Source organism: Microbacterium sp. 4-7 (assembly GCF_014332665.1).
GTDB lineage: Bacteria > Actinomycetota > Actinomycetes > Actinomycetales > Microbacteriaceae > Microbacterium.
In genome coordinates, this window is sequence record NZ_MCRH01000009.1 from 56,760 (window position 1) to 112,503 (window position 55,744).

The window sequence follows — 55,744 nt, forward strand, 5'->3', positions numbered from 1 at the left end:
GCTCCACGGCGATCTCGGGCGCTCGCTGCAGTACCGGCAGGACGTCACCGAGGTGATCGGCGACCGGCTTCCCGTGACCCTCATGCTCGTCACGATGGCGGGGACGATCGTGCTGGTCGCCGGCGTCGTGCTCGGTGCTGTCGCGGCGCTGAACCGCGGGAGGGCGCTGGATCGCTTGGTCCTGATCGGACTCACGGTGCTCGGCGCGATCCCGTCGTTCGTCGGAGCGATCGTCCTCATCGCGGTGTTCTCCGTGCAGCTCGGCTGGTTCCCCTCCTTCGGGTCGGGCGAGGGCTTCATCGACATGGTCTATCACCTGTCCCTGCCGTCGATCGCCCTGGCGCTCGCCTTCATCGTGCTGGTCGGCAAGGTGACCAGGTCGGCCATGGTCGATCAGCTGAGCCGCGAGCACGTCGAGGTGTCGACGAGTCGGGGCGTGCGTCGATCGATCGTCGTGCGGCGGCACGTGCTGCGCAACGCCCTCGGTCCGATCCTGACCGTGAGCGGCGTGCTCGTGGCGGGGCTCATCGTCGCCAGCTCGATCGTCGAGGCGGCGTTCGGGCTGTCGGGGATCGGGTCGCTTCTCGTGCAGTCCGTCGATCGGCTCGACTTCCCCGTGGTGCAGGCCATCGTCCTCTTCGTCGTCTGCGCGTTCGTCGTCATGAACGCGATCGTCGACGTCCTCGAACCCTGGATCGACCCCCGATCCGCTGCAGGAGCTGGTGCCCGATGACCTCCTCGACTCCGACGCTCGCGATGCGGGTGCTGCGCGCACCTCGCGGGCGCCGCCCGCGATTCCTCTACCTGGCCAGCGTCGTCGTTCTCGGCGCGGTCGTGCTGGCGGCGATCTTCGCCCCCTTCGTGGCACCCTACGACCCGGATGCGGTGGACTTCACGTCGTTCCTCGCGCCGCCGTCCGCGGCTCACTGGCTCGGCACCGACTCCCTCGGCCGGGACCTGCTGAGCCGCCTCATCTACGGCGGTCGCACGGCGCTCATCGGCCCGCTGCTCGTCGTGCTGTTCTCCACCGTCCTCGGCATCCTGCTGGGGCTGTGGGCCGGGTGGCGCGGAGGGTGGATCGATGCCGCACTCAGCCGGATCTTCGACGTGCTGTTCGCCTTCCCGTCTCTGCTGATCGCGATCATGGCGGTCGCGCTGTTCGGCAAGGGGCTGGTCGCCCCGGTCATCGCCATGAGCATCGCGTACGCGCCGTTCGTGGCACGGCTCACGAGGTCGCTGGTCATGGCCGAGCGCTCGCGGCCGTATGTCTCGGCCTATCGGGTGCAGGGGTTCGGCGGAGGCTGGATCGCCTCGCGGCGAGTGCTGCCGAACGTCACGCCGATCGTGGGCGCGCAGTCGACCCTCAACTTCGGATACGTGCTCGCCGAGCTCGCCGGCCTGTCGTTCCTGGGGCTCGGCGTGCAGGCGCCCACCGCCGACTGGGGCGCCATGATCAACGAGGCGCAGTCGGGAGTCGCCGCAGGGCAGTTCCTGCCGGCGATCGCCCCGGCCGTAGCCGTCGTGCTCGTCGTCGTGTGCGTGAACATCATCGGCGAAGAACTGTCCGACCGAATCGGCGGAGGGAACCCCTCATGAACGCTCTGCTCGACATCCGCGACCTGACGCTCGATCTTCCGAACGGCACCAGACTGCTGCACGGCATCTCGCTGCGGATCGCCTCCGGCGAGACCGTCGGCCTCGTCGGCGAGTCCGGCTCGGGCAAGTCGCTCACGGCCCGTGCGGTGCTGGGTCTTCTTCCCGATCGTGCGACCGTCGGCGGAGCCGTCGTTGTGAACGGACGGTCCCCGCTCGCGGGCGCGGCGGAGCGACAGGAGATCCGTCGGCACGAGGCCGCGATGGTCTTCCAGGATCCGCGCGCCGGCATCAACCCGATGCGGACGATCGGCGATCACGTCACCGAAGGGCTGCGGCTCTGCGAGGGGTGGGCGAAGGAGGCCGCTCGCACCCGCGCCGTCGAGCTCCTCTCCGCCGTCAGGCTGCCCGCTCCGGCGGATCATCTGTCGCAGCATCCGCACGAGCTGTCGGGCGGCATGCTGCAGCGGGTCATGATCGCCGGGGCCCTGAGCACATCTCCCGGCCTGCTCGTCTGCGATGAGCCGACCACCGCTCTCGACGTCACGACACAGGCGGAGATCATCCAGGTGCTGCGGGATCTCTGCGAGCAGAGCGGGATGGGGATGCTGTTCATCACCCACGACCTCAACCTCGCGGGGTCGCTCTGCGATCGGCTCGTCGTCATGAAGGACGGCGCGATCGTCGAGGAGGGAGCGGCGCGGGACGTGCTGGTGGCGCCGACCGCCGAGTACACCCGACGTCTGGTCGCGGCGACCCCCCGCATCTCGGGGGAGATCTCACCGCCGACGGCCGTGTCGGGTGCCGAGGCGCAACTCATCGTGACGGGGGTGGGCAAGACCTATCGGCGCCGCGGTGCAGAGCCGGTCTCCGCGGTGATCGATGCGGATCTGGTCGTTCCCCGCGGCGGTGCGCTCGCCGTCGTGGGCGAATCCGGGTCGGGCAAGTCGACTCTGGCGCGGATGATCGTCGGACTCGAGGAGCCGGATGCCGGAGCGATCACGATCGGCGGCCGATCCATGGCGGGCATCCCGCGATCGCGCGCCGAGCGGCTCGAGCGTGCCAAGAGCGTGCAGATGGTCTTCCAAGACCCGTACCTCTCGCTCGATCCGCGAATTCCCGTGGGGCGAGCGATAGAGGATGTGCTGAGACTCCACAGCGGCCGCACGGGGAACGACGCGGCCGAGCGCGTGCGCGAACTGATCACCGCCGTGGGGCTGGGAGAAGAGCATCTCACCGCCCACCCGCGCACGCTGTCAGGCGGCCAGCGTCAGCGTGTGGCGATCGCCAGGGCGCTCGCCGTCGAACCCGAGCTGCTGGTGATGGACGAGGCGACGAGCGCACTCGACGTGTCCGTGCAGGCTCAGGTGCTCGATCTCGTCGCCCGGATCCGCCGGGAGCAGGGACTGACCCTGCTCTTCATCAGTCATGACCTGGCGGTCGTGCGAAGAGTCTGCGCCGAGACGATCGTGATGCGACGCGGGGAGATCATGGAGGCGGGGCCGACCGAGCGACTGCTGAGCGACCCGCAGCACGAGTACACGCGCCTGCTGATCGACTCCGTGCCGGTGCCGATCACCTGAGGTCAGACCCGGCGGCGCGCGGGGAACGTGCGTCGCCGGGTCGAGATCAGTAATTCGCGCGAGTGCACGCCTCCAGGCCCAGTAGTGATGTTCGACCATAACGATCGTTTTCGGCAGCTCCCACGGTGCGCGGTTGGACGCTCGTCTCCGCCCCTATGACCAGCGTTCTCTGAGCCAATCCATTCCGGCGAGAGCCTCGCGGCGTTGGAACTCTCGCAACGTCGGCATGCTTGGCGGGGAGGGTAACCGTGCTTTGTCGAAGTACCGGCCTGTGACCGCAGCAAGCACGCTATCGATGTCTCCGGGGCTGACGCCCTCGAACAGCGGGTGGGTGAATAGCACCAGCTCTGCATCTAGGCGTTCGCCACGGAAACGAGCGTCCAATAGGTAGAGCAGTCCGTCGATCCAGCGCGCCCCGATTCCTGCCCAGGGCCAGTCGATCACCCATGCGAGACCGTTTTCACCGATCAGGACGTTGTCTGCTCGGCCATCCAGGTGAAGCAGGTAATCGCCTTGCACGACGTCGCACACGCGTTCTCCTTCGGTGCGAAGGCGAGAGCCGAAGTCCTGAGCCCAAGACGGCAGCGGCACTCTGTCTCGATCGAGGACGCTCCAACTGTCACGCTCAGCGACAAACTCCTCAGCAGCCGCGGGCAAGGTCGCTATCGCCTTCCCGGTGAGGCGGGGAAATGTTGAGAAAGCATCCAAGACGGCCTGAACGTCAGTGCCATCCAGGGCACCCCCCCCGGATGACGACCCTCCATATCCTCGAGGATGAGAGCCGCCCAGTCCCGGGTGACGAACGACCCAAGAAGCGCAGGAGCTCGTACCCGTGGAGGAATCACCCGCATGACTCCGATCTCGCGGCAGTGCAGATCGTATGCATCAGCGTTTCGGCTCCGGTGCAGCCTTGACGAACGCTCGGCGTCCATTCGCCGCTACGACCCGATCGGCGCTACCCGGCGAGAATCCCGCCGTCTGACTCATCGCTGCGGCGACCGGTCCGCCGAGGATGTCCGACACTTTGGCCACCAGATCTTCCGGTAGATCGGTCCACAGCGTGCGGGCTTTCGCATCGTTCGGCATCATCCCAACCTAGCCACCGTCAACGTGACCTGCCGGCGGGCCGCTGACCACCGTTCTCGCTGAGCGTCACCGCCATCGATCTTTTTCGGCGCCGTGCTGTCTGAAAGTCCTGAGCGCGTTCCAGAGACATGCGCCGTATCGGGGTTTTGGTGAGGATTCGGTGGGGCGAACCCAGCTATTGCTTGGCCATGGCTACTCGGAACCGCTGTTCCGGCGAGATCAGATGGTCGACGTTCTCGGCTGCGGTGTCGATGTCGAGCTGTACCCATGTGACGGCGCCGCTGAACACGTTGCCGCCACCCATTCCGTACTCCTCGGTCACAGCTGCGCCGGCGTCGGAGCCGACCTCTGTCGTCTCGTCCATCGAGAAGATTCCCCAGTGCGTCCGCTCGACGCGGCCCGCGCCGACCTGCTCGCCGTCGAGATAGAGGGTGACATCGCCGCCCTTTCCGATACCACCGCCGTCGTACTCGAATTCCATGCGGACCTGGTGTTCGCCGGCGGGGATCTTGACCTCCGATCCGACGTAGTACATGCGGGCCCCGGTGAAGTTGTACGCGTATCGGAGCGAGCCCTCGAGAGCGTAGAGGCTCCAGCCGCCCATGTTGCCGCCTTGGGCGATGATGACACCGGATGCCCCGGCCTCGGGCACCGTGATGGAGGCCGTGACGGCGTGCGACTTGTTCTTGATGTTCATCACGACGTTCTCTTGCAGTCGGTGCATCCCGCCGTAGAGGAGCTGGCTGCTTCCGTTGACCGCTGACGGTCGTCCGGCGAGTTCGGAGTTGAAGCGCTCCGCGAACCGTGGCTCCAGCGGGAGGACGTTGTATTTGGTGGCTTCGATGAGGAACAGTCTCTGGAGCTCGGCGAGCTTTTCGGGCATCTCGGCGGCGAGATCGTGCGACTGCGTCCAGTCCGTGTTCGTGTCGTACAGCTCCCACACATCAGCGTCGATATCCTCGCTGCGGCCGCTGAATTCCCAGGGGGTGGCGTGCTTGGTTACCGCTGTCCAGCCCTGATGGTAGATACCGCGGTTGCACATCATCTCGAAGTACTGAGTCTCGTGCCTGTCCGCTGCGGCGGGATCGTCGAAGCTGTAGGCCATGCTCACCCCGTGCAACGGCTCCTGCTGCACGCCGTCCACCGACGTCGGAAACGGCAATCCTGCCGCTTCGAGAACGGTGGGGGCGAGGTCGATCACGTGATGGAACTGCGAGCGCACCTCGCCAGCAGCCTGGATTCGAGACGGCCAGTGCACGATCGTGCCGTTGCGAGTGCCGCCGAAATGAGAGGCCACCTGCTTGGTCCATTGGTACGGGGTGTCCATCGCGTGCGCCCAGCCCACCGCATAGTGGTTGTAGGCCCGCGGGGTGCCCAGGTCATCGATTCGGTCGATGAGCCACTCCGAGGTCGCGAGGTCGGGCGCTTCGGAGACCATGACCTCGTTCGTCGTGCCTAGCAGCGTGCCTTCGGCGGAAGCACCATTGTCACCGATGATGTAATACACCAGGGTGTCTTCGAGGATCCCCATGTCTTCGAGAGCGTCGATGACCCGGCCCACGTGGTGGTCGGCGTACTCGAGGAATGCAGCGTAGACCTCCATCTCGCGCGCCAAGACCGGCTTGAGCTCCTCTGGTTGGGAGTCCCACGTGGGGATCTCAGAGGGACGCTCGGTCAGCACCGCATCAGCCGGGATGACACCGAGATCCTTCTGCCGCGTGAAGCTCTCCTCGCGCAGAGCGTCCCAGCCCTGATCGAACTTTCCCTTGTACTTCTCGACCCACTCCTGTGGGACGTGATGCGGAGCGTGAGTCGCGCCGGGTGCCAGATAGGTGAAGAAGGGCTTGTCCGGGGCCATGGACTTCTGCTGCTTCATCCAGTTGATGGTGTGATCGGCCAGGTCAGCCATCAGGTGGTAGCCCTCCTCCGGAGTCCCCCATGGCTCGACGGCCGCGGTCCCTTCATAGAGCGCGGGATACCACTGGTTGTTCTCTCCACCGATGAACCCATAGAAGTACTCGAATCCGCCGCCGGGGTGCGGCCAGTGGTCGAACGGGCCGATCGGGCTGGACTCGAAGACGGGGACTTCGTGGCACTTCCCGATCTGCGCGGTGGAGTATCCGTTCAGGCGCAGTATCTCGGCGAGCGGTGCACACGTGTTCGGGCGAAGCGAGTTATAGCCGGGGGCGGATGTCGCCATCTCAGTGATGGCTCCCATGCCGACGCTGTGATGGTTCCGGCCGGAGAGCATCGCCGCCCGAGTGGGCGAGCACAGCGCAGTGGTGTGGAACCGGTTGTACTTCAGGCCGGAGGCCGCGAGCCTCTCCGCCGTCGGGGTCGCGCACGGCCCACCGAACGCACTCGACGCGCCGAAGCCCACGTCATCGAGCAGGATCACAAGGACATTCGGTGCGCCAGCCGGGGGCCGCAGCGGCGTGATCGGGGGGAACTTCGTCGCCGGATCCGTCGTGACGTATGTCGTGAGGCCCACATGCTTCGCATCCGGGATCGGCAGAACCTGACGCTGAATCTCAACCACGACCTTCTCCTCACGAGCCGGCACCGCGCCCGAATATGCGAGGCGTGGGTTTCACGCTACGGGGAAAGGCCGTGTTGTCGATGCCTTTGTCCTCCGACATCACCCTGCCAGGGTGAGGCGCGGAGTGCCGACCGAAAACGATCGATTGCTGCGGGCCACCGCTCCCGTCACTGGAGGCAGATGCTTCGCTCCGCCGAAGATGTTCGCCGTCATCGGCGCCGGGGTGTTCGTCGTCGGCAGGCTTCAGCCTCGTCGATCGGGTGCTAGCCGAGAGTAGGCGGCGTAGCCAGCACCGCTATCAAGGTCCCCAGCACGAGGAACGTGCTGAGTCCCACGACGCTCCATACCGTGGCGCGCCGCAGGGTCGTCGCGCGAGAGGATGGATCGGTGCCGATCTCCTCCGACCGCCCGGATTGCTTCCGCCTGCCGGCCGTCGATGCTGCGGCGATCCGGACGCGCCCGGATCAGCTGCACCTCGTACCGCCCGACAGCGGAACTGACGCGTCGGCGATCATCGAGAGCCATCGGCGAGCGCGTGCCGCCCGTGACAGGAGGGACGCGATGGGGTGTCTCGTCCCGATCGCCGGCGGTCTCCTGCTCGCGGCTCTGGCCGTCGCGGTGCTCGCGTCGCTCCGACTGCCATTTCGAGACGCGGCCATCGCCGTCGCGCTGCTGTTCGTCCTCGGTGCGATCGTCGCCGCGATCATCGCCTCGCGCCGGGTACCGGCCGCTCCCGTCCCGAAGCCCATGCCATCCGTGCTGATCCATCCCCGTGTGGCGGCTGGTGCCCCGGCGGATCTGCCTGCACGCGACCTCGCGCTCGCTTCGCGGGTCTTCGGCGAGCGGGACCGTGCCGAGGCCGACCTCCGAAAGGCCCGCGCCGACGCGCAGCTCACTGACGAAGAGCGATACGTCTCCCCTGGAGACCGGTCGACCTGGTACCACGGCCCGGAGGATCTACCCCGCCTCGAGCGCACAGCAGATGACGCTGAGAGGCGGTCACATGATGTCGCCCGCAGGCTCGGCATCGTCCTCGATGCGGACCGCCCGTAGCTGATGGTGGCGAGCACCAGAACGGTGGCCCCTCCGACGTCACCATCTCCTCCCTCACCACCGATATGTTGGGTGATCGGAACTCGCTCGCCGATGGAAAGGCACCAGCACATGCGCATCACCCCCCGGGTCTGGATCGGCCTCGCGATCTACGTCGGCTACGTCGCGGTCATCTTCGTCGTGTCGAAACTGAGCGGGGTGGCGTACACCGAGATCGGCACCTCCGCCGAGTTCACCTGGCGCGGGGCTGTGCTCGATCTCGCGGTCGGGGCGGTGCTGCTCGCCATCACCACGTGGCTTCTGGGATGGTGGAAGCCCGCGCTGTTCGAACGCTCGCGCTCGCACCACAAGTGGCCGATCTTCGTGCCCGCGATCATGCTCGTCGTCGCTGTCGCGAACCTGTTCAACACCGACTGGTCGAAGTTCGACGCGTCATTCCTGCTGTCGCTGCTCGCGCTTGGCCTCGCCGTCGGATTCTGCGAAGAGCTGATGTCACGAGGGCTCCTGCTGACGGCTCTCCGCTCACGCCTCTCCGAGGTGTGGGTGTGGCTGCTCACCTCCCTGCTCTTCGGTGGGATGCACATCATCAACGCCGCGCTGGGCGCCCCCGTCGGCCCCACGCTCGGACAGGTGGTGCTCGCCGCCATGTCGGGCACCTGCTTCTACATCGTGCGTCGGGTGACCGGGTCGCTCATCTGGGCGATGGCCTTGCACGGCCTCTGGGACGTCTCAGTCTTCGCGGTCGGCTTCGCCCCGCTCGGCACGGCCTGGGCCGCGTTCCTGAGCCCGGTGATCGGCATCCTCGCGGTCGCCGTCGTCTACTGGGTGATCAAGGGCGCCGATGAGAAGCCGGTCGCCGCAGCGAGGTCGACAGCGCCAGCGAGCGCCTGAGGGGAAGCGCTCGCGCGACCCCGTCACTCCTCAGGCGATGTAGATCTTGCGCAGCGTCTCGGTGACCGTCCACACGGTTCGCTGGCCCGCGCCCAGGCGCACGACCGACCCGGCGTCGACCTCGATCGCGGGCAGCGCCGGCTCGACGAACTCGATCCGGGCGTGACCTGAGAGCACGACGAACACCTCGTCGACCTCGGTGTCGGATGCCGTGCCCGGCGTCATCTCCCAGATACCGACCTCGACCTCGCCGAGCATCGCCAACGCATGCGTGGCGGTCGTCGGCTGTCCGAGGAGCACGTCGTCGGCCGGCAGCGGTTCGTGCACGAGCGGCAGTGCCACCGCATCGACTCCGGTTCCGGGCGCGAGCTCGCTCACGAGTCGAAGCCCATGCCGACGGCATCCAGCGTCTTGAGGAACAGGTTGCGCTTGCCCTCGTTGTGATCGGCCCGGTTCATCGCGGCTCGCACGAGGTTGACGCCGATCGAGGCGACGGGCTCGGGCGGGAACGGGATCGGCTTCTCGCGCACCATCGCGAGCTCGGTGCGCTCGGTCGGCTCGCCCGAGAGCTTGTCGAGCATCACGTCGGCGGCGAAGCGCGCGGCGCCGACGCCGAGCCCGGTGAACCCGGTCGCGTAGGTCACGCGTCCCTTGCGGGCGGTGCCGAAGAACGCGCAGAAGCGACTCGACGAGTCGATCGCCCCCGCCCACCGGTGCGTGAAGCGCAGCCCCTCGAGCTGGGGGAATGTCGTGAAGAAGTGCGAGGCGAGCTTGCGGTGGCTCTCGGCGCGATCCTCGTACTCGGGTCGCACCTTGCCGCCGAAATGGTAGACCGCGTCGTATCCGCCGAACAGGATGCGGTTGTCGGCGGTGAGGCGGTAGTAGTGGAACTGGTTGGCGCTGTCGGCCAGGCCCTGGCGGTTCGACCATCCGATCGACGCCAGCTGCTCGTCGGTCAGCGGCTCGGTCATGAGCACGTAGTCGTAGACGGGAACCGTCATCAGGCGGTTGCGCTTGAGCAGCGAGGGGAAGACGTTCGTGGCGAGAGCCACGGCATCCGCTCGCACCTGCCCGCCGTCACGTGTGACGAGCGTGATCGCGCTCGATCCGTCGCCGATGACCTCGCGCACGAGCGACTGCTCGTAGATCTCGACCCCGAGTTCGACCGCGACGCGCGCCAGCTCGAGACCGAGCTTGGCGGGGTGCACGAGCGCACAGGCATCGCGCTCCCAGGCGCCGGCGAGGAACGTGTCGGAATGCACCTCGGCCTGCACGGCCTCGCGGTCGAGGAATCCCTCCTCCTCGCGCAGCCACTCGACCTGGTGCGGCTCGACGGCGACGGCCAGCTGGCCGGTGCGCTCGAAGTCGACATCCATGCCGTACCGCTTCACGGTCTCTTCGATGCCGTCGAGGTTCTCGATCCCCAGCTCTTCCAGGCGGTCGATCTCGTCGGGCCAGCGCGTGAGGCCGTTCTCGTGTCCGTGCGTGAGGCTCGCCTCGCAGAACCCTCCGTTGCGGCCCGACGCCGCCCACGCGATGCGCGACGCCTCGAGCAGCACGACTCGGCGCTCAGGGTCGCGCTCCTTCGCACGCACGGCGGTCCAGAGGCCGGCATAGCCCCCGCCGACGATGGCGAGGTCGGCGGTGATGCGGTCGGTGAGCGCGGGGTGCGAGACGCGCTCGACATCATCGAGCCAGAACACGCTGAACGCGGTGTCGCGCAGCGAGGCATCGATCACGGCATCCGCGGGGCGGCGACGTTCGAAGACCGTGGTTCCCATGGTGTTCTCCTGGTTCCGGACCCGCGCCTCAGCGCGTGCCCCAGTTGTAGAGGTCTTTGTAGAGCCCTGCGTAGAGCAGGCTCTCCGTGTGCGTGATACCGGGAATCGTACGGATGCGGGTCGCGATCAGATCGAGCAGGTGGCTGTCGCTCTCGCACACCGCCTCGACGAGGATGTCGAACGTGCCGAGCGTGACGACGACGTACGCGAGCTCGGTGATCTTCGTCAGCTCCTCCGCGATCAGCCGCGGGTCGCCCGTGACGCGGATGCCGATCATCGACATGCGGTTGAAGCCGAGCTGCATCGGGTCGGTCACCGCGACGATCTGGATGATGCCCGCCTCGGTCATCCGCTGCACGCGCTGACGCGCCGCCGCCTCGCTGAGCCCCACCTCTCGGCCGATCTCGGCATAGGGCCGTCGACCGTCCTCCTGCAGCAACTCAACGATCCGCTTCGAGATGTCGTCCAACACGGGCTGCTTCGGCGTGGTGCTCATGTGTCGATATTGACAGGATCGGCGCTCCCTGGCAACTGATTCCATCGTTAAGATCACTTCACTCTTCTGTATTCGTGATCCGATCGCTAGCATGGCGAGCATGGCCACAGAACTCCTACAGAACTTCATCGGCGGGCAGTACGTTCCCGTGAGCGGACAGAAGCGGATGCCGCTGATCGACCCGGTGACCGAGGAGGCCTACGGCGAGCTGCCGGTCTCGGACGCCTCCGACGTGGACGCCGCTTACGCCGCCGCATCCGCCGCGTTCCCGATCTGGCGCGACACCACTCCCGCCGATCGCCAGCTCGCGCTGTTCCGCATCGCCGATGAGATGCAGACCCGCGCCGAGGAGTTCGCCGACCTCGAGTCGAAGGACACCGGCAAGCCGCGTGCCAGCCTCGTAACCGACGAGATCCTGCAGTCGATCGACCAGCTGCGCTTCTTCGCCGGAGCCGCCCGCAGTCTCGAAGGACGCGCGGCGGGGGAGTACCTCGCCGGCCACACCTCGTTCGTGCGCCGCGAGCCGATCGGCGTGATCGGGCAGGTCACCCCCTGGAACTATCCGCTGAACATGGCCGTGTGGAAGATCGCCCCGGCGCTCGCCGCAGGCAACACGGTGGTGCTGAAGCCCGCCGAGTCGACGCCCCTGACCACCCTGCTGCTCGCCGAGATCGTCGCGCTGCACACGCCCGCCGGCACGCTCAACGTCGTGCTCGGCGACCGCGACACCGGCGTGGCACTGGTCGAGCATCCGACGCCGCAGATGGTCGCCATCACCGGATCCGTGCGCGCCGGGATGGCCGTCGCACGATCGGCGGCGAACGACGTCAAACGGGTGCACCTCGAGCTCGGCGGCAAGGCGCCCGCGATCGTCTTCCCCGATGCGAACCTCGACAAGGCGGCATCCGGCATCGTCACCGGCGCGTTCTTCAACGCCGGACAGGACTGCACCGCGGCCACCCGCGTGCTCGTGCACTCGTCTGTGCACGACGAGTTCGTCGCCGCGCTCGTCGAGAAGGCGAAGACGGATGCCCGCACGGGCGCCCCGCACGAGGAGGGCGTGCTCTACGGTCCCCTCAGCAGCGCTGCCCAGCTCGCTCAGGTGCAGGGCTTCGTCGACCGCCTGCCTGCACACGCCACGATCGAGACCGGCGGTGCGCGTCAGGGTGAGAAGGGCTACTTCTTCGAGGCGACCATCGTGTCGGGTCTGCATCAGGACGACGAGGCCGTGCAGGGCGAGATCTTCGGCCCGGTGCTGACCGTGCAGTCGTTCGAGACCGAGGAGCAGGCGCTCGAGATGGCGAACGACGTGCCCTACGCCCTCGCATCCTCGGTGTGGACCACCGATCATGCCCGCGCGATGCGCTTCTCGCGCGACCTCGACTTCGGCTGCGTGTGGATCAACACCCACATCCCGTTCGTCTCCGACATGCCTCACGGCGGTTTCAAGCACTCGGGCTACGGCAAAGACCTCTCGCAGTACGGCTTCGACGACTACACGCGCATCAAGCATGTGATGTCCGCGCTGGACTGACGGCGGGTCTCGGGCTACCAGCGCGAGCGGATGAGCGACCCTCGCGTGAACCGCACCACCGAGATCGTCATCGGCACACTGCCGACGGGGGCATCGAGCGCTCGCGCGAGCAGCAGCTCTGCGGCCGATCTGACCTCGGCGAGCGTCGCGGCGACGCCGCGCACGTCGAGGTCGGCGACGTGCAGCACCCACCACCCGCGCTCCAGCAGGGCCGTCACCTCATAGGGGTACACGGCCGGGGTCGGAGTGTCGATGCGCGACGACGGACGTCGGTCGAGCCGGTGCGGGATGGTCGGTCGCATCGGATGCCTCCTCCCTGTGGTCGTACGGGGCCGCGGTGGCTCCCTGAAGCAAGACGCGCACGGCCGTGGATCATGACGCGGATCAGGGTCCGGATCTCTCGACACGTATGACGCGATGTGTCAAGCTGGGGCGGACGTCGAATCCGGGGGGATCAACTTGGCACGACCACTTGCGGGGCCCCAGACCCTGCTCCGAACACTCAACGGCCGCGCGATCCTCGAGACGCTCGCGCGCCGAGGCCCGCTCACCCGCGCCGAACTGGTCGCCGAGACCGGTCTCTCTCGCACTGCGGTGACGCAGGTGCTGCGGATGCTCGAATCATCGTCGGCGGTCGCCGCTGCGGGCGTCGACCGTGACACGCGGGGACCGGCAGCAGGGCGCGTCTCGCTGCATCCACATCTCGGACTCGCTGCCGCAGTGCACGTCGACGCCCACGCCGCCCACGTCGCGTTGGTCGACCCGACCGGAGCCGTGCGGGCCGAGAGCCACGCCGCCTTCCCCGTGCGCGGGGACCGCGTGCAGCACATCGCCGGGCTCATCGACGCCTGTCAGAGGGCCGTGGCCGGTCCGCTGCTGCTCGCGGTCGTCGGCATCCCGGGCATCGTCACCGCCGACGGGGGCATCCGAGATGATCAGGGTCCCGACGGCGGCGCATTCAAGAACGCCCTGTCGACGCGCCTCGGCTGCCCGGTGCGGGTCGAGAACGACGTCAATCTCGCGGCGCTCGCCGAGCTCTCCGAGGGCGCCGGCGCGGCGCTCAGCAGCTTCGCGCTGCTGCTCCTCGACGACGGACTCGGCGCCGGCATCGTGATCGACGGCTCCCTGCACCGGGGCTTCTCGGGCGTGGCCGGCGAGGTCATGTATCTGCCGCAGAGTCCGCTGCCGATCGGCGCTCCCGTGCTCGGTGACGCCGTCGTGCGCGACCTCGCCCTGGCGAACGGGCGTGACCCGGACGAGACGATCGACCAGCATCTCGACGCTGCCTCCGCCGGCGATCCGGCCGCACTCGCCATGGCCGCCGAGATGGGACGCAGGCTCACCCTGATCGCGGGCAGCATCGCGCTCGTGCTCGACCCCGAGGCGTTCCTCCTCAGCGGCACGGCCGCCCACCCGGCGCTGGCCCGAGCAGCGGTCGCCTTCGCCGAAGAGCTCGCCCCGCAGCTCCCGCTCACCCTCCTCGTCTCGTCGTTCGGCCCGGAGGCGCCGCTGGTCGGCGCAGTCGGTGAGGCGGCATCCGCTCTTCGCGCGACCGTGTTCTCGCGGTTGCTTCCCGCATCGGACAGGAGTCGGCGATGACCTCGGACCTCGCGGATCGCCTCGGCCTTGCGCCGGGAGCCAGGGGCGTGATCATCAACGCCGACGACTTCGGCATGTGCCACGCGGCCAACACGGCGATCATGCAGCTGCTCGATGCGGGGCACATCGACTCGACGACGCTCATGGTGCCGTGCGCGTGGGCACCCGAGGCGCTCGCTTTCGCGGCCTCGCGCGCCGACCTCGACGTCGGCGTGCACCTCGTGCTCACGAGCGAGTGGACCGACTACCGCTGGCGGCCCCTGACCGGCACCGACACCACCCTCGTCGACGACGCGGGGTACTTTCCCGCCGGCGTTCTCGCGATCGAAGAGCTCGCGTCGGTCGACGACGTCACCGCCGAGATCGCCGCACAGCTGCAGACGGCGCTGGATGCCGGGGTCGACGTGACGCATCTCGACAACCACATGGGGTCTGTCTACGGTCTGCTGACCGGGCGGGACTTCCTCGGCCCGGTGTTCGAGCTCGCCGCCCGCAACGGCCTGCCGTTCCGGCTGCCGCGCAGCATGGACGGGACCGGCGACGACGCCGCCCTGCAGGCGAAGCTCGCCGAGGCCTCGGCCGCCGCCGACGCGCTCGGCGTCGAGATCATCGATCGGCTGTGGAGCCACCCGTTCGAAGAGGCTCCGGACGAGTCGTACGAACAGGTGCGCGACGGGTTCATCGCGCTGCTGCGCGCGGTTCCGGCCGGAGTGACCGAGATCTACCTGCATCCGATGGTCGACGACGACGAGCTGCGCGCGGCCGTCGACTTCGGTGCGGCCAAACGCGGGCACGAGCTTCGCCTGCTCTCCGACCCCGAGGTGCTGCAGGTGTTCGCCGACGAGGGACTGGTGCGGCTCGGATGGCGAGATCTGCGCGATCTGCAGCGGAGCCGACGCGCATGACCTCGCTGACGACGCGGCTGCGCGACCGACGACTCGACGCCGCCCCCACGAGGGCTCAGGCCATCGCGTTCGGAGCATCGGGGTTCCCGACCCAGCTCATGGCGCAGACGTTCTCGGCGTTCGTCGTCTACTTCTACGTCAGCCACCTCGGAGTCGCGCCAGCATGGGTGGCCGCGGCGATGATCGCGCACGGCGTGCTGAACGCGGTGCTCAACCCGGTCGTCGGGGCGCTGTCCGACCGCATCCGCACGCCGTGGGGCCGCCGCATCCCATGGATCGGTCTCGGCATCGTGCCGCTCGTGGTCGCCTTCGCGCTGGTGTGGATGCCGCCGGAGCTGCCGACCGCCGGGCTGATCGTCTGGTTCCTGATCGTGGTGGCGGTGTACGACATCGCCTTCGTCGTGGTCGTGCTGAACATCTCGGCGCTGTTCCCCGAGATCTTCCGCACCACCGATGAGCGGGCGCGCGGCAACGTGCCCCGGCAGATCTTCGCGATCCTCGGCATGGTGCTCGGCACCGCGGGTGCCCCTGCGCTGTACGACTCGATCGGCTGGCCGGGAATGGCCCTCGTGCTCTCGGCCGTCTGCCTCGTGCTGCTCGTCTGGTCGTTCTTCGGCGGCATGATCGAGCGTCGAGTGCCCGAGGCCGCATCCGAGGCGATGCGCTGGGGCGACCAGCTGAAGTACACGTTCGCGAACCGGGCGTTCGTGCCCTACGTGCTCGGCTCGCTGTTCATCCAGACCTCGATCGCCGTCATCCTCGCGGCGCTGCCGTTCTACGTGCGCTACTCGCTGGGCGCCGCCGAGGGAGAGGCGAGCCTGCTGCTGGGGGCGATCTTCGTCACAGCCATCCCGTCGATCGTGCTGTGGAGCGCGATCGTGCGCCGCACCTCACCCCGCGCCGCGCTGCTGTGGAGCGTCGCCGTGTTCGGGATCTCCGTGCTCGGCTACCTGCTGCCGTCGACCGTGCTCGCCGCGGCGCTCATCGGCGTCGCGGTGGGCGTCGGCGTCGGCGGTCTGCTGCAGCTGCTCGAGGTCGTGCTCGCCCAGATCATCGACGAGGACGCCACGCGCACCGGTCATCGACGCGAGGGCGCGTATTTCGGGGTGAACGGCTTCGTCGTACGCGGCTCGGTCGTGCTGCAGGCCGTCGTGGCGGCGGTGGTGCTCACGGCATCCGGCTTCGACGCCTCGCTCGGCGATGCGCAGCCGGAGGCCGTCGATGGCGGGATCCGCGTCATGGTCGCGGTGGTCCCGCTCGTCTTCGCCGCCTTCGCGTGGCTGTGCTTCTGGCTCTACCCGATCCGCACGCGCGATCTCTGACCGACGTCAGGACGCGGCCTGACGGGCCTCCCAGCCCGTGCGCACCATCTCGTCGACCGTGTATCGCATCTTCCAGTCGAGGTCACGCGCGGCGAGCTCGCCGGTCGCGACGATGCGGTCGGGGTCTCCCGGACGCCGAGGGCCGATCTCAGGGGTGAAGTCGATGCCCGTGACGCGTGCGACCGCGTCCATGATCTGCTTCACGCTGAGGCCGTCGCCCGAGCCGAGGTTGTACGCGGCCTCGATCGGCTCGCCACCGGCGAGACGCTTCGCTGCCGCGACGTGGGCGGCGGCGATGTCGCCGACGTGCACGTAGTCGCGCACGTTGGTGCCGTCCTCGGTGTCGTAGTCGTCGCCGTTGATGCGGGGGGTCTCGCCGGCGATGAGCTTCTCGAACACGATCGGGAAGAGGTTGTGCGGGCTCACGTCATAGACCGACGGGTCGGCCGAGCCGACCACGTTGAAGTAGCGCAGCGAGGTGTGACGCAGCGGCTTGTCGGAGTCGGCGGTCGCGATCGCCTGGTCACGGAGCAGCCACTCGCCGATGAGCTTGGACTCGCCGTAGGGGCTCGCCGGCTTCTTGGCGGTCTCCTCGACGACGAGCGCCACATCGGGAGTGCCGAACACGGCCGCCGACGACGAGAACACGATGTTGGTGACGCCCGCGGCATCCATCGCCTCGAGGATCACCCGAGTGCCCTCGACGTTCTGCGCGTAGGTGTGCAGCGGGCGCTGCACCGAGACGCCGGCGTACTTGTATCCGGCGACGTGGATGACACCCTCGGCGTCGTGATCGCGCAGCGCCTTCTCGACCAGTTCACGGTCGAGGATGCTGCCCTGCACGAAAGCCACGCCTTCGGGCACGAACGATGCGACGCCGCTCGAGAGGTCGTCGAGGACGACGGGCGTGAGCCCGGCATCCGCCAGTGCGCGAACGACGTGCGAGCCGATGTAGCCGGCGCCGCCGGTCACGATCCAGGACATTGTGCTCCTCAGGGTGGGGAAGTGTTCAGTATCTCAGGTCGCGATCGGCGGACTCTGAGGCCGCTCGTTCACGACGTGGTCGAGCGGGCAGCGGTCACGCGTCGCGATGCGCTCCGGCCGACGGCGTGACGGTGAAGATCACGGGGGAGGTGAAACCGGATGAGGCGAACGCCGCCGACACGGCATCCGTCACCTGCTGCACCGAGTCCTGCTCGACCAGCGCGATCGCCGCACCGCCGAAGCCTCCGCCGGTCATGCGAGCACCGAGTGCGCCGGCCGCGAGGGCCGTCTCGACCGCCGTGTCGAGCTCGGGGACCGAGATCTCGAAGTCGTCGCGCATCGAGGCGTGCGAGGCCACGAGCAGGTCGCCGATCGCACGGGCACCGTCTTCGCGCAGCACCACCACGGTGTCGAGCACGCGCTGGTTCTCGGTGACGACGTGCCGCACGCGGCGGAACGTCACGTCGTCCATGAGCTCCTCGGCGCGGGGCAGGTCGTCGACCGAGACGTCGCGCAGGCTCGGTACGCCCATGATGGCGGCACCGCGCTCGCAGGCCGCACGGCGCTCGCCGTATCCGCCCGTGGAGTGCGCGTGCTTGACCCGGGTGTCCATCACGAGGATGGCGAGGCCGGCCTCGGCGATGCCGACCCGCACGAGGTTCGCATCGAGCGAGCGGCAGTCGAGGAAGATCGCGGCATCCGGCTCACCGAGCATCGACGCCATCTGGTCCATGATGCCGGTCGGGGCGCCGACCGCCTCGTTCTCGGCCTTCCGACCGACGCGGGCGAGGGCGACGCGGTCGAGCCCGGCGGCCCAGAGGTCGTTGAGCGCGGATGCCGTGGCACCCTCGATCGCCGCCGACGACGAGAGCCCCGCGCCCACGGGCACGTCGGACGCGATGGCGATGTCGAGCCCTGAACCGGTGGCCGCGGACGGAGCGACACCGTCGGCCTGGCGCAGCGCCCACGCGACGCCGAGGGGGTAGGCGGCCCACTCGGGCACGCGCGGCGCGGTGCCGGTCGGGGTCGGGAACAGCTCGTCGAGGTCGTCGAGGGAGACCTCGACCGGCTCGTCGGCGAAGGTCGAGGCGACGCGGATGCGGCGGTCGTCACGGATTCCCACGGCGGCGACCGTGCGATGCGGGATGGCGAAGGGCAGCACGAATCCGTCGTTGTAGTCGGTGTGCTCGCCGATCAGGTTCACGCGCCCCGGCGCCGACCAGACGCCTTCGGGGGTGCGACCGGTGAGGTCGGTGAAGAGTGCGCGCGCGGCGTCCTGGGTGGTGGTCATGCGGATGCCTCGTCTGCGTTCTGGTCTGCGGATGCGGTGTGTGCGGCGTCGGCCTTCGCGATGGCCTCGCGGATGCGGGCCGCACCCTGCTCGGGGGTGACCTCGGCGGCCCAGGCCCACATCGCGGCCTCGGATCCCGCGAGGAACTTGAGCTTGTCGGCCGCCCGGCGGGGGCTGGTCAGCTGCAGGTGCAGGCGCACGCTGTCTCGGCCGACGTTCACCGGGGCCTGGTGCCAGGCGGCGATGTAGGGCGTCGGGGTGTCGTAGAGCGCGTCGACACCGCGGAGCAGTCGCAGATAGAGGGGCGCGAGCTCGTCGCGTTCGGCATCCGTCGTCTCGGCGAAGTCCGGAACGTGGCGGTGCGGCATGAGGTGCACCTCCAGCGGCCAGCGGGCGGCGAAGGGCACGAATGCCGTCCAGTGCTCGCCGCGGAAGACGACCCTCTCGGATGCCTGCTCGGACTCGAGGATGTGCTGGAACAGGTCGGGCGCGGTGCGGTCGATCGAGTCGAGCAGGCGCGTGGTGCGCGGCGTCACGTAGGGGTAGGCGTAGATCTGGCCGTGGGGGTGGGGGAGCGTGACGCCGATGGCCTCGCCGCGGTTCTCGAACGGGAAGATCTGCTGGATGCCCGGCAGCTTCGACAGGGCGGCGGTGCGGTCGGCCCAGGCCTCGATCACCGTGCGGGCGCGCGTCACCGACTGGGTGCCGAACGAGCCGGTGTGCTCGGGGCTGAAGCACACGACCTCGCAGCGTCCGACCGAGGTGCGGGTGCGGCCGAGTCCGAGGGCGGCGAGATCGTCGAGCCCGCGGGGAGGGTTGCTCGCCTCAGGAGCGGTGCCGGTCGCCTCGGCGAGGGCGGGGCCGAAGGCGGGCGAGCGGTTCTCGAACACGGCGACGTCGTAGAGCGACGGCACCTCCGAGGGGTTGGTCGGCGACTGCGGAGCGAGAGGATCGGCGTCGGCGCTCGGCATCATCACGCGGTTCTGCCGGTTGGCGGCGACCGTGATCCAGTCGCCGGTGAGTACATCGAGGCGCATCGTGGCGGTCTCGCCGCGGGCGTCGAGCGTGCGGCTGTCGACGGCGCGGTCGGCGCCGAGCGTCGTGTCGGGATCGTCGAAGTAGATCAGTTCGCGGCCGTCGGCGAGCGTCGTCGCGCGCTTGACGATGCCGGCGGAGAGGGTCTCGGTTCGCAACTCAGGAGATTCGGGCGTGTTCACGTAAACATGGTACGCACAGCGCCGTGGTAACGTCAACATTCCGGAGTTGTGAGCGCGTAGAGAGGTTGCCCGTGGACGACGAGCTGCTGCGCGACGATGATCTGCGTCGCGGCGCCGCGCGCCCGCGCCGCCGCCAGGCCCCGTCCGGTCGTGTCTCGATGGCGATGGTCGCCTCCCGCGCCGGCGTCTCGGGTCAGACCGTGTCGCGCGTCGTCAACGCCAGCCCTCGCGTCGACCCCGCGACCCGCCGGCGCGTCGAAGCCGCGATGGCCGAGCTCGGCTACCGCCCCCACCGCGCAGCGCGCGCTCTGCGCACCGGACGCTCGCAGACCATCGGACTCGTCGTCACCACTCTCGCGACGGTCGGCAACTCGCGGATGCTGCAGGCCACCGCCGAGGCCGCGGCTGAACGCGGCTACGCCCTCACCCTCGTCACCGCGGGCGACAGCGTGGCCGACGCCTTCGAGCGCCTGGCCGAGCAGGAGGTCGACGGCGCGATCGTGCTGAACGAGGCGTCGGCGCTGGTACCCGCAGCCGATCGGCCGCCGGGACTGCGCCTCGTGGTCGTCGACGCCCCGGGGTCTGCGGATCTCGCGGTCGTGCACAGCGACCATGTCGGAGGCGCCGCTGCGGCGACCGCTCACCTGCTGGGCCTCGGACACGAGACGGTGCACCACCTCGCCGGGCCTGCCGACTCGTTCGCGGCCGCCGAGCGCGAGCGCGGATGGCGGAAGGCGCTCGCGGAGGTCGGGGTCGAGGCGACCGAGGTCGTCCGCGGCGACTGGACCGCCGAGGCAGGGTTCGCCGCGGGCGAGGCGCTGCGAGCAGCATCCGCCGTCTTCTGCGCCAACGACCAGATGGCGCTCGGGCTCCTCCGTGCGCTCGCCGAGTCGGGGCGGCGGGTTCCCGAGGACGTCAGCGTCATCGGCTTCGACGACGTGCCGGATGCCGCCAACTACCGCCCACCGCTGACGACGATCCGTCAGGACTTCGCCGCCTTGGCGCACCGTGCCGTCGACCTGCTCGTCGCCGACATCGAGGGCGCCGCGGACGGTGCGGCATCCGCTGTCGTCGTGCCGACGCTTCTGGTCGAACGCTCCAGCACGCGCTGAGCCGCGCCGGCCCGCCCCCGCGCCCCGCCCGCCCGCGCTGGGCGCCCCCTACGGTGCGTGGCCAGAAACGCACGTGAATCGCGCCCTTCAGATGTGTTGGTGACCACTCACGCGGCAGGGGCGGCCGCGCCACCGCCCCGCGAACCCGGATAGCGGTTTCCACCCGCCGCTTGCGCGCCCGACGGAGTCGTGGCATGCTGACGGAAAGCGCTTACCCACATCGGGCGACCGGCGCACCGGCTTCCCACAGAACGGACCAGCAATGTCACAGGCGACACCCCGCGAGATCGGGATCATCATGAACGGCGTCTCCGGGCGCATGGGCTACCGGCAGCACCTCGTGCGGTCGATCCTCGCGATCCGCGACCAGGGCGGCATCGAGCTGCCCGACGGATCCCGCATCACGGTCAAGCCGCTGCTTGTCGGCCGCAACGAGGCCAAGCTCGCCGAGCTCGCCGCGAAGCACGGCATCGATGACTACACGACCGACCTCGACGCAGCGCTCGCCGACCCGAAGTGGGAGATCTACGCCGATTTCCTCGTGACCAAGGCCCGCGCCTCGGCCCTTCGCAAGGCGATCGCGGCCGGCAAGGCGATCTACACCGAGAAGCCGACCGCCGAGTCGCTCGACGAGGCCCTCGAGCTCGCGCGTCTCGCGGACGAGGCCGGCGTCAAGACCGGCGTCGTGCACGACAAGCTCTACCTGCCGGGCCTGCAGAAGCTCAAGCGCCTCATCGACTCCGGTTTCTTCGGCCGCATCCTCTCGGTGCGCGGCGAGTTCGGCTACTGGGTCTTCGAGGGCGACTGGCAGCCCGCGCAGCGCCCCAGCTGGAACTACCGCACCGAAGACGGCGGCGGCATCATCGTCGACATGTTCCCGCACTGGAACTACGTGCTCGAGAACCTGTTCGGCGAGGTCAAGAGCGTCTACGCGCAGGCCGCCGTGCACATCGCGGACCGCTGGGACGAGAACGGCGAGCACTACACCGCCACCGCCGAAGATGCCGCGTACGGCATCTTCGAGATCGAGGGCGGCATCGTCGCCGAGATCAACTCCAGCTGGACGGTGCGCGTCAACCGCGACGAGCTCGTCGAGTTCCAGGTCGACGGCACCCACGGATCCGCGGTCGTCGGACTCTTCGGCGCGAAGATCCAGCCCCGCAACGCGACTCCGAAGCCGGTCTGGAACCCCGACCTCGAAGACAGCCACGACTACGACGCCGACTGGCAGAACGTCCCGACCAACGACGTCTTCCTCAACGGCTTCCGTCAGCAGTGGGAGGAGTACCTGGTCTCGTTCGTCGAGGGCACGAAGTACCCCTTCGACCTGCTCTCGGGCGCCCGCGGCGTGCAGTTCGCCGAGGCGGGGCTGACCTCCAGCGCCGAAGGCCGCAAGGTCGCGCTCACCCCGCTGACGCTGGGCTGAGCATGACCACTCTCCGACTTCTCGACGCCGCGGGCGCGGTGACGGATGCCGAACTGCGCGAGGGCGGCGGGTACACGCGTCCGGCCTCTCCGCTGCAGAGCCGCGTCGCGTACGCCGCAGCCCACGTCGTGCCGAAGGTGCACGCCGACAACACCCCGGGGCAGCCCGCCGACATCGACTGGGACTCGACTCTGGCGTTCCGCCGCAACGTGTACTCGTGGGGTCTGGGCGTCGCCGACGCCATGGACACCGCTCAGCGGAACATGGGGCTGGATGCCGCGGCGACGCGCGAGCTCATCGCGCGCAGCGCCGAGGTCGCCCGCGAGGAGGGCGGCTCGGTCGTGGTCGGCGTCAACACCGATCACGTCGCCGAGTCGCACATCTCGCTCGACCAGGTGATCGACGCCTACAAGGAGCAGCTGCACTTCACCGAGGAGCAGGGGGCGGGCCCGGTGCTCATGGCCTCTCGCCACCTCGCCCGTGTCGCTGAGAACGCCGACGACTACCGTCGCGTCTATCGCGAGGTGCTCTCGGCGGCCACCGTCCCGGTCGTGCTGCACTGGCTCGGCACGGCTTTCGACCCCGAGCTCGCCGGGTACTTCGGCGCGGACGACTGGCAGACGGCATCCGCTGTGCTGCTCGACGTGATCGCCGAGAACCCCGACAAGGTCGCCGGCGTGAAGATGAGCCTCCTGAACGCCGAGTCGGAGATCTCGGTGCGCGAGCGACTGCCGCAGGGTGTGCGCATGTTCACCGGCGACGACTTCAACTACGTCGGCCTCATCGGCGGAGACACCGTGGGGCAGGGTGACGGGCACTCCGACGCGCTGCTCGGCGCGTTCGCGGCCATCACTCCGGTCGCCTCCGCGGCGATCCAGGCGCTCGATGCCGGGGACCCCGAGCTCTACCTCGAGATCCTCGGCCCGACCGAAGAGCTCAGCCGCCAGGTGTTCGCCGCGCCGACCTTCTATTACAAGACCGGTGTCGCCTTCCTCGCCTGGCTCAACGGGCACCAGCCCGCGTTCCAGATGGTCGGCGGACTGCACTCGGCGCGCAGCCTTCCGCACCTCAGCCGCATCGTCGAGCTGGCGAACGCGTCGCTCGCCCTCGAGAATCCCGAACTCGCTCGCGAGCGCTGGCACGGGATGCTGCGCCTGAACGGAGTGGACCTGTGACCGTCGACCCGCGCCTGTCGATCAACCAGGCCACGATCAAGCACGCAGACCTCGCGACGGCGCTGCGGGTGACGGCGGATGCCGGCATCCAGGCGATCGGCCTGTGGCGCGAGCCCGTGAACGAGGTCGGGCTCGACGTCGCTGCGCAGATGCTCGCCGATTCGGGGCTGCGCTTCACGACCCACTGCCGCGGTGGTTTCTTCACCCTTCCGGAGGGGCCGGATCGCATCGCTGCGCTCGACGACAACCGCCGAGCGATCGAGGAGACCGCGACCCTCGCCGCCGCGGGCGCCGACGGATCGACGGCCGTGCTCGTGCTCGTGGCCGGCGGCATCCCGGTGGGATCGCGCGATCTGATCGGCGCGCGCGAGCGTGTGCGCGACGCGATCGGCGTGCTCGCGTCCGACGCGAAGGCGGCGGGCGTGACGCTGGCGATCGAGCCCCTGCATCCGATGTACGCCTCCGACCGCGCGGTCGTCTCGACGCTCGGGCAGGCGCTCGACATCGCGGCCGATTTCGATGCCGACGTCGTGGGCGCGGCGGTGGACACGTTCCACATCTGGTGGGATCCGCAGGTGCTCGAGCAGATCACGCGCGCCGGCCGCGAGGGGCGCATCGCGACGTACCAGGTGTGCGACTGGAAGACCCCGCTCGCCGCCGATGTGCTGCTGTCGCGGCACTACACGGGTGACGGCGTGATCGACTTCGGCTCGCTCACGCGGGCCGTGATCGACACCGGATACGACCGTGACATCGAGGTCGAGATCTTCAACGCCGACATCTGGGCGGACGCTCCCGAGCACGTCGTCCGCCGTACGGCCGAGACCTTCGGCACCGCGATCTCGCCGCATCTGCGCTGACGTCCGCCGGGATCCGGTCGGGGTCGGGGTCCGGTCGGGCACCGGGATCCGGTCGGGCACCGGCCGCGAACGTCCGCGAGTGGGCCACGCTTCCACCGTCTGCAGGACCCGAGCACGGATGCAGGGCCGTGACACCGTTTCCGTCCTGCATCCGTGCCTGGGTCCTGCAGACGGGACGGGGTGCGGCGGTCTTCTCGTCCGACGGGACCGGACCGGAAAAGACCGGACCGGAAAAGACCGGACCGGACCGGACCGTTCGCCGGAGCACGTGCAGGACCCGAGCACGGATGCAGGGCCGTGACACCGTTTCTGTCCTGCATCCGTGCCCGGGTCCTGCAGATGGGACGGGGCACGGCGGTCTTCTCGTCCGACGGGACCGGACCGGACCGGACAAGACCGGACCGGTCCGGACGCCGCCGAAGACCGGATCCCCACCCGGGAACCGCCCACCTGTACGCGGCGGTCGCGCACGGCGCAAGCCCCGAGACACCCCGCCGAACGATTGAGAGGATGACGTCATGACGAAGATCCGCCCAGGACTCTGCTCGGTGACCTTCCGGTCGCTGAGCGCCGAACAGGTGGTCGACCTCGCTGCCGACGCCCGACTCGAGGTCATCGAGTGGGGAGCCGATTCGCACGTGCTGCCCGGCGACGTCGAGAAGGCCGCGAGGGTCGCGACGCTCACGACGGATGCCGGGCTCGTCGCGTGCTCCTACGGCTCGTACTTCCGTGCCGGTACCGATGAGCCGATCACCCCCGTGCTCGACACCGCCGAGGCGCTCGGTGTCGATCGCGTGCGCGTCTGGGCAGGGCCGATCGGGTCCGACGAGGCGTCGCCGCAGGACTGGGCGTCGACGATCGCCCGATTGCAGGATGCTGTCGATGAGGCCGCCGCCCGGGGAATCTCGCTCGCGCTCGAGTTCCACTCCGGGACGCTCGCCGACACCGCCCCGACGACGCTGCGGGTGCTCGACGAGGTGGCTCGGCCGACGCTCAGCTCGTACTGGCAGCCGACGGTCGGTGCCACGGTCGATGCGGTGCTCGACGAGTACCGCGCGATCGCCGACCGGGTCAGCGCCGCGCACGTGTTCTCGTGGTGGCCGGATCACGAGAGGCTTCCGCTGCGAGCGAGGGATGCCCTGTGGACCCGCTTCTTCGCGGAGGCGCTGTCCGCGACGACTCCGCCCCGCGATGCGCTGCTCGAGTTCGTACCCGGCGATGATCCGACGCTGCTGCGTGGCGAGGCGGCGACGCTGCGCGCCTACCTCTCCCTCTGAGCCATGCGCCCCCGCAGCCCGGTCGCCGGACCCTCCCCGGCATCGCCCTCACCGCGCAGTATGCTCAGGGCATGAGTCAGCAGGAAAGCCCTTCCCGCGTGCGTCAGCCGCGGCATTCGCGGGGCGCGGCCCCGACCCTGCACGACGTCGCCCGTGAGGCCGGGGTCTCGCTCGCCACGGCATCCCGTGTTCTCAACGGATCCGAGCGCAAGGTGGCCGAGTCCTTCCGTGAGCGCGTCGAGCAGGCGGCCGCCGAACTGGGCTACACGGCGAACGCATCGGCGCAGGCGACCGCCCGAGGAAGCTCGCCCGTGATCGCGCTCCTGGTCGCCGACATCGCCGACCCCTACTTCGGACTCATCGCGGCCGGTGTCGCCCGCGGAGCCGACGAACAGGGCCTGGTCGTGACGATCGCGATCACCGAGCGGGATCCGGCACGCGAGGCGCGCATCGTGCGGGCCCTCCGTGGGCAGCGACCCCAGGGCCTGATCCTCGCCGCATCGCGCACGAACGAGCCGACGGACTCCGACACCTCACGCGAGCTCGCGGAGTACGCCCGCTTCGGTGGACGCGTGGTCACGTTCGGCGCCGGCAGCGCAGACAACCGCCACGTCGAGATCGACAACCGCGCCGGCGCCGAAGCGCTCGGTCGCCGCATGGCGTCTCTCGGATACCGCTCCGCCATCGCGATCGGCGCGGCCGAGGGAGTGCTGACGTCAGACGAGCGTCTCGCCGGATTCCGCGCCGGATTCGAGACCGACGGCGGGGCCATCGAGCAGGTGATCCGCGGCGACTTCCGCCGCGAATCGGGTGCGCAGGCGATGACGGCGGCCCTCGCCGACGGCGTCGAACCCGGAACGCTCGTATTCGGCATGAGCGACGTGGTCGCGATCGGAGCGATGGCGGCGATCCGCGAGGCCGGTCGTGAGGTCGGCGCCGACATCGCGGTCTGCGGCTTCGATGACGTGCCCTCGAGCAGCGATGTCACCCCGGCGCTCACCACCGTGCGCGTGCCGCTCAGTGAGGTCGGATATCAGGCCTTCCGTGCGACGGTCGACGCCGACTGGCAGCAGGCTCCGCTTCCGCTCGAGGTCATCGTGCGGGCGAGCACCCCCGGACTCACCCGATGACCCGCGTGGTGCTGGCGCCGGACAGCTTCAAGGGCACGATCACCGCGGCGGATGCGGCGGCATCCCTCGCCGAAGGCTGGTCATCGGTCGAGCCGACCGCGACGTTCGTGCACCGCCCCATGGCTGACGGCGGCGAGGGCACCGTCGCCGCGTTCGAGGCGGCCGTGCCGGGAGCGCGACGCATGCCGGTCGTCGTCGACGGACCCGCGGGGCTGCCGCTGGAGACGAGCTGGCTGCTGCTTCCCGTCTCGGGGGATTCTCCCGGGGGGACCGCCGTCGTCGACCTCGCCTCGACCTCGGGCATCGAACTGCTCGACGAACTGCGTCCGTGGGATGCCGACACCACCGGATTCGGCCAGGCGATCGCCGCCGCCCTCGACCACGGCGTCACGCGACTGGTCGTCGGCATCGGGTCGAGCGCGTCGACCGACGGCGGCACCGGGATGCTGACCGCCCTCGGCGCGCGATTCCTCGATGCCGCCGGTGAGCCGGTCGCGCGAGGAGCCCGCGGTCTCGCCGACATCGCCTCCGTCGACCTGAGCGGCCTGCGCACGGTGCCGCAGGTGCGCGTGCTCACCGACGTCACGAATCCCCTCGTCGGCCCGCGGGGCGCCGCAGCCGTGTTCGGACCGCAGAAGGGTCTCGTCGGCCCGGAGCTCGACGAGGTGGATGCCGGACTCGCGGGCCTCGCCGAACTGCTCGGCCTCGACTCCGCACTGCCGGGCACCGGAGCCGCCGGTGGCACGGGCGGTGCGCTGGTCGCCTGGGGTGCGACGCTCGCCCCGGGCGCCGCCGAGGTGGCGGACCTGATCGGCCTCGCCGACGCAATCGCCGACGCCGACCATGTCATCACAGGGGAGGGGTCGTACGACGGTCAGTCCGGAGACGGCAAGGTGCCCTCGTTCATCGCCGGCCTCGCGTCGACGACCGGTGCGACCGCCCTGCTCGCCGCCGGACGCATCACGGCCGACTCCGACACCGCGCTGTTCACGGCATCCGCGTCGCTCACCGAGATCGCCGGATCGTCGGATGCCGCGCTCGCCGACCCCGCCCGCTGGTTGCGCGAGGCCGGAGCCCTGCTCGCCCGCTCGGTCTGACGCATCGCGTCCGCGCGCGTCGGCCCCCGGTGGGGTTCGCTGGTGCGCAGCATCCGTCCGCATCCTTCCGCATCTTTTCGCCCGGGTTGCCCCGCCCCCGCGGCATCCGCCCGCCAGCCCGTCGGGACCACTTTCGCAGCCGGCTCGCCAGCCGGGGCCACTTTCGCATCGGGGTCGGCCGTTTCGGGTGCGTAATTGACCCCGCACACGCAGGGGGCGAGCACGAGGGCCGGAAGGCAACTCCGTCCGCCAGCCGGGGCCACTTTCGCACCGGGGATGGCCGTTTCGGATGCGTAATTGACCCCGCACACGCAGGGGCGGCGAGATAGGGGACGCGAGGGCATTTTCGCCCGCCAGTCGGGGTCAGTTTCGCATCGCGGACGCCAGCCGGGGCCACTTTCGCATCGGGATCAGCCGTTTCGGGTGCGTAATTGACCCCGCACGCACAAGGAGGGGATGCCGTGGGGCAGTCCGCCACGGGGGCGTTCCGCCACGCGGGCGTTCCGCCACGAAAGCGTTCCGGTCCGGATGCACTTCTGCCCCCACACGGGCGACGTGCGGGGGCAGAAGAACAGCCCGAAGGACGCGGGATCAGCCCCCGAGGGCGGCGGACACCACGGCTCGCGCCTCGGCCTGCACCTCGGCGAGGTGCTCCGGGCCGCGCAGGCTCTCGGCATACAGCTTGTAGACGTCTTCCGTGCCCGAGGGGCGGGCGGCGAACCAGGCGTGCTCGGTCTGCACCTTGAGGCCGCCGATCGCCGCACCGTTGCCGGGGGCGTGCGACAGCTTGGCGGTGATCTCCTCACCCGCGAGGGTCGTCGCCGAGACGGCATCCGGAGCGAGCTTGCCCAGCGTCGCCTTCTGCGCGGGTGTCGCCGGGGCGTCGACGCGCTGGTATGCCGACGAGCCGAAGGCCTGCTCCAGCTCGGCGTACCGCTCCGACGGCGTCTTGCCGGTGACCGCGATGATCTCGGCCGCGAGCAGGCACAGCAGGATGCCGTCCTTGTCGGTCGACCAGACGGTGCCGTCCTTGCGGAGGAACGATGCTCCGGCCGACTCCTCGCCGCCGAACGCGACCGAGCCGTCGAGCAGACCGGGCACGAACCACTTGAAGCCCACCGGCACCTCGAGGAGGCGGCGTCCGAGCGATTCGGCCACCCGGTCGATGATCATCGACGACACGAGGGTCTTGCCGATCGCGGCGTCGCGCGGCCACTCGGAGCGGTGCGAGAACAGGTAGTCGATCGCGACCGCGAGGTAGTGGTTCGGGTTCATGAGCCCGGCGTCGGGGGTGACGATGCCGTGGCGGTCGGCATCCGCGTCGTTGCCCGTCAGCACATCGTAGTCGCCCTTCTTGGCGACGAGCGAGGCCATGGCCGACGGGGAGGACGGATCCATGCGGATCTTCTCGTCCCAGTCGAGCGTCATGAAGCGCCAGGTCGGGTCGACCTCGGGGTTCACGACGGTCAGGTCGAGGTCGTAGACCTCCTTGATGAGCGCCCAGTACTCGACGGATGCGCCACCGAGCGGATCGGCGCCGATGCGCACTCCGGCGGTGCGGATGGCGTCGATGTCGATGATCGTCGCCAGGTCGCGCACGTAGGCGTCACGGAAGTCGTACCCCGGAAGCGCGTCCCAGTCGATGTCGGCGAACCGCTCGCGCTTGACGTCGACGAGACCGCCGGCGATCAGCTCGTTGGCGCGGTCGGCGATCCAGCCGGTCGCGTCGGTGTCGGCCGGTCCACCGTGCGGCGGGTTGTACTTGAAGCCGCCGTCGCGGGGCGGGTTGTGCGACGGGGTGACGACGATGCCGTCGGCGCGGCCGGCGGCATCCGGCGCGAGGTCGCGGTTGAAGGTGAGGATCGCGTGGCTGAGCGCGGGCGTCGGCACCCAGGCGTCGCGCGAGTCGACGCGGACGTCGACGCCGTTGGCCACGAGCACCTCGATGGCGCTGCGCTCGGCGGGCAGCGAGAGCGCGTGGGTGTCGCGGCCGAGGAACAGGGGACCGGTGATCCCCTGGCTCGCGCGGTAGTCGACGATCGCCTGGGTGGTCGCCAGGATGTGGTTCTCGTTGAAGCTCTTGGTCAGCGACGACCCGCGGTGACCGCTGGTGCCGAACGCGACCCGCTCGGCGGCGACCCCGGGGTCGGGCACGCGGTCGTAGTAAGCGGCGATCAGCTCGTCGACATCGATCAGATCAGATTCCTCGGCAGGGAGGCCGGCGCGGCTCGTCATGCAGACAGTCTGCCCCCATCTCGGCATCCGCGCATCTTCTGGGCGTGTGCCGGTGCCCTAAGGTGAAACGCGTGACTGAACGCCGCACCTACAGCTATCTCGGCCCCGCCGGAACATTCACCGAAGCGGCGCTCGAACAGGTCGCTGAAGCACGGGGTCAGGACTGGCGTGCCGTGCACAACGTCGGAGAAGCCCTCGCGGATGTGCTCGAGGGGCGCAGCGACGCCGCGATGATCGCGATCGAGAACTCGATCGAGGGCGGCGTCTCGACCACGCAGGATGCGCTGGCCACTCTGCCGGGCCTGCGGATCATCGGCGAGTACCTCGTGCCGGTGAACTTCGTGCTCGTGGCGCCTCGGGGCACGACCCTGGCGGACATCAGCGTGATCGCCGCTCATCCTGTCGCGTACGCCCAGTGCCACGGTTGGCTCGGGGAGCACCTGCCCCGGCACTCGCATGTGCCTGCGGCGAGCAACGTCGCGTCGGCGATCGGCATGCTCGACGGCGGCCTTCCCGCCCAGGCGGCCATCGCCGCCCCGGGCGTCGTGAAGCACCTCGACGTCGACGTGCTGGCCGAGGACATCGGCGACAACGCCCAGGCCGTCACCCGCTTCGTGCTCGTGACCCGCACCACCACGGCGCCGGCGCCGACCGGGGCCGACAAGACCTCGCTGATCGTCGAGCTGCCGAACGATCATCCCGGATCCCTGCTCGAGATGCTCGAGCAGTTCTCGACCCGCGGCATCAACCTCTCGCTGATCCAGTCGCGTCCGATCGGCGACGAGCTCGGCCGCTACCGGTTCGTGATCGATGCCGACGGCCACATCGAGCACGAGCGCATGGCCGACGCCCTGCTCGGCATCCGCCGTTTCAGCCCGCGCGTGGTGTTCCTCGGGTCGTATCCGCGAGCCGACCGGCAGATCGTGCAGTATCCCGAGCGCTACTCCGACGACATCTTCGTCGAGGCGCGCGACTGGCTGCGCGGCATCCTCAGCGGCGAGCCGGACGACTGAGCGCCGCCTCCACGATCAGACCGCGCGGAGCTCGACCAGAGCCCGCTTGAACTCGGGCATCGCCGAGTGCGGATCGACCCGGTCGTCGGTGAGCAGATTGGCGCTCTCGGCATCCGCATAGTGGAACGGCAGGAACACCGTGTCGGGCCTGATGTCGTGCGTCAGCTCGGCCCGCGCCCGCAGGGTGCCGCGGGAGTTCGAGAGACGGATGCCGTCGCCCTCGCCGATCCCATGACGACGCGCGGTCGCAGGGTGCAGCTGCGCGACGAGATCGGGCCGCTTCTCGGTGAGCTCGGGGATGCGGCGGGTCTGCGCTCCGCTCTGGTACTGCTCGAGCAGGCGCCCGGTGATCAGGGTGAGCCGGTCGGCGCTCGCCGTCGGATGCTCCCGAGCCCGCACGGCGACGAGCTTCGCGCGCCCGTCTGCGTGCGCGAAGCGGTCGGCGAACAGTCGAGGGGTGCCGAGGCTCCCGATCGGGAAGGGCCAGTGCGCCTCGATGCCGAGGTCGAGCAGTTCGTGGCTGAGGCCGGAGTAGTCGGCGCGGCCGCCGGCGGAGGCGCGGGCCAGTTCGCCGAACACCTCCGACGGCACGAGGCTCCAGGTGCCGGGGGCGTCGAGGCGACGGGCGAGCTCGGCCATGATCCACAGCTCGCTGCGGGCCCCGGCGGGGGCGTCGACCGCTCGCCGGCGACGCAGCACGCGGCCCTCGAGATTGGTCATGGTGCCCTCCTCCTCGGCCCACTGCAGCACGGGGAGCACGATGTCGGCGGCCTTCGCGGTCTCCGAGAGGAAGAAGTCCGAGACGACGAGCAGATCGAGCCGGCCCAGGGCCTCGCGCACGGTCGAGACGTTCGGCGCCGACACGAACACGTTCGAGCCGTGCACGAGTAGCGCTCGCACGCCGCCCGGGAGTCCGGCGCTCTGCAGCAGCTCGACCGCGGGGATGCCGGGCCCGGGAAGGTCGTCGGGGTCGACGCCCCACACGGCCGCGACCGAGGCGCGGGCGGCCGGGTCGCTGATCGACTGGTACCCCGGAAGCTGGTCGGCTTTCTGTCCGTGCTCGCGTCCGCCCTGGCCGTTGCCCTGCCCGGTCAGCGTGCCGTAGCCGCACCCCGGTGTCCCCGGAAGACCCAGGAGCAGTGCGAGGTTGATGGCGGCCGTCGCGGTGTCGGTGCCGTCGACATGCTGCTCGACGCCGCGGCCGGTGAGGATGTAGGTCGAGTCGGAGTCCGCCAGTCTGCGTGCCAGATCGCGGATGCTGCGCGCCGCCACCCCGGTGACGGTCTCGGCACGCTCGGGCCACCACGCCGACACCGACTGGCGGAGGGCGTCGAAGCCCGATGTGCGCTGGCGCACATAGCCGTCGTCGTAGAGCTCCTCGGCGATCACGACATGGATCACTGCGAGCAGCAGCGCGAGATCGGTGCCGGGCACCGGCTGCACGTGGATCCCGGCGCCGTCGGCGCTCAGTCGTGCCGTCGAGCTGCGGCGAGGATCGACGACGATGAGACCGCCGCGGGCCCTGGCGCCCTGCAGATGCGAGACGAACGGCGGCATGGTGTCGCCGACGTTCGATCCCAGCAGCAGCACCGTCTCGGCGGTGTCGAGGTCGGTCAGCGGGAACGGCAGGCCGCGGTCGATTCCGAAGGAGCGGTTGGCGGCGGCCGCAGCGGATGACATGCAGAAGCGGCCGTTGTAGTCGATGCGCGACGTGCGCAGTGCGATGCGGGCGAACTTGCCCAACTGGTACGCCTTCTCGTTCGTGAGTCCGCCGCCGCCGAAGACGCCGACCGCATCGGGGCCGTCGTCCTCGGCGATCAGGCGCAGCCGCGCGGCGATCAGATCGAGAGTCACGTCCCAGTCCGCCGGGTGCAGTTCGCCGTCGGTCCCGCGCACCAGGGGAGTGGTGAGGCGACCTGCGTCGGCGAGCAGCTCGGCCGAGGTCCACCCCTTCTTGCACAGCCCGCCGCGGTTCGTCGGGAAGTCGCGTCCGGCGACGGCGACCGGCAGCGGTGCGCCCACGGTCGGGGTCAGCGTCATCGCGCACTGCAGCGCGCAGTAGGGGCAGTGGGTGTCGGTCATGCGACGGCCCCCGCGTGGGCGTGCAGCATCTCGGTGATGCGGGCGCGGCATCCTCCGCATCCGGTGCCGGCGCGGGTGCACTCGCCGACCGCAGCCACCGACGAGCAGCCGTCGTCGATCGCGTCCTCGATCTGGCCGACGGTGACGGCGTTGCAGATGCAGAGGGTCGCGTCACGACCGGCCGGTGCGATCGCATCGGCGTCAGGATCATCGAGACGCAGCAGCAGCGAGCGGTCGGCGGGCAGCTCGCCGCCGCGCAGGTACAGCACGCTCAGTTCGGCCGCGGCCCGCGGCATCCCGACCGCCACGAATCCGGTGAGGATGCCGTCGCGCGTCGCCATCTTCACGTAGGTGCCGTGCTCGGGGTCGGCCCAGACGGCGATGCCGGGCGCATCCTCACCGGCCGGGACAGGGGCGAAGGGGTCGGCCGAGACGTCGCCCGCGGATGCGATGTCGACCAGCTCGCCCTTGAGCACGACGACTCCGGGGCGCTCGTCGGCGAACTCGCCAGGGTGGTCGTCGGCACTGTCGAGCTCGGCGGCGATGGCCGCGGCGAGCCAGCTCGCCTGACGCCAGCCGGGGCCGACGAGGCCGTGCGGTCCGCCCGGCACCTGGCGGTCGTGCAGGAACTCGGCGGGGTCGGCGATGTGGGCGCAGTCCCCGATCGCATGGATGCGCGGATCCGACCACGACCGCAGTGCGTCGTCGACGAGCACGCCGTTGCCGACGCGGAGTCCCGCGGCCTCGGCGAGCTCGGTGCGCGCCCTGACGCCGCACGACAGCACGAGCAGATCGCCCTCGATGCGCTTGCCGTCGGAGCTCGCGAGTGCACGGAACCGGCGGATGCCGTCGTCGCCCTCGACCCCGATCACACCCTCGGCACGGGTGTGCGGCACCAGCGTGACGCCGGCCGAGGCGAGAGCGGTCGAGAGGATGCTCGCCGACCCCCGGTCGAGTTGGCGGGGCATCGGCATCGGACCGAAGTGGGCCACGGAGGGCACGGCGCCGGCGTCAGCGAGCAGCATGGCGAGCTCGATCCCCAGCACGCCGGCTCCGAGCACCACGACCCGGCCGCCGCGTGCGACCACGGCGCGCACCTGCTCGGCATCCGACAGATCGCGGAGCACGCAGACCCCTGCGGTCAGGCTGCTGTCGAGGCCGGTGGTGTCCGGACCGAGGGTCTCGAGGCCTTCGAGCGACGGGACGATCGATCGCGCGCCGGTCGCGAGCACCAGGCGGTCGTACCCGACGGTCGATCCGTCGACCAGCTCGACGACCCGCGCCTCCCGATCGATCCGCACCGCTCGCGCCCCCAGCCGCAGATCCACACCGGAGAGGCTCGCGGCAGTGGCGAGAGTGAGCTCGTCGGACGAGGCCTCGCCCACGGCGTATTCGGCGAGCAGCACCCGGTTGTACGGATCCGCCGTCTCGGCGCCCAGCACGGTGACCGTCGCCCGACCCCCTGCCACGAGCGGCAGGAGCTCTTCGGTGAAGCGGATGCCGACAGGCCCCGCGCCGATGACGACGATGCGCTCGGTCATGGTCAGATCCGGTGTCCGGCGAGCGAGGGCCGAGGCATCAGATAGACGAAGACCGTGATGAGGAGCAGCACGATGTAGGCGGCGACGAATCCGCCGAATGCCGGAGCGTACGATCCTGTGCCGCTCTTCGCGGCCGCGAGCACCTGCGGGATCACGAATCCGCCGTAGGCGCCGATGGCCGAGATCAGCCCCAGGGCGGCCGCACCCTTGCGCTGGGTGCTGACCGCGAGCGCGTCGCCCGCGGTCGCGGCACCGCGTGCGGCGAAGACGTTGGGGATCATCCGGTAGGTCGCGCCGTTGCCGACGCCCGCCGCGACGAACAGCAGCAGGAAGCATCCGAGGAAGAGCGCGAAGCTGTTCGCCTCGAGAGTGACGAGCAGCGACAGGGCGCCGACGATCATGAGCGAGAACGCGGCGATCGTCATCCGTGCTCCGCCGAAGCGGTCGGCGAGCTTTCCTCCATAGGGGCGGGCGAGCGAGCCGACGAGGGCCCCGAGGAACGCCAGAGACAGCGAGGCGCTGCCGATCTGGAACGTCGAGAACTCGGGGAAGGTGTCGGCGATGAGCTTCGGGAAGACGCTCGAGAAGCCGATGAACGATCCGAACGTGCCGATGTACAGCAGCGACAGCACCCACAGGTGCGGTTCGCGCAGTGCGGCGGCGGCCCCGGCGAAGTCCGCCTTGGCCGACGACAGGTTGTCCATGTGGCGCCATGCTCCCCACACGGCCACGAGGATCAGCGGCACCCACATCCAGCCGGCGAACGACAGGCTGAAGGTCGACGCGGCGGTGATCGACACGACGATCGGCACCGCGAGCTGGGCGACCGAGGTGCCGAGGTTGCCGCCGGCGGCGTTGAGCCCGAGCGCCCAGCCCTTCTCCTTCTGCGGGAAGAAGTAGGTGATGTTCGCCATGGAGCTGGCGAAGTTGCCGCCGCCGAAACCGGCGAGAGCCGCGACGGCGAGCAGCACGCCGAACGGGGTCTCGGGATCCTGCACGACGATGCCGAGCAGGACGGCGGGGATCAGCAGCAGCAGCGCCGAGACGATGGTCCAGTTGCGTCCGCCGAAGCGGGCGACGAGGAACGTGTACGGGAACCGCAGCGTCGCGCCGACGAGGCTCGGCAGCGAGATCAGCCAGAACGACTCGGTGGTGCTCAGCGTGAACCCGGCGGCGGGGAGCAGCACGACGACGATGCTCCAGAGCTGCCAGATGATGAACCCGAGGAACTCGGCGAAGATCGACCAGCCGAGGTTGCGGCGGGCGATCGCCTTGCCCTCGGTGGCCCAGAAGGCCGAATCCTCGGGGTTCCAGCCGTCGATCCACCGGCCGGGGCGGCGCGTGAGGGTCACGGCGGGGGTGTCGACGCTGCTTCTTCCGGTGATCTGGGACATCGCGGCTCCTGCGTTCGAGAGGTGAATGCTCTGAACGTAGGCGGCGGATGTTGCAGGGCCGCACGAGTGCGATTACCGGACGATTACTTCTCGATCACATCGGCGAGGTGGGCGATGAGAGAACTTCAGGAATCCTGGTCGTCGGCGCGCCATTCCCCGGCCAGCTCGGTGATGGTGGCGACCGCCGCAGCGGTGTCCTCGCGGCTGCCGCCCGCGCGACCTGCGGCGAGGCCGGCGAGGTAGGCGCTGAGCGGTGCGGCCGGGCGGGCGACGCCGTGCGCGACATCCCGGGCGAGATCCAGGAGCAGGGCGACATCGACGGACTCGCGATCGATCCCGAGCGCGCTGCAGACCGCCGTGGTCCAGTCGTCCAGGGCTTCGACCGGAAGGTGTTGCGGCTTGTCGGTCATGTCGTCTCCTCGTCTGGTGCTCCGTCGCGCGGGAGCATCGGTGCCGCGGCGCGGGCCCGTTCGAGATCGTCCCACGTGTCGACATCCGTTGCCAGGTCTCCCGCCGGAATCGCGCTGATGCGCAGGCGCGCCAGCAGCGATCGCAACGACGCGTTGCGGCCGCCGTCGGGGAGAGCCGCGGCGGCGGATCGCAGGGCATCGGTGCGGTAGCGGCCGACGAGCCACTGCATGCGTCCCGACGCGTCGACCAGACAGACGCCGTCGATGCCGTGCCCGCCATTCGTGCTGTCGGCGTCGTCCTCGCCGCCCTTGCCGTCGTTGCCGGTCGTGCTGGGGGCGTCGGCCTTGCCGTCCTTGCCGTCGGCGTCGGCCCCGCCGCCCTTGCCGTCGTTGCCGGCGGAGAGGGGCGGATGCCGGCGCAGCAGCGCCACGGCGCCTTCGGCGTTCGGCAGGTCGGCCGCCAGCAGCAGGACGTCGGCGGTGTCGACGAGGGCGAGGCCTGCGGCGATGCCGGCGACCGGTCCGCCGAACTCCGGGGTCTCCCGGGTCCATGCGACGCGAACACGGGTCGGCGCCGGCGGACCTACGACCACGATGGGGTCGCAGCCGTCGACGGCGGCGATGGCGCGGTCGAGCAGGGTGCGGCCGCCGACCTCGAGCAACGGCTTGGCAGTCCCGTCGAGTCGTGAGGCCCGCCCGCCGGCGAGGATGATCGCGGCAGTCGGCACGGACGCCGGTGTCGCTGCGTCCGGTGTCTCGGTCGTGCGCGTCCCTGTCATGAGAGCAGCATCACATCGACCAGGTCGCCTGCTGCGACGGCTGATACGTCGGCGGGCACGACGGCATAGGCATCCGCTCTGGCGAGTCCTGCCGCCAGGTGCGCGCCGGACGACCCGTCGGCGGCCGCCGGGCGCACCGACCAGGCGGCCGGGTCGGATCGGTCGAGGGCGACGGGCACGTACTGCTGTCGTCCCACCGGGCTGCGCCACGCTGCGGTGCTGGCGAGGCGGAGCATCGGGCGCTGCAGGCCCGCGCGACCCTGGAGGGCGAGCAGCGCCGGCCGCACGAAGGCCTCGAACGACGCGGCGACGCTCGCCGGATTGCCGGGCAGTCCGAACACCAGCGCGTCGCCGAGGCGTCCGAAAGCCTGAGGCCTGCCCGGCTGCATGGCGACCGCCACGAACTCGATGCGATCGCGCAGCACGTTCTTCACGACCTCATGGGCGCCGGCGCTGACTCCGCCGGACGTGACCACGACATCGACCCGCGCATCGACGAGCGCGCGATCGAGGAGTGCGGCGAAGGCGGCATCCTCGTCTGTCACCGTGTCGACCGAGACGACGTCAGCGCACGTCTCCGCGCACAGCGCAGCGAGCAGCACCGAGTTCGACTCGGGGATCTGCCCGCGGGCGAGGTCGGCGCCGGGGTCGGCGAGCTCGCTGCCGGTCGAGATGACCGCGACGCGAGGACGACGATGCACCGGCACCGTGTCGATGCCGGTGGCCGCGATGGCCGTGAGCTGGAGCGGCCCGAGGGTGGTGCCCGCTGTCGCGACGACGGCTCCGGCGCGCAGCTCCTCGCCGCGGCGGCGGATGTTGGCACCCGCGCGAGGCGGCGCGGTGACCACGATCGCAGGCGCATCCCACGCCTGCAGGCCGTCGCGGGTGTGCTCGAAGGGCACGACGACGGTCGCCGTGTGCGGCACAGGCGCGCCGGTCATGATGCGTGCGGCCCGTCCCTCACGCAGCTCGGGTTCGTCGGCCGACCCCGCCGGGAGGTCGGCGATCACCGCGAGCTCGACGGGGTGCTCGGCCGTGGCCGACTCGACGTCGGTGAACCGGACCGCATATCCGTCCATCGCCGAGTTGTCGAACACCGGCACATCGACCCGAGCGTGCACGGTCGTGGCGAGGACGCGGCCCGCCGCCCGTGCGAGCGGCACCGATTCGGCATCCAGCGGTCGGGTGGCGGCGATCACCTTCGCCCGCTGCTCCTCGACCGTCAGCATGCCGGAGGAGCGAGGGGAGTGGTGATTCGCATGCAGTCAGCGTACGACGGTCGCGGGGATGCCCCGCGACCGCGCCGCCCCTCTGCCCCTTGTTTCCCCGTTCGAAAGTCAGTGCTCGCGGAACATCGGCCAACCGCTGCCCGGCAGCATGTGCGAGTGCAACGCGCCCTTCGCCGATTCCAGGGTCGGGTACGTGCCTGTCGCCGCATCGGACCCGGCCATGACGACGGTGTATCCCTCGTCGTCATGTCGGATGCTGCCGACGACGCCGTTCGTGCCGTACGCCACCCAGAGGGCCAGGGTCTTGGTAGTGCTCATCATCGAACCCCTTCCGTTGCGGGTGACCCTACGCCCCGGCGCACCGGAATACCAGCCCCTGACGCGGAGTCTTGGCGGCATTCGCCACATGGCGCCGGTGATGCGGGGCCAGTTGTGCATCGCAAACGGATGATCCGGATGCGGAACTGGCCCCGCCGGGAGGCCGGATGCGGCGCTCGCGTGCGCGCGCGGTGACCAGCGCGCGGCGACCAGCGCGAGCGGCGCCCCCGGCGCCTACAGGGCGGCGGCGATGAGCTCGAGCGTCTGGGCGCGGCCGGCGGCGGCGTCACGAGGCTCGGACTCGTATGCACCGGCGACGGGCGACAGCATGACCTCGTCGACGCCGTACTTCTCGGCGAACGCGCGCACCTCGGCGGCGACCGACTCGCCGGTGCCGACGAACCAGCGCGAGCGGGCGGCTTCGACGACCTGGTCGGTCGCGGCATCCGATTCTGCGGCGAGGGCCTCTTCGACGGTCTCGAGTGCGATGAGCGGCTTGTTGAGGCGCAGGCGCGACATCATGCGCAGCTGCGGAAGGGCGCGCGCCTCGGCCTCTTCCTGTGTCGGCGCGGCGACGACGTTGACCGTGAGGAACGTCCGCGGCTCGGGGTGCTCTTCGCTCGGCTGGTAGCCGGTGCGGTAGAGGTCGAGTGCGCGTTCGAGGCCCTGTCCCGAGAAGTGGTTGGCGAAGACGTAGGGCAGGCCGTGGGATGCCGCGAGCTGCGCCGAGTAGTCGCTCGATCCGAGCAGCCACACCTCGGGGCTTCCGGTGGCGGCCGGGGTCGCGTGCACCGTGTACTCGCCACCCGAGGTGAAGCGCACGGTGGCGCCCTCGCCCGAGATGAGTGCGGCGATGTCCTGCACGTTGCGCGGGAACTGCTCGACGTCGCTGGTCGTGCCCGATCCACGCAGCAGCTGGGTGATGACGGGGTCGCTGCCGGGCGCGCGGCCGAGGCCGAGGTCGATGCGTCCGGGCGCGATGGCCTCGAGGGCGGCGAACTGCTCGGCGACGATGAGCGGTGCGTGGTTGGGGAGCATCACTCCGCCGGATCCCAGACGGATCTGCGTCGTGCGCATCGCGGCGGCGGCGATCAGCACCGGGGGAGTGGTGGATGCCACGGCCGGCATGTTGTGGTGCTCGGCGAACCAGTAGCGGCGGTAGCCGAGCCGGTCGGCGGTCGCGGCGAGATCGAGGGAGGAGGAGATCGCCTCGGCACTGGTCTGGCCGGTGCGAACCGGGACGAGGTCGAGGACGGAGAGCGCGGTGGAAGTCATCCCCGAATGCAACGGCGGGGGCGGGCGGGGCATTCCCGTCCGCCCCATCGTCGCCGGTGCGTCTCAGGCAGCGACGAGACCTGCGGATGCCGAGGGCGTGAACTCCTCGGTGAGCGCGCGTCGCGTGAGGTGATAGCGGATGTGCCAGGCGGCGCTGAAGCTCTGCTCGGGAAGCTGGGCGAGGGCCGTTCGGTCATCGGGGCCGAGGCCGTCGCGGGCTGCTTCGCGGAGCAGGTCGTCTCGTGTCGCCGGGTACTCCATGCTGCGGAGGAACCGGTCGAGAGCAGAAGAGGTGCGCATGGGATCGTCCTTTCCGAAGGGAGAGCGGGGTGGGCCGGGGTGTGCGGCCCCGGCCCACCGAAGGGTCAGGCGGTGATCGACTGTCGGTTGTCGCTCGACTCGACCTCGATCTTGCGGGGCTTCGCGCGCTCGCTGACCGGGATGATCACCGAGAGCACGCCGCTCTCGTACGAGGCGCTGATCGCGTCGAGGTCGACGCCGTCGCCGAGCGAGAACTGGCGGAGGAACGAGCCAGCCCCGCGTTCGCGTGCGAGCCAGCGGACGCCTTCGCGACCGTCGGCCGTGCGCTGCGCGCGGATCGTGAGCTGTCCGCCGTCGAGGTCGACGTCGATCGAGCCCGGATCGATGCCGGGGAGGTCGGCGTGCAGGATGTACCTGTCGCCGTCGCGGTAGAGGTCCACCGGCATGAGACGCGGTGCGCGGACGGAGTCCAGCACGCTCGCAGCGAAGCGGTCGAGCTGACTGAACGGATCGAAGGACATGGCCATGAGTGTCTCCTTTCGTGTGGCCCGAGCGGGCGTTCTCCGGTGCAGATTATCTGCACCCGTTGCTATAGATTTTTTATAGAACAACGCGAGATAGAATGCAAGTGCGTCGAGAGGGAGGTGCCCATGGGTGATCGTGATCCGAGCATGCCGGTCTACGGCATCGCCGTCGCCGCGCAGCTCAGCGGGGTCCCCGAGGCCAGCCTCCGACTCTTCGAGGCGAAGGGGCTGGTCACGCCCGCGCGCAGCGAGGGCGGCACGCGCCGCTACAGCGATGACGACCTCGAGCGCATCCGCCGGGTGACCGGGCTGCGCGTCGAGGGCATCAACATCGTCGGCATCCGTCGCGTGCTTGATCTGGAGGACGAGAACGCCGGCCTCCGCGACGAGCTCGCCGACGAGCGCCCTTGATCCGCGGCCCGCTGCGCCCCGTGACCGACGCGGCTGCGCCCCGCGACCGACGCGGGAGGGCAGTACTTTAGGGGCATGGATGCCGAGATCTTCTACGTGCTCGTCGGTGCTGTCGTGGTGGCCGCGATCGCCCGATGGCGCGGCTGGCCGGCGCCGCTCCTCGTCACTGTCGTGGCGCTCGCGGCATCCTTCCTTCCCTTCGTGCCGGATGTCGAGATCGACGGCCATCTGCTGCTGAACCTCGTGCTGCCGCCGCTGCTCTATTCGGCGGCCCTGGACGTCTCGTTCGTCGGCTTCAAGCGCAGCCTCCCGCAGATCCGCCGGCTCGGCATCTGGCTCGTGCTGCTCACGGCGCTCGCGGTGGGGTTCGTGGCCTGGTGGATCATGCCGTCGCTGACCCTGCCGGGCGCCCTGCTGCTCGGCGCGATCGTGGCGCCGCCGGATGCGGTGTCGGCCGCCGCGATCGGCCGCAAGCTCGGTCTGCCGCGCCGCATCATGACTGTGCTCTCGGGCGAGAGTCTGATCAACGATGCGACCTCGTTGACGCTGTACCGCGTGTTCGCGGCGATCCTCGCGGGCGCGACCGTGTCGGTGTGGGGCGGCGTGGGGCAGTTCCTGCTGGCCGTCGCCGTGGGTGTCGCGATCGGACTCGTCTTCGGCATCCTGCTGCATCAGCTCCGGATGCGGATCAACGACGCGGTCGTGATCGGGACCTTCGGACTGCTCGCACCGTTCGGCGCCTATGCGATCGCCGAGCACCTGCTGGGTTCCGGAGTGCTCGCGGTCGTCGCGATGGGCCTGTACGTCGGATACAACTCGCCTCGCACCGACTACACGACCCGCCAGCAGGAGAAGCCGCTCTGGCTGTCGGCGGATCTGCTGCTCGAGAGCTTCGTGTTCGCGTACATCGGTCTGCAGTTCCCCCGGGTGCTCCGCGACCTCGGCAGTGAGTCCGTCGAGCAGATCCTCGTGCTGTCGGGCATCGTGCTGCTGGTCGTGCTCGTGGTGCGTCCGCTCTACATCTATCCGACGAGCGCGTGGGCGAACTTCCAGGACCGCAAGCGCCTTCAGCGCTGGGATCGCGGCGTCGAGAACGGCGAGTTCGAGAAACGTCACGAGAAGTCCCGGCGGTGGGGGCAGTTCACGGCCGACGAGCTGCGCACGCACATCGTGCGCGACCAGATGGCCGGGCTGCAGCTGACCTGGAAGGACAGCGCGGTGATCTCATGGGCCGGTATGCGCGGCGTCGTGACGCTCGCGATCGCTCTCGCGGCCGCCGATCTCGCGACGCTCGACGAGGAGGCCTCGCACGCGATCGTCGTGGTGGCGTTCGTGGTGACCGTGGGCACGCTGCTGCTGCAGGGGCTCACGCTGCCGATGCTGATCCGCCGCCTCGGGATCGAGGGAGACGTCGATCACGATGACGACCAGCGTGCGCTCGCCGCGGTGCGGGAGAAGAGCCGAGAGGCCGGCAAGGCGTTCCTGGCCGAGAAGCGCGTCGAGTGGGAGGCCAAGTACGGCGAGGTCGACCTGGGAGTGTTCGATGCGTTCACGAAGCGCATGACCCGCGTCGAGAAGGACACCGACGACGCGCAGCAGGTCGAGGATGCCGCAGCTCGCCCGTCCTTCGACGACCTGGCTGCCCTGAGCCGGGGATGGCTGCAGGTGCGCCGCGACATCCTTCTCGCGGAGAGGGACGCGGGCAACCTCGATGAAGAGCTCATGCGCGAGCTGATGACGGCGATGGATGCCGAGGAGCTCGCGCTCGACACCCGCGGTGCCACCCGCCAGCAGGGTCGCGCATAGCGGGAGACGGACGAGCGCCCCGCCCCGGAAGGGACGAGGCGCTCGGGCGGTGACGGAGAGAGGTCAGCGGGTGCTGGCCGGCTCGGTCTCGGATGCCGCGGCATCCGCCTCGGGTGCGTCGTCGTCGGCCGAGTCGTCGGCGAACGGCAGGCCCTCGCGGGGCGCGTTGTAGAGCTCCTCGTCGAGGATCCCCTCGCGCTTGGCGACGATGGTGGGCACGAGCGCCTGGCCCGCGACGTTGACCGCGGTGCGGCCCATGTCGAGGATCGGGTCGATCGCGAGCAGCAGGCCGACGCCCTCGAGCGGCAGGCCGAGCGTCGACAGCGTCAGGGTGAGCATCACGGTCGCTCCCGTGGTGCCCGCGGTGGCCGCCGAGCCGACGACCGAGACGAGCACGATCAGCAGGTACTGCACGAGGGTGAGTTCGATGCCGAAGAACTGCGCGACGAAGATCGCGGCGATGGCCGGATAGATGGCGGCGCAGCCGTCCATCTTTGTGGTCGCGCCGAACGGCACGGCGAAGGAGGCGTACGAGCGGGGAACGCCGAGGTTGCGCTCGGTCACGCGCTCGGTGAGGGGCAGGGTGCCGATCGACGAGCGGCTGACGAACGCCAGCTGCACGGCGGGCCAGACGCCCGAGAAGTACTGCCTGATCGACAGGCCGTTGGTCTTCACGAGCACCGGGTAGACGACGAAGAGCACCAGAGCGAGACCGATGTACACGGCGATCGCGAACCAGCCGAGCGAGGCGAGCTTCTCCCAGCCGTACTCGACGACCGCGGCGCCGATCAGGCCGAAGGTGCCGATGGGGGCGATGCGGATGATCCACCACAGCACGCGCTGGATGACCTTGAGCAGCGACTCCGTGAACGCGAGGAAGGGCTCGGCCCTCTTGCCGGCCTTGAGCGCCGCGATGCCGACGGCGACCGCGATCACGATGACCTGCAGGATGTTGAAGTTGACGCTCGAGGAGAACGTGCCCTCGGTCGCGCCGGGGTTGGTGCTGACGCTGAGGCCGAGGAAGTTCTGCGGGATCAGACCGAGCAGGAAGTTCCACCAGGTGCCCACGGTGTAGGGGGCGCTCGGGGCGAGGTCGTCGCCGGCGCGCGACCCGGGCTGGATCACGAGTCCGAGCACGATGCCGATGCTCACGGCGATGAACGCGGTGATCGCGAACCACAGCAGCGTCTGGCCGGCCAGGCGTGCGGCGTTCTGCACCCGCCGCAGGTTCGAGATGCTCGCCACGATCGCGGTGAAGATCAGCGGCACGACGGCCGTGCGCAGCAGCGTGACGTACGAGCTGCCGATCGTGTCGAGGGTGGCCGAGAGGCCGTTCGGCTCGTCGCCGGTCGCTCCGAGCTGACGGGCGATCAGGCCGGCGGCGATGCCGAGGACGAGTGCGGCGAGGATCTGGAAGCCGAACGACGTCAGCAGCTTCCGGACGGGACCGCGGGTGTCTGGCGCCTTCGTGGCGCGGACGGTGGTGCTCATTGGATCGGGGACTCCAGAATCGGTGCGCGCCGTGTGCGCGCTATCCGTCCACGCTAGGAGCCGCGCCCGCGACCGGAGGCGGAGATGACGAAGGATGACGGATGCCGCAGCATCCGTCATCCTTCGTGGTCGGCCCGGGGGTCAGCCCGCGCACTTCTCCAGGTTGTCGGTGAGGATCTGCGTGGTGAGTGCCTTGTCCTCTTCGCTGGACTGCTTGTCCTCGCCGTTGGCGATGTAGGTGAGGGTCTCGTTGCTCAGGTCGGAGTCGACGAGGGCGTCGGCGAAGCAGGTCGCGACGTCGTCCGTCACGACATCACCGAGTCCCTGCTCTTCGTAGACCTTCTGGATGCCGTCGGCGACGTCGTCGACCGCGGGGCGGGACGTTCCCCCGCAGGCGGCCAGCGAGAAGGCGAGTGCGGCGATGGGCAGAGCCATGAGGATGCGGGAGGGTGTGCGCAGGTTCCGGTCGTTGAGCTTCATGCGGTCAACGCTATCGACCCACAGGAGATTCATAGAAGGGGTTGCGCTGAGCATGCCGTCCGTGATGCTGTCCCGCGGCCGTCACCCGGGGGCGGTCATCGGAACCGGAGCCGCGCATCGCGGTCCCCCCCTACGCGAGCACCAGCAGGTCGCCGACCTCGCAGTCGAGCGCGTCGCAGATCGCGCGCAGCGTCGAGTACCGGATCGCCCGCGCGCGGTCGTTCTTGAGCACCGACAGGTTGACGATGCTCACCCCCACGCGTGCGCTCAGCTCGGTCAGCGTCATCCCTCGCTCGGCGAGCAGCTCGTCGAGCCGGCAGTGGATGCCGGTGAGCTCGTCGTCGTTCTCCGCCGGGCTCATACGAGACCCCGAGTCTCATCCTCGAGGGCCGCGTTCGTGCGCTGCAGGCGGATGCCCTGACGGAACGCTGCTGCGATGAGGCCCACCGCGACGCCGGTCGCGAAGATCGGGACGATGGACCAGAAGTCGATCGGATGCACCGGCTCGCCCGTGCCGATGCCCACCGCAGCGGACACCCCGTTCAGCCCCAGTTTCTCGAGCATCACGATGAACATCGGAGCGAGCACGAGGGTCCAGCCGATCGCGTCGAAGGCCCGTGCGTTGCTCCGCACGAAGAAGCGTCCGCGGAGGAAGTTCCAGGCGACGAGCATCACGCCGACGATGACGATCAGCGGGGCGAGCGCCCAGAGGACGAGAGAGCCGATGATCGCTGCGGTCGAAGCGGCGTCCACCCCGGTGGCGAACACCATCGCCTCCTGAGCGATCCCCTCGACCGACGCGGCTCCTGAGCCGACGGTCGCGTCGATCGGCTGCTCGTCGATCGGAATGGACCACGCGATACCTTGATCTCGGAAGGTCCCGAGCACCCGGAACACGGTGCTGATCGACGTGACCAGCAGAGCGGCTGCGCCGAAGAGGATCACGGTGATCGCATCCGCGGTCTGCGAACGTGTCGCGGTGGTCGTGCTCATCATCAGACGAGCCCGTCCGTGTCGCGCTGCAGCCGGTCGCCGATCACGAAGACCGTGCTGATGAGGGCGAGGACGAAGGCCCCGAGGACGAACGTGAACGGCTCGACGCTGATCACGGCGTTGTCCACCCCGTTGTCGGTGATCCTGGCGACCGTCGCGTTGGCCAGCATGTTGTCGAAGAAGCGCACGGTGGCGAACCCGACCAGGCCGGCGATCCCGGCGGTCGCGACGAGAGCGGTGTTGCGGCGGCTGAAGACGCGGCCGGTCAGCACGCTCCGCGCCAGCAGGATCAGGCATCCGATGACGAGGACGATCGTGAGGATCTGCGCGACCTGCCCGATGATGCCGGGCACGGCGGCGATCACCGGAAGCTGCGGGGCGGTGATGATCGCACTGTCGAGACCGACCGTGATGGAGTCGCCGGTGCTGAGGGGCAGCTCGACAGGCGCCGTCGAGCCGACGAACTCGACCAGCACGGGCACGTCGACCCCGCGAGCCAGTTCGATGATGCGGATGATCGAGAACACCGTGATGTAGGCGGCGATCAGTGCTCCTGCGATGCAGAAGCCGATCAGGGCTCCGGAATCGCCGCGAGAGATCGTGCGGTCCTTCGTCGAGGTCATCGTCCACTCCTTATCGAGAGTCGTTATTACCGATAATCGTTAACATAACGACTGTCGATAAGTCCGTCAACCCCGGTGGTCCAGGAGACGCGTCACCGGCGGTCACGGCACTATGCCGACGGCGAACACGGGCATACTGCCTGCGCACGGTGGTTACTCTCGATGTACAAGCGCTTCACGCGTCTTCGCCAGTGTCGAACAACACGTGCGAATAAGGAGTCACAGCATGTTCGAGAGATTCACGGACCGAGCCCGTCGAGTGGTCGTCCTCGCCCAAGAAGAGGCGAAGATGCTCAACCACAACTACATCGGCACTGAGCACATCCTGCTCGGCCTCATCCACGAGGGTGAGGGTGTCGCAGCCAAGGCGCTCGAAAGCCTCGGCATCTCCCTTGACGCCGTCCGCGAGCAGGTGCAGGACATCATCGGTCAGGGCCAGCAGCAGCCCACCGGTCACATCCCGTTCACGCCGCGCGCCAAGAAGGTGCTCGAGCTCAGCCTCCGCGAGGCCCTGCAGCTCGGTCACAACTACATCGGAACCGAGCACATCCTGCTCGGCCTCATCCGCGAGGGCGAGGGTGTCGCAGCCCAGGTCCTCGTCAAGCTCGGCGCCGACCTGAACAAGGTCCGCCAGCAGGTCATCCAGCTGCTCTCGGGTGCCCCCGGACGCGAGCCGGCAGCCGTCGGCGCGCAGTCGAACGACACCCCGAGCGCCCAGGGCGGCTCGCAGGTGCTCGACCAGTTCGGCCGCAACCTCACGCAGGCCGCGCGCGACAACAAGCTCGACCCGGTCATCGGGCGCGAGAAGGAGATCGAGCGGGTCATGCAGATCCTGTCTCGCCGCTCCAAGAACAACCCCGTCCTGATCGGCGAGCCCGGCGTCGGCAAGACCGCCGTCGTCGAGGGCCTCGCTCAGGCGATCGTCAAGGGCGATGTGCCCGAGACGCTGAAGGACAAGCAGCTCTACTCGCTCGACCTCGGCTCGCTCATCGCCGGTTCCCGCTACCGCGGTGACTTCGAAGAGCGTCTCAAGAAGGTCACCAAGGAGATCCGCACGCGCGGCGACATCATCGTCTTCATCGACGAGATCCACACCCTCGTGGGTGCGGGTGCCGCCGAGGGCGCGATCGACGCGGCCAGCATCCTCAAGCCGCTCCTCGCTCGTGGCGAGCTCCAGACCATCGGCGCCACCACCCTCGACGAGTACCGCAAGCACTTCGAGAAGGATGCCGCTCTCGAGCGCCGCTTCCAGTCGATCCAGGTGAACGAGCCGAGCCTCCCTCACACGATCAACATCCTCAAGGGGCTGCGCGACCGGTACGAGGCGCACCACAAGGTGCAGATCACCGACGGCGCGATCGTCGCGGCATCGAACCTCGCCGACCGCTACGTGTCGGACCGCTTCCTGCCCGACAAGGCCATCGACCTGATCGACGAGGCCGGCGCACGCCTGCGACTCAGCATCCTGTCGAGCCCGCCCGAGCTGCGCGAATTCGACGAGAAGATCGCCAAGGTCCGCGAGCAGAAGGAAGTCGCGTCCGAGGACCAGGACTTCGAGAAGGCCGCATCGCTGCGCGACGAGGAGAAGAGCCTCCTCGCCGAGCGCCTGCGCCTCGAGAAGCAGTGGCGTTCGGGTGACGTCGCGACCGCTGCGGTCGTCGACGAGGGGCTGATCGCCGAGGTGCTCGCACAGGCCACCGGCATCCCGGTCTTCAAGCTGACGGAAGAGGAGTCCTCGCGACTCGTCTTCATGGAGAAGGCGCTGCACCAGCGCGTCATCGGTCAGGAAGAGGCCATCGCGGCGCTCTCCAAGACGATCCGCCGTCAGCGCGCCGGCCTCAAGGACCCGAAGCGTCCCTCGGGCTCGTTCATCTTCGCCGGCCCCACGGGTGTCGGAAAGACCGAGCTCGCCAAGGCGCTCGCCGAGTTCCTGTTCGACGACGAAGCGGCTCTCATCTCGCTCGACATGAGCGAGTTCGGTGAGAAGCACACCGTCTCGCGTCTGTTCGGTGCCCCTCCCGGGTTCGTCGGATTCGAAGAGGGTGGCCAGCTCACCGAGAAGGTGCGCCGCAAGCCGTTCAGCGTGGTGCTGTTCGACGAGATCGAGAAGGCCCACCCGGACATCTTCAACTCGCTGCTGCAGATCCTCGAAGAGGGTCGCCTGACCGATGGTCAGGGCCGCGTGATCGACTTCAAGAACACCGTCATCATCATGACCACCAACCTCGGTGCGCGTGACATCGCCGGTGGTCCGGTCGGATTCCAGATCGAGGGCGTCAACTCGACGAACTACGAGCGGATGAAGGGCAAGGTCAACGAAGAGCTCAAGCGCAACTTCAAGCCCGAGTTCCTCAACCGTGTCGACGACATCATCGTGTTCCCGCAGCTGTCGAAGGAAGAGCTGGTGCAGATCGTCGATCTGTTCACGAAGCGCCTCGGCGAGCGTCTGCTCGACCGCGACATGACGATCGAGCTCTCGCAGGCCGCCAAGGAGCGTCTCATCGAGATCGGGTTCGACCCGGCGCTCGGTGCCCGTCCGCTGCGTCGCGCGATGCAGCACGAGGTCGAGGACCGTCTGTCCGAGAAGATCCTGCACGGCGAGCTGAACCCCGGCGACCACGTGAAGGTCGACGCGAAGGACGGCGAGTTCCTCTTCGAGCACGGTCCCCGTGGTGAGAAGGTCGCGGTCGGCGTCAACACCGGCGGAGCGATCTCCGGCACCCCCGACCTGGCGGTCGCCAGCGGGGAGTGACCTGATCACAGAAGGGGCGGATGCTGCGGCATCCGCCCCTTCTGCATGTCCGGGGGACTCCAGCACTCCGGCATTCCGGGCTCGCTCAGGGTCTGGGGAGGTGACGGGTTCTAGGCTTGACGGTGTGAGCGAGTACATCGTCCGGCCTGCGCGCAGCGCCGACATCATCGGCATCCGGAACCTCCTGCAGCCGATGGTCGAGCAGCGCATCCTGCTCGGCAAGGATCTCGCGGTGCTCTACGGCGCCGTGCAGGAGTTCGTCGTGGCCGAAGCCGACGGCGAGCTGATCGGATGCGGTGCGCTGCACGTCTTCTGGGAGGACCTCGGCGAGGTGCGCACCCTCATGGTCCGCGGGGACTGGCTGCACCACGGCGTCGGTGGCGCGATCGTCGGCGCGCTCGAAGAGCAGGCTCGAGAGCTCGGGCTCAGCCGACTGTTCTGCCTGACCTTCGAGGTCGACTTCTTCGGCCGCCGCGGATACTCGATCATCGGCGAACAGGTCGTCGACCCCGACGTCTACTCTCAGCTGTTGCGCAGCGGCGACGCGGGTGTCGAGGAGTTCCTCGATCTCGCGCATGTCAAGCCGAACACGCTCGGCAACACCAGGATGCTGAAGAGCCTCAACTAACCTGAATCAATGCCTCGCCACTCCGCCGCCGTCTATCGTCGCCGCCGATTGGTGACCCTCGTCGCGGCGATCCTGCTCGTCGCCGTCATCGGCGCCGCGGTGTGGCTGCTCCTGGCACGCCCGTGGGCCAGCGCCGCCGAGGCGACGCCCTCGCCGAGTGCCTCGGCCTCGGGATCCCCGTCGCCGGATGCCACGACCTCCGAGTCGCCCGCCGCCGAGTCGCCGTCTCCTGAGCCGTCGGCCGATGAGACGCCCGGGATCGTCGCGTGCGAGGCCAAGGACGTCGAGGTGGCTGCCGTGACGGATGCCGATTCGTACGATCCCGGGGTGCTGCCGCAGCTGTCGATATCGCTGACGAACCGCGGGTCGACCGACTGCGCGATCGATGTGGGGTCGACGACTCAGCGGATGACGGTGTCGAGCGGCACCGATGTCTGGTGGACGTCGACCGACTGCCAGGAGAACCCGAGCAGCATGGTGGCCACGCTCACCGCCGGCGCGACCGTGACGAGCAAGGTGCCGGTCACCTGGGACCGCACGCGGTCGAGCGTCGAGACGTGCGCGGACGAGAATCGGCCGCGAGCTCCCGGCGGCGGAGCGTCGTATCACGTCGCTGTCGAGATCGGCGGCTTCAAAGGCACGACGACGAAGCAGATCCTCCTCTATTGAGGCAAAAACTAGCCAAAGGTCTTGAATACAGTCCTGCACTCAGTTTCGGGTGACACTGCTGTTTCTTTGGGATACCATTGGAGTGACCCTCGCAGACTTGCGGCGCATGCCATCCCCAGTGGCGTCGAGCACAGCGTCCCCAGCGCTTCGACATGCCGCCCGAGGGTCCGTGGGCCCTCTCGAGTACCCCAGTCCCCAATGGATGACTCGAGAGGGCCCCTTTCTTCTCCCGGCTCGGTTTCGGACCGCGCTGCGGCATCCGCTGAATATGCTGGATGCATGGCAGCGAAGAAGTCGAAATCCGCGAAGAGCAAGCCCGCACCTGAGGATTTCCGGTCGGATGCCCTCGCCCAGGCGTTGGAGAAGCAGGACATCGCGGCGGTCGCTCTCGCACTGCGCCACGGCACCACGGTCGTGCCGCTCGTGAAGTCCGGCGCCCGCGACAATCCTCTCGACAGCGGCGAGGTCTGGACCTATCGCGACCCCAACTCGGGCGATCTGGCGCTGCTGCTGTTCAGCGATGCCAAGAACAAGCCGGCCAACCTCCCACCGGGGGTCGGCATCTACAGTGCGGAGTGGCTGCGGAAGTTCCTCGGCGCGCACCCGATCACCACGGTGTTCCTCGACATCGCGGGACCGCACCCGATGCAGGCCTCTCCCGAAGAGCTGCTCAAGGCCCTCGACGCCTGAGTAGCGGCGCGAGCTCGCGTGCTCTCGCGACCGGCGCAGGACCCACGGCCCGTGCCGGGTCACTTTCGCATCGGATGGTCTGTGCGGGGTCAGTTTCGCATCCCGATCGCCCGTTTGGGGTGCGGAAGTGGCCCCGCTTGACGGTGCGGTGCGGAAGTGGCCCCGCATGGCGGTGCTTTGCGGTGCGGAAGTGGCCCCGCTTGACGGTGCGGTGCGGATGTGGCCCCGCTGACGGTGTTCGACCCGGCTGAGCGCGGGACAGGCGCTCATCGCTGCGGGCTCAGAACGGCGGGATGTCGGCTTCGCTGCGCCTGCTCGTGTTCCGCGCACGCACGTCGTTGAGCGCCGCACGCAGCGTCTTCGAGCGGTCGTCGACCACCTGGTCGTAGCCGAGCCGCGACGCCTCGGACCGACGCTGCGCCGACTGGGTGACGGGGCGGATCTCGCCGGCGAGGCTGAGTTCTCCGACGGCGGCGACCGTGCGAGGCACCGAGATCTGCTGGATCGACCCCGCCACGGCGATCGCGATCGCGAGGTCGGCCGCAGGCTCGGTGAAACGCACCCCGCCGACGGTCGAGACGTAGACGTCGAGGTTGCTCGTCTTGATGCCGGCGCGGCGTTCGAGGATCGCGAGCACCATCGCCACACGCGACGAGTCGAGTCCGTGCACCACCCGACGGGGATTCGGCGCGGTGGTGGTGATCGTCAGCGCCTGCACCTCGACCGGCAGCGCCCTGCGGCCCTCGAGCGAGATCGCGACGCAGGTTCCCGGCTCGGTGGCACCCTGCGACAGGAAGAGGCCGGACGGGTCGGGCACCTCGGAGATGCCCGCACCCGTCATCTCGAAGCAGCCGACCTCGTCGGTCGGACCGAAGCGATTCTTCAGCGCGCGGATGAAACGCAGCGACGTCTGACGGTCGCCCTCGAAGTGGCAGACGACGTCGACGAGATGCTCGAGCACGCGCGGCCCGGCGACGGTGCCGTCTTTCGTCACGTGCCCGACGAGGATGACGGGCAGCCCGCGGTCCTTCGCGACGCGGATCAGCGTGGCCGCCACTTCTCGGACCTGGCTCGGCTGACCGGCCGCGCCGTCGATGAGCGACGACGACACGGTCTGCACCGAGTCGACGATCACGAGCTGCGGGGCGACCTCGTCGATGTGGCCGAGGATCGTCGCGAGGTCGGTCTCGCTCGCCAGGTAGAGCTCGTCGTGCAGCGCGCCTGTGCGCTCGGCGCGCAGGCGCACCTGTGCCGGAGACTCCTCGGCGCTCGCATAGAGCACCCGACGGCCGGAGCGGGCGGCTTGAGCGGCGACCTCGAGCAGCAGCGTCGACTTGCCCACACCGGGTTCTCCGCTGAGCAGGATCGCCGCGCCGGGAACGATTCCCCCGCCGAGCACGCGGTCGAACTCGCCGACCCCGCTCGTGCGACGTGGAGCGTCTTCGGTGGTGATCTGCGTGATCGGTCGCGCGGCCTTCGCCGCGGTCGGCGCGAGCGGCGTGATCCGGCTCAGGATGCCCGTCTGGGTGCCCTGCTCCTGCACCGTTCCCCACTGCTGGCACTCGGCGCAGCGACCCACCCACTTGGCGGTCGTCCACCCGCATTCGGTGCAGACGTACGCAGGAGGAGCGGGTTTTCGGGTGGCCATGCAGCCAGGCTATCGCCGAGATCAGACATCCCTATCGCCTGGGGCATTATTCACGGCCGAACCACCCCATGGCGCCGAGCCCCCGCGGGATACTGGATCCATGGCCAACGGCGGGCCCGTCTGCGGGCCGATCTCGACCTTCTCGCGAGTGCAGATCCTGCACGCGCTGTTCGAAGGCGGCCCCCGCATCGATGGCGACGCCGAGCACGACGGCGGACCCGTGCGGACCCGCGGGGAGCGGACGATCGGCGAGCTGTGCGAGGCCACCGGCCTGCATCCCAACACGGTTCGCGAGCACCTGCAGCGCCTCATCGAAGGCGGCTACGTCATCCAGGCCAGTGAGCGCCGCACCACTCGCGGTCGTCCGCGCACGCTGTACAGCGCAGTGACCGGTGCGGCGGATGCCTCGAGTCCCATCGCCCGCGACAAGGCGAAGGCGGCCGCCGTCCGCGGCGATCTGCTGCGTCGGGTCCTGCCTGCGTCGGCATCCTCTCTCGGTCGCGATGCGACCTACCAGCTGGACGCCCTGATCGAACACTTGGAGGAGAGCGGCTTCGAGCCCGTCGTCGATGACGAGCAGCTCACCGTCGATCTCAGCCCGTGCCCGCATGCCGCGGGTCGCGCCGAAGACCGTCCGATGCTGTGCTCCGTGCACCTCGGCCTCATGCAGGGGGTGCTCACCGAAGCCGGTGGGCCGCTCGCCGCCGAGGCCGTTCGCACCTCCGCCCTGCCGGCGGACTGCACCGTGCAGCTGCGTCTGACGGAGATGTCCGCCGCCTAGGCGCGCATCTGCCTTATTCACGGTCGGCGGCCCATCGGGGGCGGCAGGCCCGTCGTTAGCGTGGCACCCAGGGCGCGGAAGAAGGAGTGGCTCATGGAATGGTTGGACCCGCTGGTCCTGTCTCGATGGCAGTTCGGTCTCACGACCGTCTATCACTACCTGTTCGTGCCGCTGACGATCGGCATGGCGCTCGTCGCCGCGATCTTCCAGACCGCGTGGGTGCGCACCGGCAAGGTGCAGTACCTGCACCTCACCCGGTTCTTCGGCAAGATCTTCCTCATCAACTTCGCCATGGGCGTCGTGACGGGCATCGTGCAGGAGTTCCAGTTCGGCATGAACTGGTCGGACTACTCGCGCTTCGTCGGCGACGTCTTCGGCGCTCCGCTCGCGTTCGAGGGGCTGCTCGCCTTCTTCTTCGAGGCCACGTTCATCGGCCTCTGGATCTTCGGATGGGACAAGCTGCCGCAGAAGCTGCATCTCGCCACGATCTGGTGCGTCTCGATCGGCAGCATCCTGTCGGCCTACTTCATCATCGCCGCGAACGCCTTCATGCAGAACCCGGTCGGGTACGTCTTCAACCCCGAGACGAACCGCGCCGAGCTCACCGACTTCTGGGCGCTGCTGACCAACCCGGTCGCGCTCGCCGCCTTCCCGCACACCATCTTCGGCGCGCTGATGTTCGCCGCCGGCGTCGTGATCTCGGTCTCGGCCTGGCACCTGGCACGCGGACAGCACTTCGACACCATGCGCATCTCGCTGAAGTTCGGCCTGTGGGCGATGATCTTCTCGACCGCCGGGGTCGTGCTCACGGGTGACCAGCTGGGCCTCGCGATGTATGCCGCTCAGCCGATGAAGATGGCAGCCGCCGAGGCGACCTTCAACACGGTGTGCGGGCCGGACGCCTCCTTCAGCCTCTTCACGCTCGGCACCCCCGACGGCAGCTCCGAGCTGTTCTCGATCCGCGTGCCGTACCTGCTGTCGCTGCTGTCGACCCACACGTTCGACGCGTGCGTGCACGGCATCAACGACCTCAACGCCGAGTACGCCACCACCTTCGCCGACACCGGACTCACCGAGTTCGCTCCGATCCTCTGGGTCACGTACTGGGCGTTCCGCTGGATGATCGGCCTCGGCATGGCCGCCGCCCTCGTCGCCGTGGTCGGCCTCTGGGTCACCCGCAAGGGCGCAAAGAACCCGCCGGCGCCGTGGATGTGGAAGCTCGCGATCTGGTCGTTCCCGCTCGCGCTCGTCGCCAACATCATGGGCTGGGTCTTCACCGAGATGGGCAGGCAGCCCTGGATCGTCTTCGGACTCATGACCACGCAGGACGGCGTCTCGCCGGGCGTCAGCGGCGTCGAGGTGCTGATCTCGCTGATCGCCTTCACCGCGATCTACGCCGCGCTCGCCGTGGTCGAGATCCGCCTCATCATCCGTGCGGCCCAGAAGGGTCCGGACACCGAAGAGCAGCCCCACGAGGAGACGGCCCAGCTGCCGTCCGTCGTGTACTGAGAAAGGGATCAGTCATGGAATACATGTGGTTCTGGATCGTCGCCTTCCTCTTCGTCGGCTACTTCGTGCTCGACGGGTTCGACTTCGGCGTGGGCATGTCGCTGCCGTTCCTCGGCAAGAACGACGTCTCGCGTCGCCAGGTCATCAACACGATCGGCCCCATCTGGGATCTCAACGAGACCTGGGTGATCGTCGCCGGCGCCTGCCTGTTCGCGTCGTTCCCCGAGTGGTACGCGACGCTGTTCAGCGGG

Annotated in this window: 53 protein-coding genes (2 of these 53 only partly in view); 26 read left to right on the forward strand and 27 right to left on the reverse strand. The window is 69.3% G+C overall.

Annotated features, from left to right (window positions below):
• The 3 genes in view from BEP68_RS17615 to BEP68_RS17625 are tightly spaced (each overlapping or abutting the next) and all read left to right on the forward strand, a layout consistent with a single transcriptional unit that may run on beyond the window.
• Nucleotides 1-733, forward strand: partial view of an ABC transporter permease gene (locus tag BEP68_RS17615; protein WP_187250738.1) — the 3' portion only. It extends 224 nt beyond the left edge of the window; the window shows 733 of its 957 coding nt (coding positions 225-957); its start codon lies beyond the left edge, outside the window; the stop codon is at nt 731-733.
• Nucleotides 730-1,596, forward strand: coding sequence for an ABC transporter permease (locus BEP68_RS17620; protein WP_187250739.1), 867 nt, complete (start codon nt 730-732; stop codon nt 1,594-1,596). Before BEP68_RS17615 ends, BEP68_RS17620 begins: the two co-directional genes overlap by 4 nt.
• Nucleotides 1,593-3,176: an ABC transporter ATP-binding protein gene (locus BEP68_RS17625; RefSeq protein ID WP_187250740.1), complete on the forward strand. Its 1,584-nt coding sequence runs from the start codon at nt 1,593-1,595 to the stop codon at nt 3,174-3,176. The genes BEP68_RS17620 and BEP68_RS17625 overlap by 4 nt, the downstream gene beginning before the upstream one ends.
• A 153-nt stretch (nt 3,177-3,329) precedes the next feature.
• Here the strand turns inward: BEP68_RS17625 and BEP68_RS17630 are convergent, their stop codons facing one another.
• The 3 genes from BEP68_RS17630 to BEP68_RS17640 form a co-directional block, all read right to left on the reverse strand.
• Nucleotides 3,330-3,707: a hypothetical protein gene (locus tag BEP68_RS17630; protein ID WP_187250741.1), complete on the reverse strand. Its 378-nt coding sequence runs from the start codon at nt 3,705-3,707 to the stop codon at nt 3,330-3,332.
• Between the two features lie 354 nt (nt 3,708-4,061).
• The gene (locus BEP68_RS17635; RefSeq protein ID WP_187250742.1) at nt 4,062-4,262 is read right to left on the reverse strand and encodes a hypothetical protein; all 201 of its coding nucleotides are present in this window, start codon (nt 4,260-4,262) and stop codon (nt 4,062-4,064) included.
• A gap of 175 nt (nt 4,263-4,437) precedes the next feature.
• On the reverse strand, nt 4,438-6,801 hold the full coding sequence (locus BEP68_RS17640; protein WP_315985333.1) for an arylsulfatase: 2,364 nt from the start codon (nt 6,799-6,801) through the stop codon (nt 4,438-4,440).
• A 561-nt stretch (nt 6,802-7,362) separates the two neighbouring features.
• Here BEP68_RS17640 and BEP68_RS17645 point away from each other — a divergent pair.
• Together BEP68_RS17645 and BEP68_RS17650 are read left to right on the forward strand one after the other, a co-directional pair.
• A complete protein-coding gene (locus BEP68_RS17645; protein ID WP_187250743.1) occupies nt 7,363-7,854 on the forward strand; it encodes a hypothetical protein in 492 nt (163 codons plus the stop codon).
• Between the two features lie 111 nt (nt 7,855-7,965).
• Entirely contained in the window at nt 7,966-8,745 is a 780-nt protein-coding gene (locus BEP68_RS17650) for a CPBP family intramembrane glutamic endopeptidase (protein ID WP_222839524.1), read from the forward strand.
• A gap of 30 nt (nt 8,746-8,775) precedes the next feature.
• Here BEP68_RS17650 and BEP68_RS17655 read toward each other — a convergent pair whose 3' ends face one another.
• The 3 genes from BEP68_RS17655 to BEP68_RS17665 are packed head-to-tail and all read right to left on the reverse strand — an operon-like array spanning nt 8,776 to nt 11,022.
• On the reverse strand, nt 8,776-9,123 hold the full coding sequence (locus BEP68_RS17655; RefSeq protein WP_187250744.1) for a cupin domain-containing protein: 348 nt from the start codon (nt 9,121-9,123) through the stop codon (nt 8,776-8,778).
• Nucleotides 9,120-10,526: an NAD(P)/FAD-dependent oxidoreductase gene (locus BEP68_RS17660; RefSeq protein WP_187250745.1), complete on the reverse strand. Its 1,407-nt coding sequence runs from the start codon at nt 10,524-10,526 to the stop codon at nt 9,120-9,122. Before BEP68_RS17660 ends, BEP68_RS17655 begins: the two co-directional genes overlap by 4 nt.
• A gap of 28 nt (nt 10,527-10,554) precedes the next feature.
• Entirely contained in the window at nt 10,555-11,022 is a 468-nt protein-coding gene (locus BEP68_RS17665; protein WP_053097765.1) for an Lrp/AsnC family transcriptional regulator, read from the reverse strand.
• A gap of 100 nt (nt 11,023-11,122) precedes the next feature.
• Between BEP68_RS17665 and BEP68_RS17670 the strand changes: the two genes are divergently transcribed.
• Nucleotides 11,123-12,556: a gamma-aminobutyraldehyde dehydrogenase gene (locus BEP68_RS17670; protein ID WP_187250746.1), complete on the forward strand. Its 1,434-nt coding sequence runs from the start codon at nt 11,123-11,125 to the stop codon at nt 12,554-12,556.
• Nucleotides 12,557-12,570: 14 nt separating this feature from the next.
• On the opposite strand, the gene BEP68_RS17675 is transcribed toward BEP68_RS17670, so the two are convergent.
• Nucleotides 12,571-12,858: a hypothetical protein gene (locus BEP68_RS17675; RefSeq protein WP_053097764.1), complete on the reverse strand. Its 288-nt coding sequence runs from the start codon at nt 12,856-12,858 to the stop codon at nt 12,571-12,573.
• Between the two features lie 157 nt (nt 12,859-13,015).
• Between BEP68_RS17675 and BEP68_RS17680 the strand changes: the two genes are divergently transcribed.
• From BEP68_RS17680 to BEP68_RS17690, 3 genes are read left to right on the forward strand one after another with little or no spacing between them, the layout of a single operon-like run.
• Nucleotides 13,016-14,155 (forward strand): ROK family protein, encoded by a 1,140-nt coding sequence (locus BEP68_RS17680; RefSeq protein WP_072591897.1) that lies wholly within the window; start codon nt 13,016-13,018, stop codon nt 14,153-14,155.
• A complete protein-coding gene (locus BEP68_RS17685; protein WP_056279274.1) occupies nt 14,152-15,060 on the forward strand; it encodes a polysaccharide deacetylase family protein in 909 nt (302 codons plus the stop codon). The genes BEP68_RS17680 and BEP68_RS17685 overlap by 4 nt, the downstream gene beginning before the upstream one ends.
• Nucleotides 15,057-16,382, forward strand: coding sequence for an MFS transporter (locus tag BEP68_RS17690; protein ID WP_187250747.1), 1,326 nt, complete (start codon nt 15,057-15,059; stop codon nt 16,380-16,382). Before BEP68_RS17685 ends, BEP68_RS17690 begins: the two co-directional genes overlap by 4 nt.
• 6 nt (nt 16,383-16,388) lie before the next feature.
• Here BEP68_RS17690 and galE read toward each other — a convergent pair whose 3' ends face one another.
• The 3 genes from galE to galT all read right to left on the reverse strand — a co-directional run bounded on the left by galE (nt 16,389) and on the right by galT (nt 19,874).
• The gene (gene galE, locus BEP68_RS17695; protein ID WP_053097760.1) at nt 16,389-17,366 is read right to left on the reverse strand and encodes a UDP-glucose 4-epimerase GalE; all 978 of its coding nucleotides are present in this window, start codon (nt 17,364-17,366) and stop codon (nt 16,389-16,391) included.
• Nucleotides 17,367-17,460: 94 nt separating this feature from the next.
• Nucleotides 17,461-18,657 carry a galactokinase gene (galK, locus tag BEP68_RS17700; protein ID WP_187250748.1) on the reverse strand — a complete coding sequence of 399 codons (1,197 nt, stop codon included), beginning with the start codon at nt 18,655-18,657 and terminating at the stop codon, nt 17,461-17,463.
• Complete coding sequence (galT, locus tag BEP68_RS17705) at nt 18,654-19,874, reverse strand: galactose-1-phosphate uridylyltransferase (protein WP_053097758.1); 1,221 nt, start codon at nt 19,872-19,874, stop codon at nt 18,654-18,656. The genes galK and galT overlap by 4 nt, the downstream gene beginning before the upstream one ends.
• A gap of 158 nt (nt 19,875-20,032) precedes the next feature.
• Between galT and BEP68_RS17710 the strand changes: the two genes are divergently transcribed.
• From BEP68_RS17710 to BEP68_RS17740, 7 genes are all read left to right on the forward strand, one after another.
• Complete coding sequence (locus tag BEP68_RS17710) at nt 20,033-20,986, forward strand: LacI family DNA-binding transcriptional regulator (protein WP_187250797.1); 954 nt, start codon at nt 20,033-20,035, stop codon at nt 20,984-20,986.
• Between the two features lie 262 nt (nt 20,987-21,248).
• On the forward strand, nt 21,249-22,412 hold the full coding sequence (locus BEP68_RS17715; RefSeq protein WP_053097757.1) for a Gfo/Idh/MocA family protein: 1,164 nt from the start codon (nt 21,249-21,251) through the stop codon (nt 22,410-22,412).
• Nucleotides 22,413-22,414: 2 nt separating this feature from the next.
• A complete protein-coding gene (locus tag BEP68_RS17720; protein ID WP_056279283.1) occupies nt 22,415-23,587 on the forward strand; it encodes a dihydrodipicolinate synthase family protein in 1,173 nt (390 codons plus the stop codon).
• Entirely contained in the window at nt 23,584-24,447 is an 864-nt protein-coding gene (locus BEP68_RS17725) for a sugar phosphate isomerase/epimerase family protein (protein ID WP_053097755.1), read from the forward strand. Before BEP68_RS17720 ends, BEP68_RS17725 begins: the two co-directional genes overlap by 4 nt.
• A 518-nt stretch (nt 24,448-24,965) precedes the next feature.
• Nucleotides 24,966-25,724, forward strand: coding sequence for a sugar phosphate isomerase/epimerase family protein (locus BEP68_RS17730; RefSeq protein WP_187250749.1), 759 nt, complete (start codon nt 24,966-24,968; stop codon nt 25,722-25,724).
• Nucleotides 25,725-25,795: 71 nt separating this feature from the next.
• Complete coding sequence (locus BEP68_RS17735) at nt 25,796-26,854, forward strand: LacI family DNA-binding transcriptional regulator (RefSeq protein WP_082297895.1); 1,059 nt, start codon at nt 25,796-25,798, stop codon at nt 26,852-26,854.
• Nucleotides 26,851-27,951 (forward strand): glycerate kinase, encoded by a 1,101-nt coding sequence (locus BEP68_RS17740; protein ID WP_187250750.1) that lies wholly within the window; start codon nt 26,851-26,853, stop codon nt 27,949-27,951. The genes BEP68_RS17735 and BEP68_RS17740 overlap by 4 nt, the downstream gene beginning before the upstream one ends.
• Nucleotides 27,952-28,542: 591 nt before the next feature.
• Here the strand turns inward: BEP68_RS17740 and pgm are convergent.
• Nucleotides 28,543-30,186, reverse strand: a complete 1,644-nt coding sequence (pgm, locus tag BEP68_RS17745; protein ID WP_187250751.1) for a phosphoglucomutase (alpha-D-glucose-1,6-bisphosphate-dependent) — start codon at nt 30,184-30,186, stop codon at nt 28,543-28,545.
• 62 nt (nt 30,187-30,248) lie between these two features.
• Between pgm and pheA the strand changes: the two genes are divergently transcribed.
• Nucleotides 30,249-31,199 carry a prephenate dehydratase gene (pheA, locus tag BEP68_RS17750; protein WP_053097750.1) on the forward strand — a complete coding sequence of 317 codons (951 nt, stop codon included), beginning with the start codon at nt 30,249-30,251 and terminating at the stop codon, nt 31,197-31,199.
• Between the two features lie 15 nt (nt 31,200-31,214).
• On the opposite strand, the gene BEP68_RS17755 is transcribed toward pheA, so the two are convergent.
• The 10 genes from BEP68_RS17755 to BEP68_RS17800 all read right to left on the reverse strand — a co-directional run bounded on the left by BEP68_RS17755 (nt 31,215) and on the right by BEP68_RS17800 (nt 41,015).
• Entirely contained in the window at nt 31,215-33,281 is a 2,067-nt protein-coding gene (locus BEP68_RS17755) for a molybdopterin oxidoreductase family protein (RefSeq protein WP_187250752.1), read from the reverse strand.
• Nucleotides 33,278-34,822, reverse strand: coding sequence for an FAD-dependent oxidoreductase (locus tag BEP68_RS17760; RefSeq protein ID WP_187250753.1), 1,545 nt, complete (start codon nt 34,820-34,822; stop codon nt 33,278-33,280). The genes BEP68_RS17755 and BEP68_RS17760 overlap by 4 nt, the downstream gene beginning before the upstream one ends.
• A gap of 2 nt (nt 34,823-34,824) precedes the next feature.
• Nucleotides 34,825-36,216 (reverse strand): MFS transporter, encoded by a 1,392-nt coding sequence (locus tag BEP68_RS17765; protein WP_053097747.1) that lies wholly within the window; start codon nt 36,214-36,216, stop codon nt 34,825-34,827.
• Between the two features lie 125 nt (nt 36,217-36,341).
• Nucleotides 36,342-36,626: a DUF6457 domain-containing protein gene (locus BEP68_RS17770; RefSeq protein WP_056279307.1), complete on the reverse strand. Its 285-nt coding sequence runs from the start codon at nt 36,624-36,626 to the stop codon at nt 36,342-36,344.
• Nucleotides 36,623-37,405 (reverse strand): molybdenum cofactor guanylyltransferase, encoded by a 783-nt coding sequence (locus tag BEP68_RS17775; RefSeq protein ID WP_187250754.1) that lies wholly within the window; start codon nt 37,403-37,405, stop codon nt 36,623-36,625. The genes BEP68_RS17770 and BEP68_RS17775 overlap by 4 nt, the downstream gene beginning before the upstream one ends.
• Nucleotides 37,402-38,634 (reverse strand): gephyrin-like molybdotransferase Glp, encoded by a 1,233-nt coding sequence (glp, locus tag BEP68_RS17780; protein WP_187250755.1) that lies wholly within the window; start codon nt 38,632-38,634, stop codon nt 37,402-37,404. The genes BEP68_RS17775 and glp overlap by 4 nt, the downstream gene beginning before the upstream one ends.
• Before the next feature lie 108 nt (nt 38,635-38,742).
• Entirely contained in the window at nt 38,743-38,952 is a 210-nt protein-coding gene (locus BEP68_RS17785) for a hypothetical protein (protein ID WP_053099248.1), read from the reverse strand.
• 234 nt (nt 38,953-39,186) lie between these two features.
• Entirely contained in the window at nt 39,187-40,227 is a 1,041-nt protein-coding gene (locus BEP68_RS17790; RefSeq protein WP_157538247.1) for an LLM class flavin-dependent oxidoreductase, read from the reverse strand.
• A gap of 63 nt (nt 40,228-40,290) precedes the next feature.
• Nucleotides 40,291-40,527 (reverse strand): DUF2795 domain-containing protein, encoded by a 237-nt coding sequence (locus tag BEP68_RS17795; protein WP_187250756.1) that lies wholly within the window; start codon nt 40,525-40,527, stop codon nt 40,291-40,293.
• Nucleotides 40,528-40,592: 65 nt separating this feature from the next.
• A complete protein-coding gene (locus BEP68_RS17800) occupies nt 40,593-41,015 on the reverse strand; it encodes an Hsp20/alpha crystallin family protein (RefSeq protein WP_053097741.1) in 423 nt (140 codons plus the stop codon).
• Nucleotides 41,016-41,138: 123 nt separating this feature from the next.
• On the opposite strand from BEP68_RS17800, the gene BEP68_RS17805 reads away from it, so the two are divergent.
• Both BEP68_RS17805 and BEP68_RS17810 read left to right on the forward strand, forming a co-directional pair.
• A complete protein-coding gene (locus BEP68_RS17805; protein WP_187250757.1) occupies nt 41,139-41,423 on the forward strand; it encodes a MerR family transcriptional regulator in 285 nt (94 codons plus the stop codon).
• Between the two features lie 75 nt (nt 41,424-41,498).
• Nucleotides 41,499-43,229: a cation:proton antiporter gene (locus BEP68_RS17810; RefSeq protein ID WP_053097739.1), complete on the forward strand. Its 1,731-nt coding sequence runs from the start codon at nt 41,499-41,501 to the stop codon at nt 43,227-43,229.
• Between the two features lie 63 nt (nt 43,230-43,292).
• Here BEP68_RS17810 and BEP68_RS17815 read toward each other — a convergent pair whose 3' ends face one another.
• The 5 genes from BEP68_RS17815 to BEP68_RS17835 all read right to left on the reverse strand — a co-directional run bounded on the left by BEP68_RS17815 (nt 43,293) and on the right by BEP68_RS17835 (nt 46,816).
• Complete coding sequence (locus tag BEP68_RS17815; protein WP_187250758.1) at nt 43,293-44,720, reverse strand: dicarboxylate/amino acid:cation symporter; 1,428 nt, start codon at nt 44,718-44,720, stop codon at nt 43,293-43,295.
• Nucleotides 44,721-44,861: 141 nt separating this feature from the next.
• Nucleotides 44,862-45,200, reverse strand: a complete 339-nt coding sequence (locus BEP68_RS17820; protein ID WP_053097737.1) for a hypothetical protein — start codon at nt 45,198-45,200, stop codon at nt 44,862-44,864.
• A 130-nt stretch (nt 45,201-45,330) separates the two neighbouring features.
• On the reverse strand, nt 45,331-45,561 hold the full coding sequence (locus BEP68_RS17825) for a helix-turn-helix domain-containing protein (RefSeq protein WP_053097736.1): 231 nt from the start codon (nt 45,559-45,561) through the stop codon (nt 45,331-45,333).
• On the reverse strand, nt 45,558-46,193 hold the full coding sequence (locus BEP68_RS17830) for a hypothetical protein (RefSeq protein WP_187250759.1): 636 nt from the start codon (nt 46,191-46,193) through the stop codon (nt 45,558-45,560). The genes BEP68_RS17825 and BEP68_RS17830 overlap by 4 nt, the downstream gene beginning before the upstream one ends.
• Before the next feature lie 2 nt (nt 46,194-46,195).
• Complete coding sequence (locus BEP68_RS17835; protein WP_187250760.1) at nt 46,196-46,816, reverse strand: DUF2975 domain-containing protein; 621 nt, start codon at nt 46,814-46,816, stop codon at nt 46,196-46,198.
• Nucleotides 46,817-47,042: 226 nt separating this feature from the next.
• Here BEP68_RS17835 and BEP68_RS17840 point away from each other — a divergent pair, with 226 nt between their 5' ends.
• The 4 genes from BEP68_RS17840 to BEP68_RS17855 all read left to right on the forward strand — a co-directional run bounded on the left by BEP68_RS17840 (nt 47,043) and on the right by BEP68_RS17855 (nt 51,555).
• Nucleotides 47,043-49,568: an ATP-dependent Clp protease ATP-binding subunit gene (locus tag BEP68_RS17840; RefSeq protein ID WP_053097733.1), complete on the forward strand. Its 2,526-nt coding sequence runs from the start codon at nt 47,043-47,045 to the stop codon at nt 49,566-49,568.
• A 124-nt stretch (nt 49,569-49,692) separates the two neighbouring features.
• On the forward strand, nt 49,693-50,196 hold the full coding sequence (locus tag BEP68_RS17845; RefSeq protein ID WP_042539928.1) for an amino-acid N-acetyltransferase: 504 nt from the start codon (nt 49,693-49,695) through the stop codon (nt 50,194-50,196).
• A gap of 9 nt (nt 50,197-50,205) precedes the next feature.
• On the forward strand, nt 50,206-50,865 hold the full coding sequence (locus BEP68_RS17850; protein ID WP_053097731.1) for a hypothetical protein: 660 nt from the start codon (nt 50,206-50,208) through the stop codon (nt 50,863-50,865).
• A 279-nt stretch (nt 50,866-51,144) separates the two neighbouring features.
• Nucleotides 51,145-51,555: a dehydrogenase gene (locus BEP68_RS17855; RefSeq protein WP_187250761.1), complete on the forward strand. Its 411-nt coding sequence runs from the start codon at nt 51,145-51,147 to the stop codon at nt 51,553-51,555.
• 280 nt (nt 51,556-51,835) lie between these two features.
• On the opposite strand, the gene radA is transcribed toward BEP68_RS17855, so the two are convergent.
• Nucleotides 51,836-53,203 carry a DNA repair protein RadA gene (radA, locus tag BEP68_RS17860; RefSeq protein ID WP_053097729.1) on the reverse strand — a complete coding sequence of 456 codons (1,368 nt, stop codon included), beginning with the start codon at nt 53,201-53,203 and terminating at the stop codon, nt 51,836-51,838.
• A 100-nt stretch (nt 53,204-53,303) separates the two neighbouring features.
• Here radA and BEP68_RS17865 point away from each other — a divergent pair, with 100 nt between their 5' ends.
• The 3 genes from BEP68_RS17865 to cydB all read left to right on the forward strand — a co-directional run.
• Nucleotides 53,304-53,984 (forward strand): ArsR family transcriptional regulator, encoded by a 681-nt coding sequence (locus tag BEP68_RS17865; RefSeq protein WP_053097728.1) that lies wholly within the window; start codon nt 53,304-53,306, stop codon nt 53,982-53,984.
• A 93-nt stretch (nt 53,985-54,077) separates the two neighbouring features.
• Nucleotides 54,078-55,493 (forward strand): cytochrome ubiquinol oxidase subunit I, encoded by a 1,416-nt coding sequence (locus BEP68_RS17870; RefSeq protein ID WP_053097727.1) that lies wholly within the window; start codon nt 54,078-54,080, stop codon nt 55,491-55,493.
• Between the two features lie 14 nt (nt 55,494-55,507).
• A protein-coding gene (cydB, locus tag BEP68_RS17875) for a cytochrome d ubiquinol oxidase subunit II (protein ID WP_187250762.1) crosses the window boundary here: on the forward strand, nt 55,508-55,744 show its start. Its footprint extends 786 nt past the window's final position; 237 of the gene's 1,023 nt are visible here — the first part of the coding sequence; it begins with the start codon at nt 55,508-55,510; its stop codon lies off the right edge, out of view.

What these genes read in the sequence shown, in the direction of transcription:
- BEP68_RS17620 (WP_187250739.1), top strand. Translation starts at nt 730, where the DNA reads ATGACCTCCTCGACTCCGACGCTCGCGATGCGGGTGCTGCGCGCACCT.
- BEP68_RS17625 (WP_187250740.1), top strand. Translation starts at nt 1,593, where the DNA reads ATGAACGCTCTGCTCGACATCCGCGACCTGACGCTCGATCTTCCGAAC.
- BEP68_RS17635 (WP_187250742.1), bottom strand. Translation starts at nt 4,262, where the DNA reads ATGCCGAACGATGCGAAAGCCCGCACGCTGTGGACCGATCTACCGGAA.
- BEP68_RS17645 (WP_187250743.1), top strand. Translation starts at nt 7,363, where the DNA reads ATGGGGTGTCTCGTCCCGATCGCCGGCGGTCTCCTGCTCGCGGCTCTG.
- BEP68_RS17650 (WP_222839524.1), top strand. Translation starts at nt 7,966, where the DNA reads ATGCGCATCACCCCCCGGGTCTGGATCGGCCTCGCGATCTACGTCGGC.
- BEP68_RS17660 (WP_187250745.1), bottom strand. Translation starts at nt 10,526, where the DNA reads ATGGGAACCACGGTCTTCGAACGTCGCCGCCCCGCGGATGCCGTGATC.
- BEP68_RS17665 (WP_053097765.1), bottom strand. Translation starts at nt 11,022, where the DNA reads ATGAGCACCACGCCGAAGCAGCCCGTGTTGGACGACATCTCGAAGCGG.
- BEP68_RS17670 (WP_187250746.1), top strand. Translation starts at nt 11,123, where the DNA reads ATGGCCACAGAACTCCTACAGAACTTCATCGGCGGGCAGTACGTTCCC.
- BEP68_RS17675 (WP_053097764.1), bottom strand. Translation starts at nt 12,858, where the DNA reads ATGCGACCGACCATCCCGCACCGGCTCGACCGACGTCCGTCGTCGCGC.
- BEP68_RS17685 (WP_056279274.1), top strand. Translation starts at nt 14,152, where the DNA reads ATGACCTCGGACCTCGCGGATCGCCTCGGCCTTGCGCCGGGAGCCAGG.
- BEP68_RS17690 (WP_187250747.1), top strand. Translation starts at nt 15,057, where the DNA reads ATGACCTCGCTGACGACGCGGCTGCGCGACCGACGACTCGACGCCGCC.
- galE (WP_053097760.1), bottom strand. Translation starts at nt 17,366, where the DNA reads ATGTCCTGGATCGTGACCGGCGGCGCCGGCTACATCGGCTCGCACGTC.
- galK (WP_187250748.1), bottom strand. Translation starts at nt 18,657, where the DNA reads ATGACCACCACCCAGGACGCCGCGCGCGCACTCTTCACCGACCTCACC.
- BEP68_RS17710 (WP_187250797.1), top strand. Translation starts at nt 20,033, where the DNA reads ATGGCGATGGTCGCCTCCCGCGCCGGCGTCTCGGGTCAGACCGTGTCG.
- BEP68_RS17715 (WP_053097757.1), top strand. Translation starts at nt 21,249, where the DNA reads ATGTCACAGGCGACACCCCGCGAGATCGGGATCATCATGAACGGCGTC.
- BEP68_RS17720 (WP_056279283.1), top strand. Translation starts at nt 22,415, where the DNA reads ATGACCACTCTCCGACTTCTCGACGCCGCGGGCGCGGTGACGGATGCC.
- BEP68_RS17730 (WP_187250749.1), top strand. Translation starts at nt 24,966, where the DNA reads ATGACGAAGATCCGCCCAGGACTCTGCTCGGTGACCTTCCGGTCGCTG.
- BEP68_RS17735 (WP_082297895.1), top strand. Translation starts at nt 25,796, where the DNA reads ATGAGTCAGCAGGAAAGCCCTTCCCGCGTGCGTCAGCCGCGGCATTCG.
- BEP68_RS17740 (WP_187250750.1), top strand. Translation starts at nt 26,851, where the DNA reads ATGACCCGCGTGGTGCTGGCGCCGGACAGCTTCAAGGGCACGATCACC.
- pgm (WP_187250751.1), bottom strand. Translation starts at nt 30,186, where the DNA reads ATGACGAGCCGCGCCGGCCTCCCTGCCGAGGAATCTGATCTGATCGAT.
- BEP68_RS17755 (WP_187250752.1), bottom strand. Translation starts at nt 33,281, where the DNA reads ATGACCGACACCCACTGCCCCTACTGCGCGCTGCAGTGCGCGATGACG.
- BEP68_RS17760 (WP_187250753.1), bottom strand. Translation starts at nt 34,822, where the DNA reads ATGACCGAGCGCATCGTCGTCATCGGCGCGGGGCCTGTCGGCATCCGC.
- BEP68_RS17765 (WP_053097747.1), bottom strand. Translation starts at nt 36,216, where the DNA reads ATGTCCCAGATCACCGGAAGAAGCAGCGTCGACACCCCCGCCGTGACC.
- BEP68_RS17770 (WP_056279307.1), bottom strand. Translation starts at nt 36,626, where the DNA reads ATGACCGACAAGCCGCAACACCTTCCGGTCGAAGCCCTGGACGACTGG.
- BEP68_RS17775 (WP_187250754.1), bottom strand. Translation starts at nt 37,405, where the DNA reads ATGACAGGGACGCGCACGACCGAGACACCGGACGCAGCGACACCGGCG.
- glp (WP_187250755.1), bottom strand. Translation starts at nt 38,634, where the DNA reads ATGCTGACGGTCGAGGAGCAGCGGGCGAAGGTGATCGCCGCCACCCGA.
- BEP68_RS17785 (WP_053099248.1), bottom strand. Translation starts at nt 38,952, where the DNA reads ATGAGCACTACCAAGACCCTGGCCCTCTGGGTGGCGTACGGCACGAAC.
- BEP68_RS17790 (WP_157538247.1), bottom strand. Translation starts at nt 40,227, where the DNA reads ATGACTTCCACCGCGCTCTCCGTCCTCGACCTCGTCCCGGTTCGCACC.
- BEP68_RS17795 (WP_187250756.1), bottom strand. Translation starts at nt 40,527, where the DNA reads ATGCGCACCTCTTCTGCTCTCGACCGGTTCCTCCGCAGCATGGAGTAC.
- BEP68_RS17800 (WP_053097741.1), bottom strand. Translation starts at nt 41,015, where the DNA reads ATGGCCATGTCCTTCGATCCGTTCAGTCAGCTCGACCGCTTCGCTGCG.
- BEP68_RS17805 (WP_187250757.1), top strand. Translation starts at nt 41,139, where the DNA reads ATGGGTGATCGTGATCCGAGCATGCCGGTCTACGGCATCGCCGTCGCC.
- BEP68_RS17810 (WP_053097739.1), top strand. Translation starts at nt 41,499, where the DNA reads ATGGATGCCGAGATCTTCTACGTGCTCGTCGGTGCTGTCGTGGTGGCC.
- BEP68_RS17815 (WP_187250758.1), bottom strand. Translation starts at nt 44,720, where the DNA reads ATGAGCACCACCGTCCGCGCCACGAAGGCGCCAGACACCCGCGGTCCC.
- BEP68_RS17820 (WP_053097737.1), bottom strand. Translation starts at nt 45,200, where the DNA reads ATGAAGCTCAACGACCGGAACCTGCGCACACCCTCCCGCATCCTCATG.
- BEP68_RS17825 (WP_053097736.1), bottom strand. Translation starts at nt 45,561, where the DNA reads ATGAGCCCGGCGGAGAACGACGACGAGCTCACCGGCATCCACTGCCGG.
- BEP68_RS17830 (WP_187250759.1), bottom strand. Translation starts at nt 46,193, where the DNA reads ATGAGCACGACCACCGCGACACGTTCGCAGACCGCGGATGCGATCACC.
- BEP68_RS17835 (WP_187250760.1), bottom strand. Translation starts at nt 46,816, where the DNA reads ATGACCTCGACGAAGGACCGCACGATCTCTCGCGGCGATTCCGGAGCC.
- BEP68_RS17840 (WP_053097733.1), top strand. Translation starts at nt 47,043, where the DNA reads ATGTTCGAGAGATTCACGGACCGAGCCCGTCGAGTGGTCGTCCTCGCC.
- BEP68_RS17850 (WP_053097731.1), top strand. Translation starts at nt 50,206, where the DNA reads ATGCCTCGCCACTCCGCCGCCGTCTATCGTCGCCGCCGATTGGTGACC.
- BEP68_RS17855 (WP_187250761.1), top strand. Translation starts at nt 51,145, where the DNA reads ATGGCAGCGAAGAAGTCGAAATCCGCGAAGAGCAAGCCCGCACCTGAG.
- radA (WP_053097729.1), bottom strand. Translation starts at nt 53,203, where the DNA reads ATGGCCACCCGAAAACCCGCTCCTCCTGCGTACGTCTGCACCGAATGC.
- BEP68_RS17865 (WP_053097728.1), top strand. Translation starts at nt 53,304, where the DNA reads ATGGCCAACGGCGGGCCCGTCTGCGGGCCGATCTCGACCTTCTCGCGA.
- BEP68_RS17870 (WP_053097727.1), top strand. Translation starts at nt 54,078, where the DNA reads ATGGAATGGTTGGACCCGCTGGTCCTGTCTCGATGGCAGTTCGGTCTC.